This window comes from Methylobacterium gregans, from assembly GCF_022179245.1.
In the GTDB taxonomy this organism is placed as follows: Bacteria; Pseudomonadota; Alphaproteobacteria; order Rhizobiales; family Beijerinckiaceae; genus Methylobacterium; species Methylobacterium gregans.
The window spans coordinates 1-40,516 of sequence record NZ_BPQM01000021.1 but is presented as its reverse complement, the minus strand read 5'-3'; the positions used below and the strand labels follow the sequence as shown (position 1 = coordinate 40,516).

At 70.4% G+C, this 40,516-nt stretch carries 37 protein-coding genes and 1 tRNA gene; 20 read left to right on the top strand and 18 right to left on the bottom strand.

The window, feature by feature from the left end:
- Nucleotides 1-471: 471 nt before the first annotated feature.
- Nucleotides 472-993, bottom strand: coding sequence for a DUF2244 domain-containing protein (locus MFF54_RS04885; protein WP_238301513.1), 522 nt, complete (start codon nt 991-993; stop codon nt 472-474).
- Nucleotides 994-1,046: 53 nt separating this feature from the next.
- On the opposite strand from MFF54_RS04885, the gene nth reads away from it, so the two are divergent.
- Entirely contained in the window at nt 1,047-1,835 is a 789-nt protein-coding gene (nth, locus tag MFF54_RS04880; protein WP_238301512.1) for an endonuclease III, read from the top strand.
- 322 nt (nt 1,836-2,157) lie between these two features.
- Nucleotides 2,158-2,952 carry a phosphoribosylaminoimidazolesuccinocarboxamide synthase gene (gene purC / locus MFF54_RS04875; RefSeq protein ID WP_082773195.1) on the top strand — a complete coding sequence of 265 codons (795 nt, stop codon included), beginning with the start codon at nt 2,158-2,160 and terminating at the stop codon, nt 2,950-2,952.
- Here the strand turns inward: purC and MFF54_RS04870 are convergent.
- From MFF54_RS04870 to MFF54_RS04855, 4 genes are read right to left on the bottom strand one after another with little or no spacing between them, the layout of a single operon-like run.
- Nucleotides 2,946-4,553, bottom strand: coding sequence for a glycosyltransferase family 2 protein (locus tag MFF54_RS04870; RefSeq protein WP_238301511.1), 1,608 nt, complete (start codon nt 4,551-4,553; stop codon nt 2,946-2,948). The genes purC and MFF54_RS04870 overlap by 7 nt on opposite strands.
- 28 nt (nt 4,554-4,581) lie before the next feature.
- Nucleotides 4,582-6,633: a glycosyltransferase family 2 protein gene (locus MFF54_RS04865; RefSeq protein WP_306423948.1), complete on the bottom strand. Its 2,052-nt coding sequence runs from the start codon at nt 6,631-6,633 to the stop codon at nt 4,582-4,584.
- Nucleotides 6,620-7,294: a hypothetical protein gene (locus MFF54_RS04860; RefSeq protein WP_238301510.1), complete on the bottom strand. Its 675-nt coding sequence runs from the start codon at nt 7,292-7,294 to the stop codon at nt 6,620-6,622. Before MFF54_RS04860 ends, MFF54_RS04865 begins: the two co-directional genes overlap by 14 nt.
- Before the next feature lie 19 nt (nt 7,295-7,313).
- Nucleotides 7,314-7,841: an invasion associated locus B family protein gene (locus MFF54_RS04855; RefSeq protein ID WP_370880242.1), complete on the bottom strand. Its 528-nt coding sequence runs from the start codon at nt 7,839-7,841 to the stop codon at nt 7,314-7,316.
- Between the two features lie 184 nt (nt 7,842-8,025).
- Between MFF54_RS04855 and MFF54_RS04850 the strand changes: the two genes are divergently transcribed.
- The gene (locus MFF54_RS04850; protein ID WP_238301509.1) at nt 8,026-8,409 is read left to right on the top strand and encodes a hypothetical protein; all 384 of its coding nucleotides are present in this window, start codon (nt 8,026-8,028) and stop codon (nt 8,407-8,409) included.
- A 33-nt stretch (nt 8,410-8,442) separates the two neighbouring features.
- On the opposite strand, the gene MFF54_RS04845 is transcribed toward MFF54_RS04850, so the two are convergent.
- A complete protein-coding gene (locus MFF54_RS04845; protein WP_238301508.1) occupies nt 8,443-9,189 on the bottom strand; it encodes a M48 family metallopeptidase in 747 nt (248 codons plus the stop codon).
- A 242-nt stretch (nt 9,190-9,431) separates the two neighbouring features.
- Between MFF54_RS04845 and MFF54_RS04840 the strand changes: the two genes are divergently transcribed.
- The 3 genes from MFF54_RS04840 to MFF54_RS04830 are packed head-to-tail and all read left to right on the top strand — an operon-like array spanning nt 9,432 to nt 12,185.
- Complete coding sequence (locus MFF54_RS04840) at nt 9,432-10,040, top strand: TadE/TadG family type IV pilus assembly protein (RefSeq protein ID WP_238301507.1); 609 nt, start codon at nt 9,432-9,434, stop codon at nt 10,038-10,040.
- Between the two features lie 2 nt (nt 10,041-10,042).
- Nucleotides 10,043-10,765, top strand: a complete 723-nt coding sequence (locus MFF54_RS04835; RefSeq protein WP_238301506.1) for a TadE/TadG family type IV pilus assembly protein — start codon at nt 10,043-10,045, stop codon at nt 10,763-10,765.
- 7 nt (nt 10,766-10,772) lie between these two features.
- Nucleotides 10,773-12,185, top strand: a complete 1,413-nt coding sequence (locus MFF54_RS04830) for a pilus assembly protein TadG-related protein (protein ID WP_238301505.1) — start codon at nt 10,773-10,775, stop codon at nt 12,183-12,185.
- Between the two features lie 9 nt (nt 12,186-12,194).
- Here MFF54_RS04830 and MFF54_RS04825 read toward each other — a convergent pair whose 3' ends face one another.
- The gene (locus MFF54_RS04825; RefSeq protein ID WP_238301504.1) at nt 12,195-13,472 is read right to left on the bottom strand and encodes a polyhydroxyalkanoate depolymerase; all 1,278 of its coding nucleotides are present in this window, start codon (nt 13,470-13,472) and stop codon (nt 12,195-12,197) included.
- Between the two features lie 162 nt (nt 13,473-13,634).
- Here MFF54_RS04825 and MFF54_RS04820 point away from each other — a divergent pair, with 162 nt between their 5' ends.
- The 5 genes from MFF54_RS04820 (at nt 13,635) to purQ (ending at nt 17,131) form a co-directional block, all read left to right on the top strand.
- Complete coding sequence (locus tag MFF54_RS04820; RefSeq protein ID WP_238301503.1) at nt 13,635-15,026, top strand: ActS/PrrB/RegB family redox-sensitive histidine kinase; 1,392 nt, start codon at nt 13,635-13,637, stop codon at nt 15,024-15,026.
- A gap of 39 nt (nt 15,027-15,065) precedes the next feature.
- Nucleotides 15,066-15,644: an ActR/PrrA/RegA family redox response regulator transcription factor gene (locus MFF54_RS04815; RefSeq protein WP_238301502.1), complete on the top strand. Its 579-nt coding sequence runs from the start codon at nt 15,066-15,068 to the stop codon at nt 15,642-15,644.
- Nucleotides 15,645-15,806: 162 nt separating this feature from the next.
- Nucleotides 15,807-16,037: a hypothetical protein gene (locus MFF54_RS04810; protein ID WP_238301501.1), complete on the top strand. Its 231-nt coding sequence runs from the start codon at nt 15,807-15,809 to the stop codon at nt 16,035-16,037.
- A 174-nt stretch (nt 16,038-16,211) separates the two neighbouring features.
- Complete coding sequence (gene purS, locus MFF54_RS04805; protein WP_238301500.1) at nt 16,212-16,451, top strand: phosphoribosylformylglycinamidine synthase subunit PurS; 240 nt, start codon at nt 16,212-16,214, stop codon at nt 16,449-16,451.
- The gene (gene purQ / locus MFF54_RS04800; protein ID WP_238301499.1) at nt 16,451-17,131 is read left to right on the top strand and encodes a phosphoribosylformylglycinamidine synthase subunit PurQ; all 681 of its coding nucleotides are present in this window, start codon (nt 16,451-16,453) and stop codon (nt 17,129-17,131) included. The genes purS and purQ overlap by 1 nt, the downstream gene beginning before the upstream one ends.
- 278 nt (nt 17,132-17,409) lie before the next feature.
- On the opposite strand, the gene MFF54_RS04795 is transcribed toward purQ, so the two are convergent.
- The 5 genes from MFF54_RS04795 to MFF54_RS04775 form a co-directional block, all read right to left on the bottom strand.
- The gene (locus MFF54_RS04795; RefSeq protein WP_238301498.1) at nt 17,410-19,821 is read right to left on the bottom strand and encodes a penicillin-binding protein 1A; all 2,412 of its coding nucleotides are present in this window, start codon (nt 19,819-19,821) and stop codon (nt 17,410-17,412) included.
- Between the two features lie 173 nt (nt 19,822-19,994).
- Nucleotides 19,995-21,248, bottom strand: a complete 1,254-nt coding sequence (locus MFF54_RS04790; protein ID WP_238301497.1) for an N-acetylmuramoyl-L-alanine amidase — start codon at nt 21,246-21,248, stop codon at nt 19,995-19,997.
- Nucleotides 21,249-21,464: 216 nt separating this feature from the next.
- Nucleotides 21,465-22,247 carry a hypothetical protein gene (locus MFF54_RS04785; protein ID WP_238301496.1) on the bottom strand — a complete coding sequence of 261 codons (783 nt, stop codon included), beginning with the start codon at nt 22,245-22,247 and terminating at the stop codon, nt 21,465-21,467.
- A gap of 154 nt (nt 22,248-22,401) precedes the next feature.
- Complete coding sequence (locus MFF54_RS04780; RefSeq protein ID WP_238301515.1) at nt 22,402-22,758, bottom strand: phasin; 357 nt, start codon at nt 22,756-22,758, stop codon at nt 22,402-22,404.
- A gap of 367 nt (nt 22,759-23,125) precedes the next feature.
- A complete protein-coding gene (locus tag MFF54_RS04775; protein WP_238301495.1) occupies nt 23,126-24,385 on the bottom strand; it encodes a glycosyltransferase in 1,260 nt (419 codons plus the stop codon).
- A 156-nt stretch (nt 24,386-24,541) separates the two neighbouring features.
- Here MFF54_RS04775 and MFF54_RS04770 point away from each other — a divergent pair, with 156 nt between their 5' ends.
- Nucleotides 24,542-24,721, top strand: coding sequence for a hypothetical protein (locus MFF54_RS04770; protein WP_238301494.1), 180 nt, complete (start codon nt 24,542-24,544; stop codon nt 24,719-24,721).
- Between the two features lie 176 nt (nt 24,722-24,897).
- Here the strand turns inward: MFF54_RS04770 and MFF54_RS04765 are convergent, their stop codons facing one another.
- Together MFF54_RS04765 and MFF54_RS04760 are read right to left on the bottom strand one after the other, a co-directional pair.
- Entirely contained in the window at nt 24,898-26,580 is a 1,683-nt protein-coding gene (locus tag MFF54_RS04765; protein ID WP_238301493.1) for an acyl-CoA dehydrogenase family protein, read from the bottom strand.
- Nucleotides 26,581-26,724: 144 nt separating this feature from the next.
- Entirely contained in the window at nt 26,725-27,615 is an 891-nt protein-coding gene (locus MFF54_RS04760; protein ID WP_238301492.1) for a DMT family transporter, read from the bottom strand.
- Nucleotides 27,616-27,742: 127 nt separating this feature from the next.
- On the opposite strand from MFF54_RS04760, the gene MFF54_RS04755 reads away from it, so the two are divergent.
- Nucleotides 27,743-28,630, top strand: a complete 888-nt coding sequence (locus MFF54_RS04755) for a YihY/virulence factor BrkB family protein (protein ID WP_238301491.1) — start codon at nt 27,743-27,745, stop codon at nt 28,628-28,630.
- Between the two features lie 146 nt (nt 28,631-28,776).
- Here MFF54_RS04755 and otnC read toward each other — a convergent pair whose 3' ends face one another.
- Both otnC and MFF54_RS04745 read right to left on the bottom strand, forming a co-directional pair.
- Entirely contained in the window at nt 28,777-29,451 is a 675-nt protein-coding gene (otnC, locus tag MFF54_RS04750) for a 3-oxo-tetronate 4-phosphate decarboxylase (RefSeq protein ID WP_238301490.1), read from the bottom strand.
- Nucleotides 29,448-30,464, bottom strand: a complete 1,017-nt coding sequence (locus MFF54_RS04745; RefSeq protein WP_238301489.1) for a LacI family DNA-binding transcriptional regulator — start codon at nt 30,462-30,464, stop codon at nt 29,448-29,450. Before MFF54_RS04745 ends, otnC begins: the two co-directional genes overlap by 4 nt.
- A gap of 181 nt (nt 30,465-30,645) precedes the next feature.
- Between MFF54_RS04745 and MFF54_RS04740 the strand changes: the two genes are divergently transcribed.
- The 5 genes from MFF54_RS04740 to denD all read left to right on the top strand — a co-directional run bounded on the left by MFF54_RS04740 (nt 30,646) and on the right by denD (nt 36,210).
- Nucleotides 30,646-31,962: an MFS transporter gene (locus MFF54_RS04740; protein ID WP_238301488.1), complete on the top strand. Its 1,317-nt coding sequence runs from the start codon at nt 30,646-30,648 to the stop codon at nt 31,960-31,962.
- 268 nt (nt 31,963-32,230) lie between these two features.
- Nucleotides 32,231-33,148, top strand: a complete 918-nt coding sequence (gene ltnD / locus MFF54_RS04735; protein ID WP_238301487.1) for an L-threonate dehydrogenase — start codon at nt 32,231-32,233, stop codon at nt 33,146-33,148.
- Nucleotides 33,149-33,159: 11 nt separating this feature from the next.
- Nucleotides 33,160-33,957, top strand: coding sequence for a 2-oxo-tetronate isomerase (gene otnI / locus MFF54_RS04730; protein WP_238301486.1), 798 nt, complete (start codon nt 33,160-33,162; stop codon nt 33,955-33,957).
- Nucleotides 33,954-35,219 (top strand): 3-oxo-tetronate kinase, encoded by a 1,266-nt coding sequence (gene otnK, locus MFF54_RS04725; RefSeq protein ID WP_238301485.1) that lies wholly within the window; start codon nt 33,954-33,956, stop codon nt 35,217-35,219. The genes otnI and otnK overlap by 4 nt, the downstream gene beginning before the upstream one ends.
- Before the next feature lie 13 nt (nt 35,220-35,232).
- The gene (gene denD / locus MFF54_RS04720; RefSeq protein ID WP_238301484.1) at nt 35,233-36,210 is read left to right on the top strand and encodes a D-erythronate dehydrogenase; all 978 of its coding nucleotides are present in this window, start codon (nt 35,233-35,235) and stop codon (nt 36,208-36,210) included.
- 950 nt (nt 36,211-37,160) lie between these two features.
- Here denD and rpoH read toward each other — a convergent pair.
- Together rpoH and MFF54_RS04710 are read right to left on the bottom strand one after the other, a co-directional pair.
- Nucleotides 37,161-38,060 (bottom strand): RNA polymerase sigma factor RpoH, encoded by a 900-nt coding sequence (rpoH, locus tag MFF54_RS04715; RefSeq protein WP_238301483.1) that lies wholly within the window; start codon nt 38,058-38,060, stop codon nt 37,161-37,163.
- Nucleotides 38,061-38,354: 294 nt separating this feature from the next.
- On the bottom strand, nt 38,355-39,356 hold the full coding sequence (locus tag MFF54_RS04710; protein ID WP_370880245.1) for an RluA family pseudouridine synthase: 1,002 nt from the start codon (nt 39,354-39,356) through the stop codon (nt 38,355-38,357).
- Between the two features lie 91 nt (nt 39,357-39,447).
- Between MFF54_RS04710 and MFF54_RS04705 the strand changes: the two genes are divergently transcribed.
- Nucleotides 39,448-39,523 (top strand) — tRNA-Glu (locus tag MFF54_RS04705).
- Nucleotides 39,524-40,222: 699 nt separating this feature from the next.
- A complete protein-coding gene (locus MFF54_RS04700; protein ID WP_238301482.1) occupies nt 40,223-40,435 on the top strand; it encodes a hypothetical protein in 213 nt (70 codons plus the stop codon).
- Nucleotides 40,436-40,516 lie beyond the last annotated feature (81 nt).

Genomic DNA, 40,516 nt, shown 5'->3' with positions numbered 1-40,516 from the left:
GACAGAAGCACATCAGATCACCGTTTCCAGCAATCCGGAGCTCCTAAAGAAGCTTTGGACCGGCGTCTCATCTCACATCCCAGACCGACAGAGACCGAAGTCACCACCAGACCGAGACCGCAAGGACGACGCCGCCCACGCTTCTCTTTCTCAGATCAACTTGTCAAAGAGCCGGGACACGCGACCTCTGTCGAGAGCCCCACACCCTCAGGAGGAGACGAGAGCACCCACCCGGATCAACCACACCGGCTCGGTTCGCTCACGATGTTCCAGAGAGTGAGCCGCCTCAGAAGACGGCTCAGCGACCGGGCCGCTGCTGCGGCCGGCGCCGATGAGGGGTGTCTACGCCTGCCCTTGACCGCCGTCAACACCCGAGACGACGATCTGACGAAAAATCCGCGACAGGACCGTGACGGGCGCAGACGCCCGGCGTCCGCGTTTGAGAGGGCCTCTGGGTGGGGCGGTGTCCTGTCAGTACCCCTTCTTCACCTGCGCGAGCGCCGCGCTGAGCCCGTGAGCGACGCGGGCGCGCTCGTCCGGCGAGGCGTCGCGCGCCACCGCGACGTATTCGCGGCGCGAGACCAGGGTGAGGCGTTGCAGGCCGTACTCCTCGTCCTCGACCCGCGTGAGTTTGGTCCAGAGCGGGTTGAAGCGCCACTCGCGGCGCTCGCCCCGGTGGCTGACCCGGGCGAGCAGGACTTCGATCTGTGAGATCATCACCTCCTCGAAGGAGCGTCCGCGGCGAAAGCTGATCTTCAGCGCCGCGTAGATCGCCAGCATGTCGAGGCCGAAGAAGCCGGCGACCGGCCAGAAGCCCATGCGCCAGCACCAGATCGAGACCGTGAGCGAGACGAGGCAGCAGCCCGTCATCACGATCCGGAAGCCCGTACGACTCAGCGACTGGTGCGGCCGGATCGTCGCGCTGAAGACCGGGCGGTCGATGCTGTCCGGGTCGAGCCCGTCGGGATGGACTGAGAGGTTGCCGCGCGCCATGCGGCCAATATAACGCGGCGATGCCGCCCAGAAAGACGCCCGAAGCCAACACAATGCCGCGCGTGTCGCGGGCCCGAAAGGTCACGGCCAAGGTCAAGGCCAAGGTTACGGCACCGGCGAAGGCCTCGGCGCGCGCCGGGCGAACGAAGTCCGTCGCGGGCACGCTGGAGAGGCCGCTCACCGCGCAGGTCGAGACCGCGCCGGCGCCGGTCGACGGCGCGACCCTGGTCGAGATCTTCCGGCGTCTCAGCGCGCGCACGCCCGAGCCGCGGGCCGAACTTGAGTACCTGAACCCCTTCACGCTGCTCGTCGCCGTCGTGCTCTCGGCCCAAGCGACCGACCGCAGCGTCAACCTCGCCACCCGGCCGCTCTTCGCGATCGCCGACACGCCCGAGGCGATGCTGGCGCTCGGCGAGGAGCGCGTGCGCGGCTTCATCCGCACCATCGGTCTGTTCAACACGAAGGCCAAGAACGTGATCGCGCTCTCGCGCATCCTGGTGGAGGTGCATGGCGGGACGGTGCCGCAGTCCCAGGAAGAGCTCCAGGTCTTGCCGGGCGTGGGCGCCAAGACGGCGAGCGTGGTACTCAACGTCGCGTTCGGGGTTCCGCGGATCGCGGTGGACACCCATATCTTCCGGGTCTCCAACCGGATCCCGCTGGTGGTCGCGCCGACGACCGACAAGGTGCAGGCCGGGCTGGAGGCGATCGTGCCCGAGCCCTACCGGCTCAACGCTCATCACTGGTTGATCCTGTTCGGTCGCTACATCTGCAAGGCGCGCAAGCCCGATTGCCCCATCTGCCCGATCAACGATCTGTGCCGCTACCCATCGAAGACGCTCTGAAAAGCTCTGGTTTCCAAAGGTCGAGACCTTTGGCGGGTGCAGGGCAGAGCCCGGGACCTTGCCCAAGGGCCTCGGACCTTTGGGGATCCGGAGATCCTTCCGGCTGCGGCGATCGGTCCGCAGGCAGTCCCGGATGGGGGCTCCGGCGGCACCCGCGCAATCCCCACCTGCGGGCTAACGCGTTGTGCCGGAAGCCCGCTTCGGGTAGTTTGGCGCCCGGTTGCGGGGGGAAATCGGCATCGCTCTTCCCCCGCCACCCGACCTTTCGTCCGGTCGCCGCGCCGCGGATTCCGCCCGTCATCGCCCCAAGGAGTCACGGCCCATGGACTTCCTCAAACCACGGTACACGCCTATGAACCGCCGCCGTCGCATCTACGAGGGCAAGGCGAAGGTCCTCTACGAGGGTCCGGAGCCCGGCACGCTCATCCAGCACTTCAAGGACGACGCGACCGCCTTCAACGCGAAGAAGCACGAGATCATCGACGGCAAGGGCGTGCTGAACAACCGGATCTCGGAGTTCGTCTTCCAGCACCTCAACGACATCGGCGTGCCGACGCACTTCATCCGCCGGCTCAACATGCGCGAGCAGCTGATCCGCGAGGTCGAGATCATCCCGCTCGAGGTCGTGGTGCGCAACGTCGCGGCGGGCTCGCTGGCGACGCGCCTCGGCCTGGAGGAAGGCACCCAGCTGCCGCGCTCGATCATCGAGTTCTACTACAAGAACGATCAGCTCAACGACCCGATGGTGTCGGAGGAGCACATCACCGCCTTCGGCTGGGCGACGCCGCAGGAGATCGACGACATCATGGCGCTGGCGATCCGCGTCAACGACTTCCTGTCGGGCCTCTTCCTCGGCGTCGGCATCCGCCTCGTCGACTTCAAGATGGAGACCGGCCGGCTCTGGGAGGGCGACATGATGCGCATCGTCGTGGCGGACGAGATCTCGCCCGACTCGTGCCGGCTCTGGGACATCAAGTCTTCGGACAAGCTCGACAAGGACCGCTTCCGCAAGGATCTCGGCGGCCTGATCGAGGCCTATACCGAGGTCGCCAAGCGCCTCGGCATCATGGCCGAGAACGAGAAGGTGCAGATGGGCGGTCCCCGCCTCGTTCAGTAAGGCGGGCGCCGCGCCGGGCCGGGCGCACCCGCGAGGGCGCCCGGCCGCAGACGGGCATGGGTCGAGAGGTCCGGGTCGAAGCCCGGGTGGTAATGGGGGTCCTGCGCGAGCAGCGGCCCCCATCGCGTTTCGAGCGCGCCGATCTCGCGGGCGTGGCGCGCGGCGGCCTCCGGCGTGCGGCGCCGGCTCAGGCCCTCGTAGTGGCGCAGGGCCGCCTCGGGCACCATCAGGGTGTGGTGGCCGGCCGCGTTCAGGCGCAGGCAGAGGTCGACGTCGTTGAAATCGACTGCGAAGGATTCCGCATCGAAACCGCCGACGGAGGCGAACGTCCGCGCCTCCACCATCAGGCAGGCGGCGGTGACGGCCGAGACCCGGTGCGGCACGGTGAGCCGGGCGAGATAGCCCGGCGCGTCGCCCGGGAAGTGCCGGTGGGCATGGGTGACGAGCCCCCCTCCGGTGCCGAGCACGATACCACCGTGCTGGATCCGGCCCGCGCCGTCGATGAGCTTGGCCCCGACCGCACCGATCTCCGGGCGCAGTGCGTGGCGGGCCATGGCGGCGAGCCAGCCCGGATCGGTCGCCACGACGTCGTTGTTGACGAAGACGAGGATCCGGCCGCGGGCGATCCGCGCCGCTTCGTTGTTCATGGCGGCGAAGTTGAAGGCCCCGGGCCAGGGCAGCACGCGGGCACGGCCGGCGGCCGTGAGGCCGTCGAGATAGGCGCGGGTCTCCGGCTCGCGGCTGTCGTTGTCGATGACGACGAGGTCGAGGTCGGGCCAGTCGGTCGCCAGAAGGCTCTCGACGCAGGGGCGGAGCAGGTCGAGCCGGTCGCGGGTCGGCACGATCAGGCTGGCGGCGGGGCGCGGATCGGGCAGCGGGTGGACGATCCGCAGCCGCCCCTCCCCTGCGGGCTCGATGCGGGCGTCCGATCGGCCGATGCGGTCGAGATGCCCCCGCACGGCGGCCGCATGCCCCCTCCCCTCCTCCGGACCCGTCCGGTCCGGCTGCCGGAGCGTGAGCACGCGCGGCAAATGGCCGATCGCGGCCGCCCCGAACCGCTCCGCGATTCGGAACAGCGCGTCGGCCGCGCTCCCCCGCGGATCGATCCCCGCCGGGTCGAGTGCCGCGCGACGGAGCGCGACGACGGGGCCGACGTAATCGACGGCCGCCAGGAAATCCGGATCGAAGGCGGGCCGCAGCAACGGGATGACCGGGCCACCGGGGCGGCTCTGCGCGAGGGCATCGCCGTAGAGGGCGTGCAGGCCGGGATCCGCGAAGGCGGCGCGGATCGCCTCGGACGCGCCCGCCACCAGCGTGTGGCCGGGCGCGGTGAGCAGGACGATCTCAGGATCCGCGAAGGCTTCCGGCGCCTCCGGGAAGGCGGCCAGCGTCGCGGGCGGCAGAGCGAGGCGGTGGTCGATGCCGACGAGGGCGGCAAATCCCTGGCGCGCGCGCAGGCGCCGCCCGGTGAGCCAGGACCAGAGGAGCGCGAGAGCGCGGCCCGGGTGACGCGCCAGGCCGGCGAGGGCCGAGACCGGGCGCGGGGGACCGGGCTCGGCGAGGCGGCGGACGGCGTCGGCCGGGTCGGACGGATCGCTCACGGGCCGGCCCGCCCGACGGCGCGCACCCTCACTCCAGATCCTCCCCGAAGGTCGTGAGCGACAGGCGGGGATGGTAGTACGGATCGTGCCGGATCACCGCGCGCCAGCGCTCGGCGAAGCGGGCGGCCTCCGCCTCGAAGCGGGCGCGGGCCGGGCCGACCGAGGGGCCGCGGCTGACAGATTCCAGGTGCGCGAGGCGCGCGGCGGGCGTCCAGATGACGCGCAGGCCCTCCCGGCGCAGGCGCAGGCAGAAATCCACGTCGTTGAAATCGACCGGGAAGGTCTCGGCGTCGAAGCCTCCAACCCGCACGTAGAGATCGCGCCGGACTGCGAGGCACGCGGCGGTCACGGCCGAGACCTCGTGGGCGACCCGCATCTGGCCGAGATGTCCGGCCGTGTCGCCGGGACGGCGACGCAGGATGTGGCCGGCCCGGCCTCCGAGCCCCACCACCACGCCCCCGTGCTGGAGCCGGCCGTCGCCGTAGAGGAGCTTGGCGCCGACCGCTCCGACATCCGGCCGGCAGGCCTGGCGCATCAGGGCGTCGAGCCATCCGGGCTCGAGCACCGCGATGTCGTTGTTGAGCAGCACCACGACCGAGCCCGTGGCCGCTGCCACGCCCCGGTTGACCAGCCGGGAGAAGTTGAACGGCTCCGGATCACTCAGGATCGTCACGCGGGGATCGGCCCGCAGCATCTCGTAATGGGCGAGCACGGCCGGATCGGTCGAGCCGTTGTCCACGACGATCAGCTCGATCGCCGGATAGGCGGTCTCCTGCAGGACGCCGCGGCAGACCTGCGCGATCAGGTCCAGCCGGTCGCGGGAGGGGATCACGATGCTGGCGCGCGGCGCCGGCTCGGGCAGAGGCCAGACGAGGTCCGGAACCCCGTCGCGCAGGGCGACCCCGGCGGGCGAGCCGGCCGCCGCGAGCGCGCCGAGCAGAGCCGTGCGGCGGGCCGTGCCCGCGACCAAGCGCGCCTCGGTGCGGGCGAGGACGCGCGGGAGGTGTCGGACGGCGCCCGCGCCCGCGGCGACCGCGATGTCGAGGCGCAGCGCGAGGTCGGCGGGGTCGCCGAGGCGCGCGTCGAGGACGCGGCCGAGCCGCGCCGGGACTGCGAGCCAGGGCCGGCCGAGATAGCCGGCCGCCAGGGCGAAGTCGGGGCTCCAGTCGGGCTTCAGCCGGGGCCGGCCGTCCGCGCCGACCTCGTCCGCGTAGGCGAGGCTCGCCGGACCGAGCGCCGCCGCGAGGCTGGCGAGGGCGTCCGGGGCGAGCACGTCGCCCGGTTCGAGCAGGCAGAGGGCCGCGTCCGCGTCGATGGCGGCGGCGAGAGGGAGGTCGGCGCGCCAGGGCACGACAACCACGCGCGGATCGGTGTGAGGCGCCGTACCGGCGGCGCCGACGGTGAGGATCCGCGTCGTCCAGGCGGCGTGGGTCTGGGCCGTGAGGCTCGCGAGCGTACGGGCGAGCGCCGCCGCTTGCCCGGCCCGGGCCACGATCAGCACCTGGACCGCGCCGGCATCGGTCGAGGCCACAGGCTCCGGCGACACCTCGGCCCGGGCCCTGGCCCAGGCCGCGTAGCCGGCGAGCGGCGTGACGGCGCAGGCGCCCCGCAGGGTGTCGCGGTAGCGTCGGGCATCGCCCCGGACGCGCTCGTAGAGGGCGGCGACCGCCCGGAAGGGGCGCCGGCCCAGAGCCTGCAGGAACAGGCCCGCGTCGGTGCGACGGCCGACCCGGTCGAGGCGGAAGCCCGGCGGAACGGCGAGCCGGATCTCGGCGGTGCCCGGCGGGATCAGCCCGAGCCAGTGCGCCAGCGCGCCGCCCGGCAGCACGAAATCCTGCGCCGTACCGTCCTCTGCCAGAGCGCGCAGGATCGGGCGCTCGGGCGGCTGCGTGGCGTCGGTGCGGTAGCTCAGCACGATCCAGCCGGCGAGGCGGCCAGACAGGACGAGGCGCCTGTCGAACGGACAACCGGCCGGGGCCTCCGCCGCAGGCTCAAGCCGGAAGGAAACGGCGCGACCGGCCCCGTTCAGGCCAGCGACGACGCCGGCTGCCGTGTCGGGCACGCCCTCACTGGGCGGCACCGCTCTCGCCGCCCTCCTGGGCGGCCGCCGCCGGGGCCTTGCGGCGAGCCTTCGGCTTGGCCGGTCCCTTGGGCGCCCCGGCCCGGCCGATCCCGGCCATGATCTCGTAGTCCCGCACCAACGCGGCCGGGACGACGAGGCCGTCCTCGATCGTCGAGCCGAAGCCCTGCGCCTCGCCGGGCGCGACCGTGACGGTCATGCGCTGCTGGCGGGTCATCACGGTCTTCTCGTCGTGGCGGATGCTGAAGGTGATCGGCACGTCGAAGCGCCCCGGGGCGCCGCCGGGCCCGAGCAGCACCCGCACCTCCGCGCCCACCTTCACCCGCACCGTGCCGTCGGCCTGCGGCGTGCACTCGCGGGCGAGCCGGCCGAGCGTCGCCTGGGAACGGATGCTGCCGGCCGCTCCCTCGCCGCGGCCGCCGAGCGTCTGCATCGCGGCTCCGCCCTCCGGCACGTCCACGGTCGGGCAATAGGCCGCCTCGGGCTCGGGCGCACGGGAGGACGGTACCGTGGTGCCGCCGTACTTCAGGAGGTTCGAGAAGATGTTGCCCTCCTCCGCGGGGGGCGTCCCCTGAGACTGGGGCGCCTGCGCCCAGGCGCCGGGCATCCCGAGCGCGAGGAGTGCGAGCATGGAGCCGAGGCGCGCCAACCGTCCGTTCATAACCGCCCGTCCCGCGATCCTACTTGAGGCTGTCGAAGCCCGCGCCGAACCCCTTCATCGACAGCGGGATGCCGACGCCCTCCTCGGGCGTCTGGAACACGATGAACGTCGCCTGGCTGCCGCTCTTGAACCGTCCGATCAGGCCGTCGTCCATCACCACCTCGGCGACGCAGCCCGTGGTCAGGCAGCGCACGAAGCCGGCGCGGCCGATATCGGCCTGATCGATCTTCAGGCCGAGGCCGGAGGGCAGCAGCACGCCGAGCGGCGCCACCACGCGCAGCAGGTAGCCGCGGTTGTCGGCGGTCTTCAGCACGATGACCACGAGGGTGAGGTTCGGCCGGTCCTCGGCGGCGAGGTACTGCACCAGGGCGCACTGCTCGGCCTTGGCCCCGGCCGGCGTCTCGCAGCGCAACTGCCAGTCGTCGAAGGTCTTGCGCACCATGCCCTGCGCGCCAGCGGGCGCCGCGGCGGACAGGCCGGCCAGCGCGGCCAGACCGAGCGCGCCGAGAAGGCGCCTGACAGGACCGAGCCGCACGCGTCGTCGCACCAGCCAACCTCTACCCGGAAGCGTCCCAGGGGACGCGGACAACGGCGAAAGCCGCGCGTTGGGACCATGCGGGACCGGCCCTGTCAAGCGACGTGCGCCGTCCTATTGTTGCCGCAAAGCGCTATCCTGCGCCCGCCGTCACGCTTACAGATGGCGTTTCGCGAAACCGTCCGGGATCGGCATCATGCGTCCGCTGCGCGCGCGTCTCCTCCTCACACTCCTCGCGCTCGGCGCCCTCCCGGCCGGCACCGCCCTGGCCCAGGGGCTGCCGATCGGGGAGACCACCTATATCGAGCGCTCGCTCAACCGCGACGGCCCGCTGACCATCGAACACCCGCCGGTCGAGCGGAACCCGTACGGGCGCCGCGGGGGCGACGCGGCGCTCGCGGGATTCTGCCGGGACGGTGGCTTCGTTCGCCGCCGCGACGCATTCGGCAACCCGACCATCGTGCGCCAGCGCGAGATCTGCGACAGCGTCGCGCCCCGCACCCTGATGCCCGGCGAGGTCGAGCAGCGGCCGACCTGGCCGGCCGAGCGCCCGGCCGCCGTGCTGCGCGCCAAGGGCTGAAGCCGGGGCGGAGCCCGACGGGCGCGGCCGGCCTCACCCGTAGCGGTGCAGCCCGGCCCCATGGCGCTTGAGCCAGGCCTCGGCCGCGTCGACGTTCGGGCAGAGCTCGCCGACGAGCCTCCAGAACCGGTCCGAATGGTTCATCTCGCGCAGATGCGCCATCTCGTGCGCCACGAGGTAGTCCAGCACCAGCGGCGGCGCGAGGATCAGGCGCCAGGAGAAATTCAGCTCGCCCCGCGCGGTGCAGGAGCCCCAGCGGCTGCGGGTGTCCCGGAGCGTGATCCGCGCCGGACTCTGGCCGAGCTGCGCGGCGTGGTGGCCGATCGATAGTTTCAGATCGCGCAGCGCCTCCGCGTGGAGGAACTCGCGCACCCGCCGCGCCACGTGCGCCTCCCCGCAGGATACCGAGAGGACGGGGCCGTCCGGGCCCGCCTCGATCCGCGTCGCGCCGCTGCGCCCGTCCCGCCGGACGATGACGTGCGTCACGCCCCGCAACGGAAAGACGGCGCCCTCCGCGAAGGCCACCCGCTCGGGCAGCTTGGCGAGGCGCGCCGCGATCCAGCCGCCGTGGCCCGCCGCGAAGCGCTGGGCCGTGGCGAGTGCCGTGCGGGGCGGCACCGTCATCACCACCTCGCCGGTGGCTGCCGAGACGCGCAGCGTCAGCCGCCGGGCGCTGTCGCGGCGGCGCAGGACGATCCGGAAGGTCGCGCCTTCGTGATCGATCGCGATGTGGTCGGGGTCGGGTGCCGGCGCGGACCGCCGCAGCAAGGCGAGAAGCATGGCCGTAGTGTAATCCGCCTTCGCCCGCTTGGCACGCGGTACGCTGGTGAGGGCCGGCCGGCCCCCTATGGATAATCGTCCGCCGCGGGCGCCTCCCGTATGTCCACGATCGGATAGAGGGGATCTTAAGAGTTCGGTGCGATCACGGTCGCATCGGATCTCCCGGCCACGAAGGAGATCTGTTGACAACTGATTTTTGAATGGCCGGCGAAGATCATCGCATGTTTCCGATAGGACATCCCATGGTTTCGGCCCGTGCGCGCAAGCGCCCGGCCCCCGCCCGGGGGCTTGCGGCGTTCCGGAACTGCCGATCCGGCGCCACAGCGATCGAGTTCGCGGTGGCTGGACCGATCCTGTTCCTCGCGATGCTGGAGATCCTGCAGGGCGGTCTGTTCCTGTACAATTCGGCTGCCGTCGAGCGGGCGACGGTCGCGACCGCCCGAGTCATCCAAGTCGGCAACCTCGACCCGAAGAAGGCCGCCGACGCCAAGAATTTCCGCGAGCAGGTTCTCTGCCCCGCCCTGATGCCGGGCATGGCGTGCCACAACGTCGTCACCAACCTTCAGACCGCCGATATGGACAAGGCGGGCTACGGTGCCTTCGTGAAGCCGGACCTGAGCGGGCCGGTCGACGTCCCGATGGACAACGATCGAACGAGCTACTGCCCCGCCCTGCCGAAGGCCTACCAGTACCTGCAGGTTTTCTACGCGATGCCGCTGTTCAGCCCGATCTGGCGCAGCACAGTCGGCCAGACTTGGAGCGGGAACGGACAGACCGTCGTCTTCGTGCGCGCTGCGGCAGCGTTCCGCAACGAACCCTATACTGGCGGCAGCTTCAGCACGAGCTGCTGACCATGACGACCGGCGCTCCCTTCGCGACACGCGGTGCCCGCCCGGGACGGCCGATCCTCTGCGCCTGGCTCAGCGACAGGAGCGGCGTCGCAGGGCTGGAGATCGCCTTCATCCTGCCGATCCTCCTCGTACTGGCGCTCGTGGGCTTCGATCTCGCCCGATACACGATCTACGTGCGCAAGGCGCATCTCGCGGCCGCTACGATGGCCGACCTCCTCTCTCGCATCGACCCCGATCCGAGCCTCGGCAACAACACCGGCCGGCTCACCTGGGCCAATCTCGATTCGGTGTTCCGGACGCAACTCGTGGTCTTCCCGGAGCTCATGGAGGAGGCGCAGATCCGCAAGGAGTGGGTCTGGAACACCGTGAAGGCGTCGCTGTCCGGCATCCAGTTCAAGAGCCAAGCCGGCTGCCAGAGCAACTGCACCTACACCCCCTACGTGGCCTGGACCTCGGGCCAGGGCCGCCCCTGCGGCATGCCACTCACCGGCGCCGCGACGACCGCCCAGCCGGATCCCTCGACGCTGCCGTCAGACATCTTCGGACCCGGCTTCCTCGTGGTGGCCGACCTGCTGTTCGAGTACCGCCCGCTTTTCCTGCGCTCGGTCGTCGGCACCGTGACGATCCGGCGCTCCTTCTACGCCACGCCCCGTTACGTCTCCTCCATCGTCTACGACCCGACTGCGGGCGCCGGCAATGCCCGGGTCTGCGTCGTTCCTGCCTGAGGTGTCGATGTCGTCTCCGCGCACCCGCCAGGGCCGCCTCACACGGGCCCTCAACCATCTCCGGCTGCGGATCACGGGTCCGCTCGTCCGCAGCTTCGCCAGCGACCGGCGCGGCAACGTGCTCTTCATATTCGCGGTGAGCGCGCTGCCGCTGATCGGCAGCCTCGGGGCCGGCGTCGAGTACCTGCGCAAGGTGAACTACCGTGCCCGCCTCGACGACGCTGCCGACGCTGCGGCCATGGCGGCGATCACCACGGCGCGCGACTACATCTCGTCCAACCCGAACAACCAGACCGACCCGACGTCCGACGCGATCGCCCGCGGGAAGGCGCGCGCGGAGGCGGTGTTCCGCGCCAACGCCGCCTCGACGCTGGGGGCGCTCGCGGTGACGCCAAACATCACCCTCGCGCGCAACGGGCAGGACCTGACCGCGTCGGCGAGCTACACGACCGTCTTCCCCTCGCCCTTCGGGCGCCTGCTCGGCAACGTCGCCGCCTCCAGCCTCAACGTGGTCGGCGCCTCGACCTCGAGCCTGACGCTGCCGAGCTACGTGGACTTCTACCTGTTGCTCGACACCTCCGGCTCGATGGGACTGCCGACGAGCGCGGCGCAACAGGTCTATTTCGCGAAGCTCAACCCCGACATGGCCGACAAGAAGGGAAACAACTGCGCCTTCGCCTGCCACTTCCCGGGCTTCAAGGGCTACGATCTGTCGAAGACCTACAACATCGAGCTGCGCATCGCGACGGTCGGCAAGGCCGTTTCGCAGCTGATCGACACCGCCAAGTCGAAGACCGTTCTCGACAAGCAGTTCCGAATCGGCCTCTTCCCGTTCGTCAGCTACATGGAGACGGCGGCCGACCTGACGCAGTCGCTCGACAGCCTCAAGCCCTACGCCAACAACCTCGAAGCCTACATGGACGTCGGCATCGGCGACAAAACACTGGCTCGCGGCAGTGGCGGCACGCATTTCGACAACGTGATGCCGGCGATGAACGACAAGATCAAAAGCGTCGGCGATGGATCCTCTTCGGCCAAGGCAAAGCCGTTCGTGTTTCTGGTCACCGACGGCATGGCCAACGCGCAGTACTACTACGGCTCGGCGGGCAAATACGATGGCTCGAAATGGACAGGATCGGTCTCGAACCTGATCGACCCCAATCTGTGCGCGCAGATGAAGAAGCGCGGCATCACGATCTCGATCCTCTACATCCCCTACCTGCCGATGGCGCAGCCGTTCAACGACAATGTCGGCTACGAGAACGTCCGGGTGAACAGCCTCATCCCGAACGTGCCGGGCGCCCTCCAGTCCTGCTCCACGCCCGGCTTCTTCCGCACCGCGAGCGACGCCACCCAGATCACCACGGCGCTCAATGCCATGTTCGAGGACGCGCTCGCTGCGGCTCGGCTGACCCAGTAGGCGCGGCGCTCACACAACCTCGCGCAGGTGCGGCGCACGCTCTCTCGGCAGCGCCGCCATCTCGCGGATGAAGGCCGCGATGCGGGGCGCGATGACGGTGCGGTAGCGGGAGCCGTTGAACACGCCGTAATGCCCGACGCCCTCCTGCAGGTGGTAGGCCTTGCGCGCCTGGGGCAAGTTCGGTGTGAGGTCGAGGGCGGCCAGAGTCTGCCCGACGCCGGAGATGTCGTCCTTCTCGCCCTCGACCGCCAGGATGGCGCAAGCGCGGATCGCCGCGAGGTCGACCGGCTCGCCCCGGTGCCGCATCGTCCCGCGCGGCAGGGCGTGCGCCACGAACACGGTCTCGACGGTCTGGAGGTAGAACTCCGCCGTGAGGTCCATCACCGCGAGATACTCGTCGTAGAACTCCCGGTGCTTCTCCGCCGAATCGCCGTCACCGGTCACGAGGTGGTCGAACATGTCGGCATGGGCCGTTACGTGCCGGTCGAGGTTCATCGCCATGAAGCCCGAGAGCTGCAGGAAGCCCGGATAGACCCGCCGCCACGCGCCCGGATAGATCGGCGGGACGTACGCGATGGTGTTGCGCTCGAACCAGGCCTGCCCCCGCTCCTGCGCCAGGCAGTTCACCGCGGTCGGCGAGCGTCGGGTGTCGATCGGGCCGCCCATGAGCGTCATCGAGACCGGCACCGCGGAATCGCTTCGCGCCTCCATCAGCGCGACGGCCGCGATCACCGGCACGGCGGGCTGACAGACCGCCATCACGTGCAGGTCCGGCCCGAGATCGCGGAAGATCGCCTGCAGATAGGCGATATAGGTGTCGAGGTCGAAGCGCCCCTCCGTGACCGGCACCATGCGGGCGTCCGTCCAGTCGGTGATGAAGACCTGATGGTCGGGCAGCATCGCCTCGACGGTGCCGCGCAGCAGCGTGGCGTAGTGACCCGACATCGGCGCGACGACGAGGAGCTTCGGCTGAGGCCTCGCCGGCGGGCTGAGGAAGCCCCGGTCGAAACCGATGACCCGGCAGAACGGGCGCTCCCAGACCACCCGCTCCGTCACCGGCACGGCGACGCCGCCGACATCGGTGCTGTCGAGGCCGAAGCGCGGCTTGCCGTAGCGCCGGGTGACGCGCTCGAACATCTCGCAGCCCGCCGCGATCGAGCGGGCATAGGGCGAGTAGGCCGCCGGGTTCGCCGGGTTCTGCAGAGCGTGTCGGGTGAGGTCGGCGGCAACCCGGCCCGGCCCCATCAGCGCGCGGGCCCCCTCGTACCAGAAATAGGCCAGATCCATCGGTTCCCCCGGTCACGACCCTGGTCTTGGGGTAGGATCTTAGGGTCTTGGCCGGCCTCTCGAAACCCTGAATGGCCCAGACCCGTTCCCCTGCCACGAGGTGGTAGACGGGCGGCCCGACGTTTCCCGAAGCCTCATCCCTTTGCGCCGCGACGACCCGAGATGCCCGACAGCGATCCGTCCCGCCTCCTGCGCGATGCGCGCCACCTTCGCCTCGACACCTTCGTGCGGCTGCGCTGGCTCGCGATCGCCGGCCAGAGCGCGGCGGTGGTCGGCGCACAATTCGGGCTCGGCCTCTCCTTGCCCTTCGGCTGGTGCTTCCTGGCCATCGCCGCCTCGTCCTGGCTCAATCTCGGCCTGCGCATCCGCTTCCCGGCGAGTTACCGGCTCAACGACGACGCGGCAGCGCTGCTGCTGGCCTTCGACATCGTGCAGCTCGCGGTGCTGCTCTTCCTCACCGGCGGCTTGCAGAACCCGTTCTCGCTCCTGTTCCTCGCGCCCGTCCTGATCTCGGCGACCGCGCTTCCACCGGAGCGGACCCTGGCGCTGGGGCTCCTGGCGGTCGGGCTCGCCACGCTGCTGGCCCTCGTGCATCGCCCGCTGCCCTGGTTCGCGGACGGGCGGATCGAGCTCCCCTTCCTGTACGTCTCGGGCGTCTGGACCGCGATCCTGCTGGGTACCGCCTTCACGGGGGTCTATGCGTGGCGCGTCTCCGAGGAGACGCGTCAGCTCGCCCAGGCGCTCGCCGCCACCGAACTCGTGCTCGCCCGCGAGCAGCATCTCTCCCAGCTCGACGGGCTGGCGGCCGCCGCCGCGCACGAGCTCGGCACGCCGCTCGGCACCATCATGGTGGTGACCAAGGAGCTGGTGCGTCAGCTCGGGCCGTCGGCGACGCCCGCCGTGCGCGAGGATCTCGACCTCCTGCGCGAGCAGGTCGACCGCTGCCGCGGCATCCTCGGCAAGCTCACCTCCCTCGGCGCGGACGGCGACGGCGGCGGTTTCCTGGAGACCGTGACGCTCGGCCAGATCGTCGAGGAACTCGCGGCCCCGCAGCGGGCGCTCGGCGTCGTGCTCGACGTCAGCGGCCGCGGCGAGGGGCCCGAGCCCGCCTGCCGGCGCAATCCCGGCGTGATGTACGGGCTCGCCAACATTCTCGACAACGCGATCGACTTCTCGGAGTCGCGGGTGACGCTGGAGGCGCGCTGGACCCTGGAACGCGTCTCGCTGGAGATCCGCGACGACGGTCCGGGCTTCTCGTCCGAGGTGCTGCTGCGGGCGGGCGAGCCCTATGTGACCACGCGCAGCCCGGAGCGCCGGGACGACGAGGCCTGGAACCGCGGTGGACTCGGGCTCGGCCTGTTCATCGCCAAGACCCTGATCGAGCGCTCGGGCGCGCAGATCACCCTGTCGAACGCGGCTGGACCCGGCAACCACGGCGCGGTGGTGCGGATCTCCTGGGCGCGCCACATCTTCGAGCGCGGCGCCGCGCCCCGACATTCTCCCGAACTTCCGCGCTCCGCCCCCCTCCCGACAGGTGATGCCGCACCTATATAAAGCGCTATCAGAACAGCGAATTCGAAAGGAAGCGTCCCCATGCTGACGCAGACCGGAACCCCCGGGGCCGAGGCCGACCCGCTGGCCGCCTTCACCGACCGCAGCCTCCTGATCGTTGACGACGACAAGCCCTTCTCGACCCGCCTCGCCCGCGCGATGGAGAGCCGCGGCTACGAGGTGCAGGTGGCCGAGAGCGTGGCCGAGGGCGTCTCCGCGGTGGAGAGTCGCGCCCCGGCCTTCGCGGTGATCGACATGCGGCTCGGCGACGGCAACGGTCTCGACGTGATCGCGCGGCTCAAGGAGCAGCGCCCGGAAGCCCGCGGCGTGATCCTCACCGGCTACGGCAACATCGCGACCGCGGTGAATGCCGTGAAGCTCGGCGCCTTCGACTACTTGGCCAAGCCCGCCGACGCCGACGAGATCCACGGCACGCTGATGGCCCAGCCGGGCGAGCGCGCCGACCCGCCGGAGAACCCGATGTCCGCCGACCGGGTGCGCTGGGAGCACATCCAGCGCGTCTACGAGCTCTGCGGGCGCAACGTCAGCGAGACGGCGCGGCGCCTCAACATGCATCGCCGCACGCTCCAGCGCATCCTGGCCAAGCGCGCCCCGCGCTGAGCTGGATGCCGCGGATCCGATGAGGCGCAGGCCCGGCCCCGGTCAGACCGGAGCCGGGCCTTGTCGCGTGAGGAGGCGGTTGCGCAGCCTCCTCGAAACACGCTACCTGCCGCCACAAGAAGCCGGTTGCCCGAACCGGAGACCGCCAGAAGGGCCTGCCCCGTGAACACCCGCAACCTGATCACGATCGTCAGCATGATGGTGCTGGTCGGGACGGAGGTCTTCGCCGTGGCCATCGCGGCGGGCTGGGCGCTCGCAGGCCTGTTCGATCTCGGCGACCGGGTCGGGCACGTGCTCATGGGCCTGTTCAGCCTCGTGGCGGTCTGGGTGATGGTCCAGCTCTGGCGGCGGGCTACCAGCATCGAGCCCCTGCGCGGCGGACCGGCCCGGTAAGGCCCCGGGAGACCGACGCAGACCTCGTGCAGACGAGCAGGAATCCCCGGTATTCCGGGTATGCCCGATCGAGCAATCGACAGCCCCTCACCGGTTCGGCTAAATCGTCGCGGACCTCAGCCACAGACGACGCCGAGCGGCCGGTAGGCAAAGCCCGCGGATGAGCACCCCATCATGAAAGCCCGCATCATCGTCACCCTCAAGACAGGCGTGCTGGATCCTCAGGGGAAGGCGATCGAGTCTGCTCTGAAGTCCTTCGGCATCGATTCGGTCGAGGGCGTCCGCCAGGGCAAGGTGTTCGATCTCGAGGTGAGCGCGACCGACCGGGCGAGCGCCGAAGCGACCCTCAAGGCGGCCTGCGAGAAGCTGCTCGCGAACACGGTCGTCGAGAACTACGCCATCGAGATCGTCTGATGCGCGCGGCGATCGTCACCTTCCCCGGCTCCAACCGCGACGGCGACGTCTCGCGGGCGCTGCGGCTCGCCGGAGCCGAGGTGGAGCATGTCTGGCACGCCGACACGGACTTGCCCGCTGGCACCGATCTCGCAGTGCTGCCCGGCGGCTTCTCCTACGGCGACTACCTGCGCTGCGGCGCCATCGCGGGGCGCGCGCCGGCGATGGACGCGGTGCGGGCGCACGCGGCCCGCGGCGGCCTCGTGCTCGGCATCTGCAACGGTTTCCAGATCCTGTGCGAGTCGGGCCTCCTGCCCGGCGTTCTGATGCGCAACGTCGATCGCCGCTTCATCTGCCACCGCCAGACCCTGCGGGTCGAGCGGGCGGATACCCGCTTCACCAGCGCCTACGAGGCCGGCCAGGTCATCGACGTCTGCGTGGCGCACGGCGAGGGCAACTACTTCGCCGATCCTGAGACGCTGGCGCGCCTCGAGGGCGACGGCCGGGTCGCCTTCCGCTACTGCGACCCGACGGGCGCTCTGACCGTAGATGCCAACCGCAACGGCTCGATCAACTCGATCGCCGGCATCTACTCGGAGCAGCGCAACGTGCTGGGCCTGATGCCTCATCCGGAAAACTTCGTGGAAGGGCTCGTGGGCGGCACGGACGGGCGCGGGTTGTTTCAGAGCCTCGCCGCCTGATTTTCCACCTATCCTTAACCGTGCATTAGGGTTTCGGAGTCATCAATCGAGCATTCCAGACGGTCTGGATGTCGAGTGAAGTTTCCGTTCACTCTGTTTGATGCCTCCCTGACGACTCATCCAAGCCGCTCCTCACGGGGCGGCTTTTTTCTTGGGGTTCCCCTCCGGCTGGCGCTCCCTCCCCGTGGAGGAGGAAGGGAGACAAGCGGGCGCATGAAAAAAGCCCCTCCCGCCGGAGGCGGGAGGGGCTCCAGAGTGGGAAACGCTCGCTCACGCGCTCAGTACAGCCCGCCGGCCTGCGCCGCACGGTCGGCGTCGGGCGGCACGGCCGCCGGCGCGTCCGGACGGGCCACGTAGGCGTCGGGCGGGGCGGTGCCGGGCTTGAACGCCTCGAGGATCGTGCCGGCGCCCTCGCCCGAGCCGGCGCGCATGCCGGAGGAGGCCGCGACGCGGATCAGCTTGATGCCCGGCGGCACCCGGAACGGGGTCGGCGGCTTGTCCTTCAGGGCCTGCTTCAGGAAGTCGAGCGCGATCGGCGCAGCGAGCCCGCCGCCGGTCGCGCGGTCGCCGAGCGAGCGCGGCTTGTCGAAACCGACATAGATGCCGACCGCCAGATCCGGCGAGAAGCCCACGAACCACGCGTCCTTGGCGTCGTTCGTCGTGCCGGTCTTGCCCGCGAGCGGCTTGCCCACCTGCTTCAGGATGGTGGCCGTGCCGCGCTGGACCACGCCCTCCATGATCGAGGTGATCTGGTAGGCGGTGAGCGGGTCGAGCACCTGCTCGGAATCGTCCACGAGCTTCGGCTCGTCCTGGCCCGACCACTTCTCGGCGTCGCAGCCCACGCATTTGCGGGTGTCGTGGCGGTAGATGGTCTCGCCGATGCGGTCCTGGATGCGGTCGATCAGCGTCGGCCGGATCCGGCGCCCACCGTTGGCGAGCATCGAGTAGGCGGTGACCATGCGCATCACCGTGGTCTCGCCGGCGCCGAGGGACATCGGCAGCACGGGGAGCATATCGTCGTAGACGCCAAAGCGGCGGGCATACTCGGCGATGAGCGGCATGCCGACGTCCTTGGCGAGGCGCACCGTCATCAGGTTCTTCGAGTGCTCGATGCCGTAGCGCAGCGTGTGCGGGCCGCCGGACTTGCCGTCGTAGTTCGAGGGCGACCACGCTTCCTGGCCCGGTCCGGCCTCGATGGTGATCGGCGAGTCCTGCACGATCGAGGACGGGGTGTAGCCGTTGTCGAGCGCCGCCGCGTAGACGATCGGCTTGAACGAGGATCCGGGCTGGCGCATCGCCTGGGTGGCGCGGTTGAACTCGGACTCGTCGTACGAGAATCCGCCGACCATCGCGTGCACGCGGCCCGTATAGGGATCCATCGCCACGATGGCCCCCGAGACCTCGGGCTTCTGCCGCAGGCGGAAAGTGCCGCGGCCGCCATCCATCGGCTCGACATAGACCATGTCACCGGCCTGGAGGTTGGCGCGGCCGGCCCAGCGCATGCCCTCGGGGGCGAGCACGCCGGTCTCGCGGTCCTTCGAGACCTGGCCGGACGCCTCGCGGCGGGGCTGCAGGCCGATCTGGAGGCCGCCCGCGCCGTTGCCCAGCACCACGGCGAGCCGCCAGGGCGCCACGTCGCCGAGCGCCGGCACCTCGGCCGCCGCCATGCCCCAGTCGCGGCCGGCAAGATCGACCTTGGCGACGGGGCCGCGCCAGCCGTGGGACTGGTCGTAGCGCACGAGCCCGTCGGTCAGCGCCTTGCGGGCCCAGGCCTGCATCTTCGGATCGAGGGTCGCGCGCACCGAGAGGCCGCCCTCATAGAGCTTCTTCTCGCCGTAGCGCTCGGAGATCTCGCGGCGCACCTCCTCGGTGAAGTAGTTGGCGTTGGCCGCGTTCGGGAAGGCGACGCGCGGGTTCACGCCGAGCGGCTGCTTACGCGCCGCCTCCTCCTCCTCGCGGGTGATGTAGTTGTTCTCCCGCATCAGGCGGATGATCTCGTTGCGCCGGTCGAGCGCCGCCTGGGTCTTGCGGTAGGGATGGTAGTTGTTCGGGCCCTTCGGCAGCGCCGCCAGATAGGCCGCCTCGTTGATGGTCAGCTCGTGGACGGACTTGCCGAAATAGTCGAGCGCGGCCGCCGCGACGCCGTGCAGGTTGCGGCCCGGCACGATGGTGCCGAGGAAGATCTCGTTGAGGTAGAGCTCTAGGATCTTGTCCTTCGAGTAGGCCGCCTCGATCCGGAGCGCGATCAGTGCCTCCTTGATCTTGCGGTCGAAGGTCTGCTCGTTGGTGAGCAGGAAGTTCTTGGCCACCTGCTGGGTGATGGTCGAGGCGCCCTGCTTCTTGCCGCTCTTGGCGTTGGTCAGCACCGCGCGCACGATGCCCTCGGGGTCGATGCCGCCGTGCTTGTAGAAGTTCTTGTCCTCGGCCGAGAGGAAGGCCGCGACCACGACCTTCGGCATGGCCTGGATCGGCAGGTAGAGCCGGCGCTCGCGGGCGTACTCGGCAAGCAGCGAGCCGTCCGCGGCGTGGACGCGGGTCATCACCGGCGGCTCGTAATTGGCGAGGGCGGCGTGGTCCGGCAGGTCCTGGCTGTAGGTCCAGTAGAAGTAGGCGCCGACGGCCGCGGCGACCACGAACAGCACCGCGCAGGCGCTGAACAGGAAGCCGAAGAAACGTAGGATCAAGCGCATCCGGTGTTCCGCCCGTCGGTGGCTCGGCCGCGCACGGACCGATCTCGGCAAGGGATTCGCGCCCGCCCACGCCTCTGATTCGGGCGTCGGTAACGGCCGCTCGCGCCCGCGCCGGAACCCTTAACGGGATGTGGTACGACGGGGCAATTCAGAGCCCCGTATCGACACCGGATCTATGGTGAAACTGGGGCGATTGCCGCCGCGCGCCGCGCGGTCGCGACCGGCCGCCCGAGGGTGGCACGGTTGGTGAAGAACAGGTCCACCGCCTTGGCCATCGAGCCCGTCACGCCGTCGCGCCACTCGGGCGATTGCAGCATCTTCAGGTCGCGCTCGCTCGACAGGTAGCCGAGCTCGACCAGAACGCTCGGCACGTCGGGCGAGCGCAGCACCCGGAAGCCAGCCTCGCGGTGGGGTTTGGTGCTCATCTCCATCACGGGGCTGAGCTGGCCCATCAGGGTGCGGGCGAACCCTGAGGAGAAGCCGCGGGTCTCGCGCAGCGTCAGTTCCTGCAGGATGTCGGCGATCTCGGGCGGCCCCTCCCCCGTCTCCGCACCCGCGGCGGCATCCGCCCGGTTCTCGCGTTCGGCGAGCTTGGCCGATTCGGCATCCGTCGCCTTCTCCGAACCGGTATAGATCGTGGCGCCACGCACCTGGGGCGCGGCCGAGATCGAGTCGGCGTGGATCGAGACGAAGAGGTCGGCCCTCGCCTCGCGGGCAAGACGGACGCGCTCGGCGAGCGGTACGAAGACGTCCCGGTCGCGCGTCATGCGCACCCGGTAGCGCCCGCCGCTCTCAAGCCGGGCGACCAGCGCCTGAGCGAAGCCGAACACGATGTCCTTCTCGTAGACGCCGCCCGCCGCGATGGCACCCGGATCGGTGCCGCCGTGGCCCGCATCGATCATCACCAGCGGGCGCTGATCGACGGTCTCCGGCAGAGCGGCCTTGGCGGCGGCCGGTGCCGGATCAGCCGCGGCCGCAGCCTTGCGGAAGGCCTCGCGGTCGGCGCGCTGGAATGGGATCGTCATCAGCACGGCACCGTCGCGGGCACGTGTCGCGGTCTCGATGCGGCCGACGGTGGCGGGGCTCGCCAGATCGACCACGATGCGCGAGCGCCCCGGCGCGAACAATCCGTAGCGAAAGGATTGCACCACCCCCTCGCGACGGCGTCCGGCCTCGGGACCGAGTTGGAAATTCACCTCGGGGAGGTCGATCACGGCGCGGTCGGGCCGCTCCATCACGAAGGCGCGCGCCTCGACCGGCCGCGACAGCGTGAGGGTGAGCTTGGTGGCGCCAGGGCCGCCAGCGAGCTCCGCCGCGATGGCCACGGCGCGCTCGCCATCCTGGGCCGCCACCGGGATCGAGCCGGCGAGCGACAGAGCGAGGATGGCAGAGATGACGGAACGGGTCAGGCGCGCGCGAATCGGCATCGGTCTGAAGGACTGTCTCCCCGCCTCCGTTACGGCATAGGGTCGACAGGGTTAACCGATCGTTGCGCCGCAGGGTGCGATGCGATGACGCCTGTGGCACGCCGGCGACAGGCCGAGAGGCTGAAACGTCGAACGCCCGCGCTTGGTTCCGCGCGGACGTCCAGGATCGGCGCGCCGGTGGGCTCGCCCGATACGGCTGCGGATCGGAGCGCGTGGCTAGGCCGCAACCTTCTCCCGCTCCCACGGCACGCCGGGAGCCGTGCGCCGCGCGATGTCGCTCCAGCAGGTCAGCGAAGCGTCCGCGGCGCGCTGCATCTCGGTGACGTTCAGGCGGATCATGTCGGCAGGGGAGCGAGCCGCGCCGAGCGCCCGCATGTAGCTGAGGACCGCCACGCTCTCGTTATGCATGTAGTTCGCCAGCACGACGCCGATCTCCTCGACATCGATCCGCACAGGCGCGAACGTGAAGCGGAATGCGGTCCGCGCCGCGGGGGGACGTCTCGCCCCCGCCTCGGACGGACCCGCAGCATCGAGCGCCGCGAGGGCGGCCACCGGCGGGATGGGATCAGACAGGACGGATTCCGACGCCTCGTCGCGCGCCTCGTCCGACGCCGCCACCTCGGCGATCTCCTCCGGGACGATCTGCTCGGGCGTTTCGCCAGCAGCCTCGTTGACGGAAGCCGGCTCCTCGGGCTCGGCAGCGGCCGTCGCCGCATGGGGCTCGGTCACCGCGTCGTCCTCGGCCGGCCCGTCGGATGCAGGCTCGGGCACCGCCTCCGTCACGGCTTCCGCGGACGCCTCGGTCGCGGCAGGAGCGGCTTCCAGGATCTCGGCCTCGGCCGGGGCGATGCCCTCTCCTGCGGGTTCCTGGCTCGGTTGCGGCTCCGCCGCCGACATCGCCTCGGTCGGTATCTCGGCGGCGGGTGACGCGGCGGGGCCAGGACGCAGCGGCATCCTGCGGCCGGCGCGCTGCCCGTGGGGCGTACGCTGCTTACCCATCGGTCGACTCCCTCGATCGTTCAGCGGGCCGACATGCGAACGGCCGGTCCGGCGCGGTCCCGGACATCGGCGCGATCGGTATCGGCCTCATCCGGGAGCCCGCACCCATGGGGCGCGGGCTCCCGGTCGTTCGGTCCATCCGCGGGCCGGAGCCTCAGCGGGAAGCGGCGCTCTGCGCGAGATTGCCGAACTCCTTGGCCTGCGCCTGCAGGGTGGAGAACTGGCTGCGGACGTACTCGGCCTGGATCTCGTAAGCCTCGCGCAGGTCCTTGCTGCGGACGAGCTTCTGAACATGGTCGAAGGCCGCGCTGGCATTGGCCTGCGCGTGATCGAAGCCCTTGGCGACGGCCGCCTGGAGCGTGTCTTGGAAAGTCTGGCCACCCTTCTGGAACTGATCGGCGGCCTTGTGGGCGTTCGTCATCAGAGCGCCGACCGCATTGCGCGCCTGGTCGACGCTCTTCTCGGCGATGTCGCGCAGCTCGGTCGGGATCTCGAAGTTCTGGGTCTGCATCATTCTCTCCGCTCGTGAAACCGGATCAGCCCGGCGGGTCGGCCACGGCTGGCGAGAGAGATATGTTGCATTGCAGCAAAAAGGTCAAGCGCCAGCGCAGTTCTACCCCGTTCAAAGGCGAACTCTTGTCAGGGCCGATCACGCAAGACGTTCACCGACAACACACACGCTCACCACTCTAAAGCAAAGGTTCCGATCCGCAGCAATCCATGGTTCGGCGGACGACCTTTTCCGCACCTGACGGCGCCGGCGTCCGATCATTTGATAAAGTACGCACCTGAATAGCCACGATCTTGAACCATCGCCTCGCAAGCGGTCAAGTCTTGCATTCCAAGACCGGGATCTTTGTCTGCCTGGCCGGTGCGGGCTAGACAGGGGCAGAGTTTTCCGCCCGCGCATGTTGCAACGCACAGTCGGCCGGGCCTCGGCCGCTCACCATGATGTGTGCGTAGAGATCCGCCGCAGCGCGGGCATGGGACGCGATCGTCGCCGGCGCTGACCAGAACCGGGCGTGGGCGGCCCGACCGAGAGCAGCCACGCACGCATCGTCCCGAAGGCGCGAGAAGACGCCTGCGAGGGCCTCCGCCTCGGGGGCGACGACGAAGCCCGTTTCCCCGTTCCGGACCTTTTCGGAGGCGCCTGAGCGCTCCGAGGCCACGACCGGGATGCCATCGGCGAGCGCCTCGTAAACGGTGAGCGGTCCCGTCTCGAACCAGCGCGACGGCGCGGCGAGCGCCCGCGCCCGGGCTCGCAGGATCGCCCGGGCGGCGTCCGGCGATTGCCAGCCGAGGACTTCCGCGCCTGCCGCCCGCAATTCCGCCTCCAGCGGCCCGGCACCGATGAACAGAGCCGGCAGCCCCGCCGCGCGCGCCGCCGCGGCGACGAGGTCGGCACCTTTCTCGCGGGTGAGGCGGCCCAGATAGACCACCGCGTCGCCCCGCTCCGGCTCGGCCGGCGCCACCGGGTGGACGCGGACCGGATTGTCGAGACGATGATGCACCACCCCACCACCGAACAGGGAGGCCATGCGGGTCCGGCTCGCATCGCAGACATGGACGAGGTGGAGCGGGTGGCTTCCGAGAGTCCGGCCCAGGATGGCGGTGCGGGCCACGCGTACGAGCTTGTGAAGGCGGCTGCGCGCGTCGCAGGGCGCGACGAGGCAGGCCGCAGACATCGGGCGCAGGGCGCAGGGCTCGGCCCGGTCGAACCGGTAGTAGACCCCGTTCGGGCAGGCCAGGAAATAATCGTGCAACGTCACGAGCACGGGCATTCCGGTCGCGAACAGGACCGGGAACACACTCGGCGAGAGGCTGCGGGTCCACTGATGCAGGTGGAGGATGTCGATGGGCGGCAGGGCGGCCAGCGCCGCCCCGACCCGCTCGGCGGCGACGCGGTGCCAGACCCCTGACACGGCGCCCGCGACGGCGCCGCGGGTCCAGATGTCGGGCAGGCCGAGATCGATGCGCCGGATGCGCGGATGGTCGAGCAGCGGGTCGACCGGCCCGGAGACGCCCTGGAGATAGCTGACGGCGATCCCCAGTTCCGCGAGGCCGCGGGCGGATTCGAGGGCGACCTTCTCGGCCCCGCCGCTCGGGGCGGCGAACTCGGCCAGGACGACGACGTGCATCGGGCGCCTCCAGGCTGCCGCCCGTGCACCGCGCCGGGGTCTCAGGGCGGCCCCGACCCTATCCCGGGCCGGTAAACGGCTTGCAACACCTGTCCGCCCCCGGCGTTGACGCCCGAACGCACCCGTGGGTGCCCTTGAGACGGAGCGAGGACCGGCATGGCCGACCAGGACACCAAGGCGAACGCGGAGAAGCCCGGCTTTCAGCAGGGCAGCGCCAAGCCCGGCGACAAGGCGAACCCGGACAACCGGCAGGAGCCGCTGAACGAGCGCCTGGACGAGGCGCTGGAGGAGACCTTCCCGTCGAGCGATCCCGTCTCGGTGAAAATCACCAAGTAGCTTGGTCGAGCTCATCGAGTGGCGGTTTCGAAAGGCCGAGGCCTTTCGCGGGTGCAGGGTGGAACCCTGCAACGAAGAAGCGCCGCCCCGGCCGAGCCGGGGCGGCGCTTCTCGTCCTGGGGCTGCGCGCCCCGAAACCCGCCCGAGGGCCTCGGGCCCTTTGGAATCCCTCGACCTCAGGCGGCTTCCAGCAGGCGGCGGGCGATGACCTGGGCCTGGATCTCGGCGGCGCCCTCGAAGATCGAGAGGATGCGCGCATCGCAGAGCACGCGGCTGATCTGGTACTCCAGCGCGAAGCCGTTGCCGCCGTGGATCTGCAGGGCGTTGTCGGCCGCCGCCCAGGCGACGCGGGCGCCCAGGAGCTTCGCCATGCCGGCCTCGAGATCGCAGCGCTTGCCCTCGTCCTTCTCGCGGGCCGAGAAGTAGGTGAGCTGGCGGGCGATGTTGATCTCCACCGCCATCATGGCGAGCTTGTCGGCCACACGCGGGAAATTGATCAGCGCCTTGCCGAACTGCACCCGCTCCTCGGCGTAGCGCAGGCCGATATCGAGGGCGGATTGCGCCACGCCGATGGCGCGGGCCGCCGTCTGGATGCGGGCCGACTCGAAGGTCTGCATGAGCTGGGCGAAGCCCTTGCCCTCGACGCCGCCGAGCAGGTTCTCGCCCGGCACGGAGAAGTTCTCGAAGGCGAGCTCGTACTCCTTCATGCCACGGTAGCCGAGCACCTCGATCTCGCCACCCGATAGCCCCTCGCCCGGGAAGGGATTCGCGTCGTCGCCCCGCGGCTTCTCGGCGATCAGCATGGAGAGGCCGCGATGGCCCTTCTCCTCGGGCTTGGTGCGCACCAGCACCGTCATGATGTCGGCGCGCACGGGGTGCGTGATCCAGGTCTTGTTGCCCGAGATCTTCCAGGTGTCACCGTCCTTCACGGCCTTGGTGCGCAGGCTCGCGAGGTCGGAGCCGGTGTTCGGCTCGGTGAAGACCGCAGTGGGCAGGATCTCGCCGCTGGCGATCTTGGGCAGGAAGCGCTGCTTCTGCTCCTCGGTGCCGCCGCCGAGGATGAGTTCGGCCGCGATCTCCGAGCGGGTGCCGAGCGATCCGACGCCGATATAGGCGCGGGACAATTCCTCAGAGACCACGCACATCGCGGTCTTGGGCATGCCCATGCCGCCGTACTCCTCGGGGATGGTCAGCCCGAAGACGCCGAGCTCGGCCATCTTCTGGATGATCTCCATCGGGATATAGGCGTTCTGGAGGTGCCACTCGTGCGCCTGATCGACCACCTCGGCCTTGCCGAAGCGGCGCATCTCGGAGCGGATCGCTTCCATGTCCTCGTCGAGGCCGGATTCGCCGATGGTCGCCGAGCCGCCGCCCTCGCGGATCTTGGCCACCAGGGCGGCGCGGTTCTCGGGCGTGTTGCCGTCCGCGATCATCGCCTCGACGGCGTCGGTGCGGAACTGGGCCAGCTCCTTGGCGGAGAGCCCGAGGGAGCCGGTCGGGCGCACCATCTCGCCCTGGCTCATCGGGATGCCGCCGAACATCTGGTCGAGATATTCGCCCGCGCCGATCTTCACCAGCAGCGTCTCGGTCTCGCCGAGCTTGCCCGCCTCGCGGAGGTTGGCCGCGTAGGTGCCGAGCTCGCGCACGGCCTCGCCGTAGACGGCGAGCCAGGCAAGGCCGTGGGCGGCGTGCTGCTCCGCCTCGAGCTTGGCGGCATCGATCTTGCCGTCCTGGCCCAGCACACGGGCGCGCACCCGGCGGGTCGCCTCGGCGACGAGCTTCTTGGCCGCCGCGCCCGCCTCGGCGGACAGGGCGACGACGTCCTGCGGTTCGGTCTGGATGGCGGGGGAGGCGGACATGCTGAGACCCTGGATCTAGGGGGATCACGGTTAGCCCCGTTATAGGGCAGCCCGCGAAACCGGAGATATTTTTTTATTTGCACCGCCCGCAAAGGGAAGTGAATGCCGCCCGCGTTGCACCATGGTGCAATACGGATCGAAGGCTCAGCCGCGGCTCACCAGGGCCACGCCGAGCACCGCCACCGCCATACCGGCGATCTGCACGGGGGCCAGCGTCTCGCCAAACAGGGCGTAGGCCATGACGGCCGAGACCGCGGGCACGAGGTAGAACAGGGCCGAGACGCCCGCGACCGCCTGTCGCTGGATCAGCCGGAGCAGCAGCAGGATCCCGCCGACCGAGAGGCCGAGCACCGCCCAGGCGAGACCCGCGAGTGCCGGCAGGCTGGCGTCGAATCGCCCCTCCTCCAGCAGCAGGGCGAGCGGCAGCGTCATCAGGCCGGCACCCAGGAACTGCACGGCCGCGTTGGTGCGCAGGTCGACGGTGGCCGCGAAGCGCTTCTGCCAGAGGGTGCCGCCAGTGAGCGCGACGGTCGCCCCGAAGCAGACGGCGAGCGCGTCGAGCGGGATCGCGTCCGTGCCTGCCCCGATCTTCGGCAGGAGGACGAGCCCGGAGCCGAGCGCCCCGATCCCGACCCCGAGCCAGCGGCGGGGCGAGACCCGCTCGCCGAGCAGCGGGCCGGCGACGAGGGCCGTCAGGAGCGGCGGCAGGCTCGTCACGAGGGCGGTGAGCCCCGCCGGCAGGCCGCGGCTCACCGCCCAGAACACGCCGTCGAGATAGATGCCCTGAAGCAGGATGCCGGCGAGCAGCGCGTCCCGCCAGCCTCGCCAGCCCAAGGGCCAGCGCGCCCCGGCGGCCCACGCGATCGCGCAGAGGACGCAGACCGTGAGCAGGAAGCGCAGGGTCAGGAACGTGAACGGCTCGGCGTGCGGCGCGACGAGCCGGGCTACGATGAATCCGGTCGACCAGATCAGCACGAAGAGCCCCGGCACGAGGCGGAGGGCGGGGTTCGCCGGGGCGGAGGCGGGTCGGGTCATCGGGGGCGCGGCGCGGCGTGGGCCGAACCGTGTGTCACGAACGCGCAGCCAGCGCCACGCTTTCGCGCCGGGACGGGTGGGCGCCCTCTCGCCTCGCCGCGGATCCGGTGTAGAGACCCGTCCCGACATGCGTCCCGCCCCGCGCCTGCACCGCCCCATCGAGATCGCCGCCCTGGCAGCAGCGCGCTTCGTCGCGCATGACGGCTGGGCGATCGCGAGCCACATCGCGCTCTCGACCCTGACCTCGATGTTCCCGTTCCTGATCCTGCTGGCGGCTTTGGCCGGCCTGTTCGGTTCGAAGTCGCTCGCCGACGAGGCCGGGGTGCTGATCCTCGATGCGTGGCCGAAGGAGGTGGCGAAGCCCATCGTCGGCGAGGTGCACCGGGTGCTCACAGAGCAACGCGGCGGCGTGCTCACCATCGGCGCGCTCTTGGCGCTCTACTTCTCGTCCTCCGGCGTCGAATCGCTTCGGGTCGGGCTCAACCGCGCCTACGGCATCCGCGAGATGCGGCCCTGGTGGCTGACCCGGCTCGAATCGATCGGCTACGTGGTCTGCGGCGCCTTCGCGATGCTGGCCTTCGCGCTGCTCGTGGTGCTGGGCCCGCTGATCTGGCGCAACATCGTCAACGTGGCACCGGGGCTCGAGCCGCTGGGGCTCACCGTGGCGATCGGGCGGATCGGGATCACGGCCTTCCTGCTGGGGCTGGTTCTGGTCATCGCCCACCGCTTCGTCGCGGCGGGGCGGCGGCCGATCCTGCTGGTACTGCCGGGCGTCGTGGTGACGCTGCTGCTCTGGTTCCTGGCAGGCCTCGGCTTCGGGTTCTATCTCGACCGCTTCTCGACGGCCTACGCCTCGACCTACGGGGGCCTCGCCACCGCGATGGTCTTCCTCGTCTTCCTGTACTGGTGCGCCGCGATGTTCCTGTTCGGCGGCGAGATCAACGGCACCGTGATCGCCGCGCGGCGCGCCCGCCTCCAGGCGCGGATGCAGGCCCGCCGGGCCGGGGTGCGCTAGAGCACACGCGGTCAAGCTTGCGCGGGTTTCGGGCGGGCGGCCGGGAACCCGCGCCGAGCCGGCGCATTCATCCCGTACTCCATGCGATCCCCAAGAGCACCTCAAAGGCCCGCCTCACGGCGGGCTCTTTTTTGCGCGGAGCCCCGTCAGCCGCCGCAGCCGCCGCGGTGTTCCGGGAGCGTCAGCCCGAAATGGGCGACGAGGTCGTCCACCTGCGCGGGCGAGAGGGCGCGGGGATTGAGATTGCGCAGGATGAGGTAGAGCCGGGCCGTCTCCTCCAGCTCCTCGGTGGCAAAGACCGCGCCCTCCAGGCTCTCGCCCGCCACCACCGGACCGTGGTTGGCGAGCAGCACGGCACTGTAGCGGCCGGCGAGCCCGCGGATGGCGTCGGCGACCGCCGGGTCGCCCGGCCGGAAATACGGCACGAGCGCGGTGCCGCCGGTGCGCATCAGGTAATAGGGCGTCAGCGGCGGCAGCACGGCCTGCGGGTCGATCTCGGGCAGCATCGAGACCGCGACCGCGTGCGTCGAGTGCAGGTGCACGATGGCCCGCGCTTCCCGGCGGCTCTGGTAGAGCGCGGTGTGGAGCGGGATCTCCTTGGTGGGCTTATCACCCGACACGAGATTGCCCTCGGCATCGAGCCGGGAGATCCGGGCCGGGTCGAGGAAGCCCAGCGACGCGTTGGTCGGCGAGACCAGCCAGCCGCCGTCGTCAAGGCGCACCGAGATGTTGCCCGACGAGCCCGGTGTCAGGCCGCGCTCGAACAGCGAGCGGCCGTAGCGGCAGATCTCCTCGCGCAGCCGGCTCTCCGTGGCGCTCATGCGGTCGCTCCCTCGCTGAGTTCGAAGCCGAGATCGATCGTCCCGGGCGGGCTGCCCGCGCTCAGGGCCTCGGCCGCAGCGCGGCCGATGGCGAGACGGGGCGTGCGCATGGTCGAGAGCGGCTGCGGCATCGCCTCGGTGATGTCGAGGGCGTGGCAGCCGAACAGGGCCAGCCGCTCCGGTACGGCCCAGCCGCGGCCGAGGCAGGCGAAGTAGCCCCCAAGCGCCATGTCGTCGTTCGAGAAGTAGACCGCGTCCGTGTCGGGCACGCGCGCCATCAGCGCCTCCAGGGCGGCGCGGCCGGAAGCGGCCGAGGAGCGATCGCCCACGAGCTCGCGGGCGTGCAGAGCGAGGCCCGACTCGGCGAGCGCCGCCTCGAAGCCGGCGAGCCGCTTGGCCGCGCGCAGGTCCCGGCCGAGGTCGTGCCCCACATAGGCGATGCGCCGGTAGCCGCGTCCGATCAGGTGGCGGGCGCTGGCGTGCCCCACCGCCCGGTTCGAGAAACCCACCGCGATGTCGAGGCCCGGCCCGTCCGTGTCGATCATCTCGACGATCCGGATGCCGGCGGCGCGAAGCCGGGTGACCGTCAGCTCCGTGTGCTCCAGCCCGGTCAGCACCAGGGCGGCGGGGCGCCAGGACAGGAGCCCGGCGACTAGCGCCTCCTCGCGGTCCGGGTCGTAGTCGCTCACGCCCACGACGCTCTGGAACCCGGCACCGTCGAGGGCGCCGGTGAGGCCGCGCAACAGGTCCGGGAACACGATGTTGGTGAGGGAGGGGATCACCACGCCGACGAGCTGCGAACCCGCCGAATCGGCGTTGCCGGCGAGCGACCCGGCGAGCCGGTTCGGCACGTAGCCGAGCCGGTCGGCGGCCTCCAACACGCGCTCGCCCGCCCGCTTCGAGAAGGAGCCCTGCCCGCGCAGAACCCGCGAGACCGTGCTCTCGCCGACGCCCGCCTCGCGGGCGACGTCGGCGATCGTCACGAGACGGCTCGGTGTCTGGTGGATGGTCACGCCACGCTCCTCCGGCACGCAACCGACATAACAAGCGGCCCGGTCCGTCACAACCAAATTGGCAGCGCTCCCAAGAAATTCTTGGCAGCGCTGCCAAAGCGCGATAGGTCTGTTTAGAGCGCCGCCATCAGAGCGGTCGCCACGATCGCCCCGGGCATAGGGGCCGACAGGGAGAACGCCTATGACCGTGCAGGCCGCAACGGTGCCGGGGGCCGCCGCGCCGCCGCAGGATTTCGTCGAGCAGACCTACACGAAGGTGTTCTGGCGCCTCGTACCCTTCCTGATGCTCTGCTACGTGATCGCCTACCTCGACCGCGTGAACGTCGGCTTCGCCAAGCTGCAGATGTCGCAGGAGCTGAAGTTCAGCGAGACGGTCTACGGGCTGGGCGCAGGCCTGTTCTTCATCGGCTATTTCCTGTTCGAGGTGCCCTCGAACGTGATCCTGCACCGGGTCGGCGCCCGGGTCTGGATTGCCCGGATCATGATCACCTGGGGGGTGATCTCCGGCGCCTTCATGTTCGTGAACTCGGCGACCTCGTTCTACATCATGCGCTTCCTGCTGGGGCTGGCCGAGGCCGGCTTCTATCCGGGTGTGATCCTCTACGTGACCTCGTGGTTCCCCTCGCACCGCCGCGCCCGGGTGATCGCCGTGTTCATGTCGGCGATTCCGGTGTCGGGCATCTTCGGCAACCCACTCTCGGGCTGGATCATGGACGCCTTCAACGGCGCCTACGGCCTCTCCGGCTGGCAGTGGATGTTCGTGATCGAGGCGATCCCGGCGGTGATCGTGGGCGCGGCCGTGTTCCTCTACCTCGACAACAAGCCCGCCGACGCAGCCTGGCTCTCCGAGGCCGAGAAGGCGGTGATCGAGCGTGACATCGCGGCCGAGCACGAGGGCAAGACCGAGAGCCCGCACTCGATCGCCACCGTGTTCCGCAACGGCCGGATCTGGTTCATGAGCCTGATCTACTTCGCCTTCGTCACCGGGCAGTACGGCCTGACCTTCTGGATGCCGACGATCGTCAAGGCGTCGGGCATTCAGGGGAATCTCAACATCGGCCTCGTCAGCGCGATCCCGTTCCTGTTCGCGGTCTTCGTGATGATCCTGCTCGGTCGCAGCGCCGACCGGCTGCGCGAGCGTCGCTGGCATCTGATCGTCCCGGCGCTCCTCGGCTCCGTCGGCTTCATCGTGGCGGCAAGCACCGGCAACACCGTGATCGCGATCGCGGCGCTCTCGGTGGCGGCGGGCGGCGTCCTCACCTGCGCCCCCCTGTTCTGGTCGCTGCCCACCGCCTTTCTGGCCGGCACCGGGGCGGCGGCCGGCATCGCCCTGATCAACTCGGTCGGCAACCTCGCGGGCTTCGCCAGCCCCTACGTGATCGGTGCCCTGCGCGACTCCACGGGCAGCACGGCGGCCGGCATGTACGCGCTCGCCGCGATGCTGGTGATCGGCGCGGTCTGCGTATTCGTGACGCCGAAGCGGCTGGTGAACCGCTGAGCCGCGGCGTTCGTGGGTCGTGCCACGGCACGATCCATCCGCGACGCCCCCCCGCTCCCGTGCGGGAGAGGGTCGGGGTGAGGGATGAGAACTCTCCGGAAGGGACGCACCGCTTCCGCGGAGACGCCGCGGCTTCTCCGTAAAGCTCCGGGTCCCCCACCCCGCTTTCTGCGAAAGCAGACCTCTCCCGGACGGGAGAGGGGACCCGCGCCCTTTCCGAGAGCGCCGGACACGCCTCTTCGATCATTAGAGCACAGGACGGCACACAATGAGCACCACCACACCGACAGGCCGCGCCGCGGTGATCGGCCTCGGCTCGATGGGCGCCGGTATGGCGGCGTCTCTCCTGCGGGCGGGCTTCTCCGTCAGCGCCTGCGACGTGAACCGCGAGGCCGTCGCCCGCTTCGAGGCGGCTGGCGGGCGCGGCGCCGCGAGCCCGGCCGAGGCCGCGGAGGGCGCTGACGTCGTGGTCTGCGTCGTGGTCAACGCAGCCCAGACCGAGGCCGTGCTGTTCGGGCCCGAGGGCGCCGCCGGGACCATGCGGCCGGGCGCCGTCTTCGTCTCCTCGGCCACCATGGACCCGGCGATCGCCCGGGGCCTCGCCGCGCGCCTCGAGGAGACCGGCCGGCTCTACCTCGACGCCCCGATGAGCGGCGGCGCGGCCCGCGCCGCGGAGGGCGCCCTCACCTTCCTGGCCTCGGGCTCGCGCGAGGCCTTCGCGGCGGCGCGCCCCGCGCTGGAGGCCATGGCGGGCCGGCTCTACGAGCTCGGCGACGCGGCCGGCCAGGGCGCGGCCTTCAAGATGATCAACCAGTTGCTCGCCGGCGTACACATCGCCGCCGCCAGCGAGGCGATGAGCTTCGCGGCCAAGCAAGGTCTCGACCTCGCCAAGGTCTATGAGGTGATCACGGCGTCCGCCGGCAATTCGTGGATGTTCGAGAACCGGATGCCGCACGTCGTCGAGGGCGACTACACACCGAAGAGCGCGGTCGACATCTTCGTGAAGGATCTGGGCATCGTGCAGGATATGGCCCGGGCCGAGCGCTACCCGGTGCCGGTGGCGGCGGCCGCTCTGCAGATGTTCCTGGCGGCGTCGGGCGCCGGGATGGGCCGGGACGACGACGCCTCGGTGGCGCGGATCTACGCCCAGCTCTCGGGCACGACCCTGCCGACGCCCAAGGCCTGAGGAGGGCTCCGATGCCGCGCTTTGCCGCCAACCTCACGATGATGTTCAACGAGCACCCCTTCCTCGACCGCTTCGCGGCGGCCGCGGATGCGGGCTTCGAGGCCGTCGAGTTTCTGTTCCCCTACGAGCACAGCCCGGACGCGATCGCCGAGCGGCTCGCCCGCCACGGCCTGGCCCAGGCCCTGTTCAATCTGCCGCCCGGCGACTTTGCGGCGGGGGAGCGCGGGATCGCGGTGTTCCCCGAGCGCTTCGACGAGCTGAAGGCCGGCGTCGGGACGGCGCTCCGCTACGCCGAGGCCACGGGCGTCGCGCGCCTGCACCTGATGGCCGGCCTCGCCGACCCGGCCGATCCGGGGGCGCGGGATGCCTACCGCCGCGCCGTGACCTGGACGGCGGAGCGGCTCTCCGAGCACGGCCTCGATCTCGTGCTGGAGCCGATCAACGCCCGCAACATGCCGGGCTACTTCCTCGACGATTTCGGAGCCGCCGCCGCGCTGATCCGCGAGCTGGAATTGTCGAACCTGAAGCTCCAGTTCGACCTCTACCACTGCCAGATCCTGCACGGGGACGTGACGATGCGGCTGCGCGCGCTGATGCCGCTGATCGGCCACGTCCAGACCGCGAGCGTGCCCGACCGTCACGAGCCCGGCACCGGCGAGATGAACGACGCCTATCTCTTCGCCGAGCTCGACCGGCTCGGCTACGCCGGCTTCGTCGGATGCGAATACATCCCGGCCGCCGGCACCGTTGAGGGCCTCGGCTGGTTCGCGCCCTATCGCACGGGCTCCGCCCGGGGAGACGCCCGATGACCCTCGCCCTCGGCTGCGTGGCGGACGACTACACGGGCGCCTCCGACCTCGCCAACACCCTGACCAAGGCGGGGCTTCGCACCGCCCAGACCATCGGCATCCCGGACGACGACCTCGCGCTCGGCGACGTCGAGGCGGTCGTAGTCGCCCTGAAGAGCCGCTCGATCGAGCCGGAGCGCGCGGTCGCCCTGTCGCGGGCGGCGGATGCGTGGCTGCGCGGGCGCGGCGCCCCCCACGTGATGTTCAAGATCTGCTCGACCTTCGACTCGACGGACCAGGGCAATATCGGCCCCGTCCTCGACGCCCTGCGCACGGATGCGGGCGAGGCCATCGCCGTCGTCACTCCGGCCTTTCCGGAGACCGGGCGCAGCGTCTACCAGGGCCATCTCTTCGTGGGTGCCGCGCCGCTCCACGAGAGCCCGCTGAAGGACCATCCGCTCAACCCGATGCGGGACTCGAACCTCGTGCGGGTCCTCGCCCGCCAGAGCGCGGCGCCGGTCGGACTCGTCGACGTGGCGACCGTGGCGCGGGGGGCCGACGCCGTGCGGGCCCGCCTCGACGCGCTGGCGGCGGAGGGTGTCGGCGCGGCGGTGGCCGACGCGATCCTCGACGCCGACCTGGAAATCCTCGGACGCGCCGCGCTCGCGCACCGGGTCTCGTGCGGCGCCTCCGGCCTCGGCCTCGGCCTCGCGCGGGCGCTCGCCGCCCCGGGCGAGGCCGATCCGGCCGCCGACGTGCTGGCGGAGCCGGTCGGCGGGCTCTCGGCCTGCCTCGCGGGCAGCTGCTCGCGGGCGACGCTGGAGCAGATCGCGGCGGCGGAAAGCCGGATGCCGGTGCTGCGCCTCGATCCCGAGCGCCTGATCGGCGGGGCGGACGGCGTCGGCGAGGCCGTCGCCTGGGCGGGCGCGCGCGTCGGGCAGGGCCCGATCCTGATCGCCAGCAGCGCGGACCCCGAGGCGGTCCGCGCGCTCCAGGCCCGTCACGGCGTCGCGGCGGCCGGCCACGCCATCGAGGTCGCGCTGGCGCGGCTCGCCGCCGCCCTCGTGGAGCGCGGCGTGCGCCGCCTCGTGGTGGCGGGCGGCGAGACCTCCGGCGCCGTGGTCGACCATCTCGGCCTCAAGGCCTTCCGGGTCGGGCCGGAGATCGCGGCCGGCGTACCGGTGCTGCGCACGGCCTCGGGCGTGCCGATGCTGCTCGCCCTCAAATCCGGCAATTTCGGCGGTCGCGACTTCTTCGCGCGCGCCCTCGACCTGATGCGTTGAGCGGAGGTTTCCCATGCACGTCCTGATTCTCGGCGCCGCCGGCATGATCGGCCGTCGCCTCACGGCGGAGCTCGTCGCGGCGGGCCGTGTCGGCAACGACCCGCTGACCGGCCTGACGCTGGTCGACGTCGTGCCGCCGGAACGGCCCCGCGGCTTCGACGGCGCGGTCCGGGTCGAGGCCGCCGACCTCTCGCGGCCGGGCGCCGCCGCGGCAGCGCTGACCGAGCGGCCGGGCATCGTCTTCCACCTCGCGGCGGTGGTCTCCGGCGAGGCGGAGGCCGACATGGATCTCGGCTACCGGGTCAACCTCGACGGCACCCGGCTGCTCTTCGAGGCGATCCGCACCCTGAGCGAGAGCGAGGGCTACCGGCCGCGGGTGGTGTTCACCTCCTCGCTCGCGGTGTTCGGCCAGCCGCTGCCCCCGGTCATCGGCGACGACTTCATCCCGGCGCCCGCCTCCTCCTACGGCGTCCAGAAGGCGATGGGCGAGTTGCTGCTCGCCGATTACAGCCGCCGCGGCTTCCTCGACGGGATCGGCCTGCGCCTGCCCACCATCTGCGTGCGGCCGGGCAAGCCCAACAAGGCGGCCTCGGGCTTCTTCTCCGGCATTCTGCGGGAACCGCTCGCCGGGCTGCCGGCCGTGCTGCCGGTGCCCGATACCGTGCGCCACTGGTTCGCCAGCCCGGGCGCCGCGACCGGCTTCCTGCTGCACGCGGCCGGGCTCGATCTCTCGGATCTCGGAACGCGCCGCACGCTGACCATGCCCGGCATCTCGGTGACCGTGGCGGAGGAGATCGAGGCCCTGCGGCGTGCCGCAGGCGAGAGCGCCGTCGCCCTGATCCGACGCGAGCCGAATCCGGTGATCATGCGGATCATCGAGACTTGGCCGGAGGCCTTCGATACCCGCGCCGCCAACGCCCTCGGCTTCGTGGCGGACGCCTCCTTCGACGCAATCCTCGCGCGGCACATCGCAGAGTCTCAGCGCTCCTAAGGGCCGGGGCGCCCCCCCCGATGCCGGCAACCCGCGAGGCGCTTGCCGGCGTTGGGAGGCGCGCTGATCCGCGCGGCACCTCCGCCCACCTGCATCGCTCCCGGGTTGACGATCCGTACACCCTGACTTCTCTCAAGAGCACGCAGCGCTCCAGTTTCGCGTTGCGCAGATGTCGCCGTTCAGCAAACCATCGCATCGCCGCCAGAGCGCGGCGGATGCCTGAATGTGGGTTGCTCTCATGCGGCGCTCATATCTGAAGTTCGCGTGGGCAGCGCCAGTCGTGGCTTTCGGCGTGGCGCTGATCCTGCTGCTCTGCATCGGTGCCGTCGCGGCCGCCTTGGCCCTTCTGTGGGCGAGCGCCGCGCATCGAACGGTTGTCCGGGCCCGATGTCGGCTCAAGGAAAGATTCTACGCCCGGATCGCCTAGAGCCAAGAAAAGGCCCGCCGCGGCCGAGCCGGGCGGGCCAAGTAGGTCTCTCGGAAGGAATGCCGTGATTGGCAGGGATGCACTAAGCATCCAGTATGCCAGATTCGTGACGGTCCTGGTTCGGAGATGCGCGCCTCCATGAGAGGACGTCGCCTTCGTCACACGATTGCGCCACAGGCTGACGCCTATTTGGCTGGGCGTTCGCTCTGAACCAGACGCTGGCCGGCCAGGCACTCTCGCATGTAGGTCGCGAGCAGATCGGGCGTCATGTTCAACGCCTCCGCCCGGGCTCGGCAAACCTGTTCGTTGCTCCGAGGATCGGCATTCTGAGCGGCAGCGCCGAAGCCGGTACCCAGTACGAATGCACTGGTGATGAGTAATGATGCAGCGCGCAAGGCGGCCTCCTCGGTTCCGATGACGTGAGGCCAACGAGGGCACCGCCCCGGCTGTTCCGGCTGCGCGGAATCGCTGGAACGGCCGAGCCGACGCCGAGAACGGCGCGAGGCGAGGCCGCGCGTGCCGATCAGGCGTCGGCACGCGCCTCGCGCGTCGGCGAGGCTTCGCGGGTCGCGAGGTTGCGCTTGACCGCCTCCTGAACCTTCTCGAAGGCCCGCACTTCGATCTGGCGCACGCGCTCGCGGGAGACGCCGAACTCGCCCGACAGATCCTCGAGCGTGATCGGGTCGTCAGCGAGACGGCGCGCCTCGAAGATGCGGCGCTCGCGCGGGTTGAGGACGCCGAGCGCGTCGCGCAATGCCGAGAGGCGGTTCTGCCCCTCCTGCTCGCGCACCAGCACGGTCTCCTGGCTCGGGCTGTTGTCGACGAGCCAGTCCTGCCACTCGCCCTCGCCCTCCTCGCGCAGGGGTGCGTTGAGCGAGGTGTCGCCGGACAGGCGCCGGTTCATATCGACCACGTCCTGCTCGGGGACACCGAGGCGGGTCGCGATCTGCTTGACCTGATCGGGCTTGAGGTCGCCCTCGTCGAGCGCCGAGATCCGGCCCTTGGCCTTGCGCAGGTTGAAGAACAGCTTCTTCTGATTGGCCGTGGTGCCCATCTTCACGAGTGACCACGAGCGCAGGATGTATTCCTGGATCGCGGCCTTGATCCACCACATCGCATAGGTGGCCAGGCGGAACCCCTTGTCCGGGTCGAAGCGCTTGACCGCCTGCATCAGGCCGACATTGCCCTCAGACACCACCTCGCCGATCGGCAGGCCGTAGCCGCGGTAGCCCATCGCGATCTTGGCGACGAGCCGCAGGTGCGACGTCACGAGGCGGTGCGCGGCCTCGCGGTCCCCCTGGTCGCGCCAGTTCTTGGCGAGGGTGAACTCCTCCGACGGCTCCAGCATCGGGAACTTGCGGATCTCATCGAGGTAGCGCGACAGGCCACCTTCGTTGGCGAGCACGGGCAAAGCGCCGGCCATGGGCATTCTCCTTGAGAGTCCCCCTCTCGGGCGGACACATGTTGCGGACGGCCGCTCCTTGAGCCGGCCGTACGACTCACCATCTCTACTGGGTCAGTCGCCGGGCCGGTAGCGGGTCCGCGACCCGAATGTCGTGATCAACGCGCGAGGGCCCGGTCGGTTGACAGTTGGTTGACATTGGCACGATTGGTCGCGGGTCTCCGTGCCCTTTCGCACCTGTGCGCCGATCGTGCTTGACCGTTGCGGACGAGCCACCAGGCCCGCCTTCATCTCTTCGCCGAAGCTGCGCGGCGGTTACATCCCGAGCGCCGCGATCAGCCGGGCAAGATCCGGAGGTGGGTCGCTCTCGAAGCGCAGATGCGCGCCCGTGCGCGGATGCGCGAAGCCCAGCAGCGCGGCGTGCAGCGCCTGCCGTCCGAGCGCGGCGAGCGCCGCCTGAGCGGCCTCCGGCAGCCGGGCCGCCTTGGTCTTGAAGGCCCCGCCATAGACGGCGTCGCCGAGCAGCGGATGCCCGATATGGGCGAGGTGAACGCGGATCTGGTGGGTGCGCCCTGTCTCCAGGCGGCACTGCACTCGGGCGACCTCGGCGCCGTGGCGCGCCTCCACCGCGTAGTGCGTCACCGCGTGGCGGCCCTCGCCGGGCCGCACCACCGCGATCTTCTCGCGGTTGTGCCGGGAGCGGGCGAGATCGGCGGTGACGGTGCCGCGCGCGGGCTCCGGCACGCCCCAGGCCAGCGCAAGGTAGGCCCGCTCCAGCGGCCCGCTGCGGCCGTGATCGGCGAACTGCGCCGCGAGCCCCCGATGGGCGGCGTCGTTCTTGGCGACCACCATCAGGCCGCTGGTATCCTTGTCGAGGCGGTGGACGATGCCGGGCCGGCGTACCCCGCCGATGCCCGAGAGAGTGTCGCCGCAATGGTCGAGCAGGGCATTGACGAGGGTGCCGGTCTCGTTGCCGGGCGCGGGGTGCACGACGAGCCCGGCCGGCTTGTCGACGACGACGAGGTCGTCGTCCTCGTAGGGAACGACGAGGCCGAGCGCTTCGGGCAGCGGCTCAGCGGGCGCGGCCTCCGGCACGGTGACGGCGAGGCTCGCGCCGTCCGCCACCTTGAGGGACGGGTCGCGAACGGCTGCACCGTCCCGCCGCACGTGGCCGGCCCGCACCAGATCCTGGAGGCGCGAGCGCGAGAGGTCGGGGAACAGCAGCGCCAGCGCCCGGTCCAGCCGCACCGGCGCCTCCGCGGCGACCACGCCCTGCCGCTCCGTCCCGCCCGCATTCCCCACCGATTCACCCGACACACCGAATCTCCCACCCGCCCCGAAAAAGCGTCGCGAAGGGGTTGCTCCCCCGTTCAGGCGTCGCTATAGGATCGCCACGCCGCCGCGGAAAGCTCCCATCGTCTAGCGGTCTAGGACGTCGCCCTCTCACGGCGAAAACAGGGGTTCGATTCCCCTTGGGAGCGCCATCCACCCTTTTGGGTCTGGAGCGGCGCAAGCTTCCGAACTCATCGCCATCTCCCCCGACTGCTCGTGCGACGAACGTAGGAACGGTGCTTCGCCTATCCCTGCGTGGTCTCCATGTCTTCAGCCCCGTCATGCCCGAACTCTGGCGGGGCGCCTCGGCTTGGAAGGTCATCCTCGGCACCGAAGACGACCATCCGGCGAAGAAGGCTCATGCCGCAGCTTTGTCCCACCGAAACGCGCACTTCACCGCAGCCATACGGGCGCGGCGCGGGGAGCCGGCAGTCTCCGGCGGGCGACCTTCGCGACCAGCCCCCCGGGCGACGCCGCCCTGCAGCGGCCCGAGGTGATCGCTCAGGACCGGGCGGTCATTCTCCTCACCGACGATGAGGCAGAGCAGATGGCGATGCCCTGCGGGCAGTTCCGGACCACCGAGGAGTCCTCAGGCTTGTCCGACCTGGATAAGGCGCCTCGCAACGGGACAGCCCGCGATCGCGCGCATGTTCGAGGTTTAGAGCTTGACAGTCCGCCCGCGGAGTGCGCTGAGGCGCCAGGGCAGGCCGATCCGTACGGGACGCGACTGGAACGTTCACGGCAGAATTCGAGTTTATAATTACTCTTATTACAGTAGATTTTCCCAGAAAATCCCGCCCCTACACATAGATTCGGCTGACGAGCTCGGCAGCTTCCGCTATGCCCCGACTATGGGCAAGCTCAAGCCGGTTTATCTCTATCGCCTGCGGCTCCTCTACGCTGCCCCGCGCTACTACGCCCCGCAGAGCATCAACCATTACCTGGAGAAGCGCGGTCTGATCCGGCGCACCGGGCGCGCGCTCCCGGCCCGGCGGCACGAGGAGTACGAGATCACGGAGGCCGGCCGCACGGCCTTCGACGCGGCGCTCGTAGCACCGGAGTGAAGCGGCCTCAGCCAGCGGGGAGCCGGCGCACGGCCAGCGACCGGAAGATCTGGGCGAGTTCCTCGGCGGAGTAGGGTTTTC

Coding starts and splice junctions, on each gene's coding strand:
- denD (WP_238301484.1), top strand. CDS start 35,233: ATGCACGTCCTGATTCTCGGCGCCGCCGGCATGATCGGCCGTCGCCTC.
- MFF54_RS04820 (WP_238301503.1), top strand. CDS start 13,635: ATGCCCGACAGCGATCCGTCCCGCCTCCTGCGCGATGCGCGCCACCTT.
- MFF54_RS04830 (WP_238301505.1), top strand. CDS start 10,773: ATGTCGTCTCCGCGCACCCGCCAGGGCCGCCTCACACGGGCCCTCAAC.
- rpoH (WP_238301483.1), bottom strand. CDS start 38,060: ATGGCCGGCGCTTTGCCCGTGCTCGCCAACGAAGGTGGCCTGTCGCGC.
- MFF54_RS04860 (WP_238301510.1), bottom strand. CDS start 7,294: ATGAACGGACGGTTGGCGCGCCTCGGCTCCATGCTCGCACTCCTCGCG.
- purC (WP_082773195.1), top strand. CDS start 2,158: ATGGACTTCCTCAAACCACGGTACACGCCTATGAACCGCCGCCGTCGC.
- MFF54_RS04815 (WP_238301502.1), top strand. CDS start 15,066: ATGCTGACGCAGACCGGAACCCCCGGGGCCGAGGCCGACCCGCTGGCC.
- MFF54_RS04835 (WP_238301506.1), top strand. CDS start 10,043: ATGACGACCGGCGCTCCCTTCGCGACACGCGGTGCCCGCCCGGGACGG.
- MFF54_RS04775 (WP_238301495.1), bottom strand. CDS start 24,385: ATGCACGTCGTCGTCCTGGCCGAGTTCGCCGCCCCGAGCGGCGGGGCC.
- MFF54_RS04840 (WP_238301507.1), top strand. CDS start 9,432: ATGGTTTCGGCCCGTGCGCGCAAGCGCCCGGCCCCCGCCCGGGGGCTT.
- MFF54_RS04795 (WP_238301498.1), bottom strand. CDS start 19,821: ATGCGCTTGATCCTACGTTTCTTCGGCTTCCTGTTCAGCGCCTGCGCG.
- MFF54_RS04700 (WP_238301482.1), top strand. CDS start 40,223: ATGGGCAAGCTCAAGCCGGTTTATCTCTATCGCCTGCGGCTCCTCTAC.
- purQ (WP_238301499.1), top strand. CDS start 16,451: ATGCGCGCGGCGATCGTCACCTTCCCCGGCTCCAACCGCGACGGCGAC.
- otnK (WP_238301485.1), top strand. CDS start 33,954: ATGACCCTCGCCCTCGGCTGCGTGGCGGACGACTACACGGGCGCCTCC.
- MFF54_RS04825 (WP_238301504.1), bottom strand. CDS start 13,472: ATGGATCTGGCCTATTTCTGGTACGAGGGGGCCCGCGCGCTGATGGGG.
- MFF54_RS04755 (WP_238301491.1), top strand. CDS start 27,743: ATGCGTCCCGCCCCGCGCCTGCACCGCCCCATCGAGATCGCCGCCCTG.
- MFF54_RS04780 (WP_238301515.1), bottom strand. CDS start 22,758: ATGCAGACCCAGAACTTCGAGATCCCGACCGAGCTGCGCGACATCGCC.
- MFF54_RS04885 (WP_238301513.1), bottom strand. CDS start 993: ATGGCGCGCGGCAACCTCTCAGTCCATCCCGACGGGCTCGACCCGGAC.
- MFF54_RS04760 (WP_238301492.1), bottom strand. CDS start 27,615: ATGACCCGACCCGCCTCCGCCCCGGCGAACCCCGCCCTCCGCCTCGTG.
- MFF54_RS04740 (WP_238301488.1), top strand. CDS start 30,646: ATGACCGTGCAGGCCGCAACGGTGCCGGGGGCCGCCGCGCCGCCGCAG.
- ltnD (WP_238301487.1), top strand. CDS start 32,231: ATGAGCACCACCACACCGACAGGCCGCGCCGCGGTGATCGGCCTCGGC.
- MFF54_RS04790 (WP_238301497.1), bottom strand. CDS start 21,248: ATGCCGATTCGCGCGCGCCTGACCCGTTCCGTCATCTCTGCCATCCTC.
- MFF54_RS04850 (WP_238301509.1), top strand. CDS start 8,026: ATGCGTCCGCTGCGCGCGCGTCTCCTCCTCACACTCCTCGCGCTCGGC.
- purS (WP_238301500.1), top strand. CDS start 16,212: ATGAAAGCCCGCATCATCGTCACCCTCAAGACAGGCGTGCTGGATCCT.
- MFF54_RS04770 (WP_238301494.1), top strand. CDS start 24,542: ATGGCCGACCAGGACACCAAGGCGAACGCGGAGAAGCCCGGCTTTCAG.
- MFF54_RS04845 (WP_238301508.1), bottom strand. CDS start 9,189: ATGCTTCTCGCCTTGCTGCGGCGGTCCGCGCCGGCACCCGACCCCGAC.
- otnI (WP_238301486.1), top strand. CDS start 33,160: ATGCCGCGCTTTGCCGCCAACCTCACGATGATGTTCAACGAGCACCCC.
- nth (WP_238301512.1), top strand. CDS start 1,047: ATGCCGCGCGTGTCGCGGGCCCGAAAGGTCACGGCCAAGGTCAAGGCC.
- MFF54_RS04765 (WP_238301493.1), bottom strand. CDS start 26,580: ATGTCCGCCTCCCCCGCCATCCAGACCGAACCGCAGGACGTCGTCGCC.
- otnC (WP_238301490.1), bottom strand. CDS start 29,451: ATGAGCGCCACGGAGAGCCGGCTGCGCGAGGAGATCTGCCGCTACGGC.
- MFF54_RS04785 (WP_238301496.1), bottom strand. CDS start 22,247: ATGGGTAAGCAGCGTACGCCCCACGGGCAGCGCGCCGGCCGCAGGATG.